Raw genomic sequence first — 56,833 nt, 5'->3', positions numbered from 1 at the left:
CCGATCGGGCCGTGGACTACGCCCGACTGCCGAGGGTGACGTTCACCGGCCCGGCGATCGGCGCGGTCGGGATGACCGAGAAGGACGTCGTCGCCGCCGGGATCCGCTGCGACTGCCGCGTCCTGCCCCTGCACCACGTGCCCCGCGCACTGGTCAACCGCGACACCCGCGGCTTCGTCAAGATCGTCGTGGACGCCGACACCGGGAAGATCCTCGGCATCACCGCCGTCGCCAAGGACGCCGGCGAGCTCGCCGCCGCCGGGGTCCACGTGCTCGGCAAGACGGTCGCCGAGGTCGCCGACGCCTGGGCCCCCTACCTGACCATGGCCGAGGGCATCCGGATCGCCGCCAAGGCCTTCACCACCGACCCGTCGCTCCTGTCGTGCTGCGCGTGAACGAACTGGAGGAACCCACGATGTCTGACCTCAGCATGCAACTGCCCGAGCGGCTCAGCCGACTGGGAGAGACCGGCCTGCTCATCCCGCTGCTGCGGCTGCTCGCCGACGGTGACCCCGTCACCGTCCAACAGCTGTCCGTGGCTGCGGGCCGCACGATCGACGAGGTACGGCTCGGACTGGCCGCGATGCTGGACACCGAGTACGACGACCAGGGCCGAATCGTCGGCCAGGGCCTCACGCTGCGCCCTACACCGCACCGGTTCACCGTCGACGGTGAGGAGCTCTACACCTGGTGCGCCCTGGACACCCTCATCTTCCCGGCCCTCCTCGATCGCCCAGCGCGCGTGGAGTCCGTCTCCCCGGCCAGCGGAGAGACGATCCGCGTCACCATCGATCCGGTTGCCGGTGTCACCGGCGTCACACCCCCGAGCGCCGTGGTGTCGCTGGTGAACCTGGAGCAGATCACCTCGATCCGCTCGGCCTTCTGCAACCAGGTGCACTATTTCGCCTCCGTCGACGACGCCACCGGGTGGCTCTCTGAGCATCCCGGTGCCGAGGTGGTGTCGGTGGCCGAGGCCTACCGGATCGGCAACGAGCTCACAACGAGCCTGCTCGACCTGCTTCAGGACGACACCCCGGTGGCCGACGACTGTCCCCGCTGCTGTTGACCCGCGACACAGAAGGATTCGAGAACGCTATGACCTCCAAACACGACGACCGAACGCGAGGCGGTGGCCTACTCCTGGGAGCCGGTGCCGTGCTCCTCATGACGATCTGCTGCGCGCTGCCCGTGCTCATCGCCGGCGGAATGCTTACTGGCATCGGCGGGCTCCTTCTCGGCAACCCGTGGGTGATCGGCGTGGGCATTGCGCTCCTCGCGATCGTGCTGCTCGTCGTCGTCCGCCGCCGAACCCGCCGCGGCCGTGTCGAACCTGACTGCTGCCCGCCCACCGAATCCGCTCACCGCACCGACCCGAAGGGCGAACAGAACCAATGATCAGCTCCCGCGCCCGTCGTTCGCTCGCCACCCTCCTGCTCGCAGGCTCGCTCATCCTGACCGCCTGCGGCACCGTTGATAAGGATCCCGTCTCTGCCGAGACTGCCACCGCCGCGACGGTGACCAGCATCGACGCTCAGCGGATCAGCCTGCCCGCCGCCGGGAAGCCCACCGCGGTGTTCTTCTTCTCCGTCGGCTGCGGCGAATGCGTCGGCGGAGTCCGATCCCTCGGTCAGGCGGCAGCCGCGGCCGAGGAGGCCGGCATCGATGCCCAGTTCCTCGCCGTCGACATGGATCCGCGCGAACCTACCGAGACCATTCAGAGGTTCATGGAGTACGTCGACGCCGTGCATGTCCCCGCCGCCATCGACGAGGGCGCGGCGCTGTCCCAGCGCTTCGGGGTCGCCGCGCTGTCTACACTGATCATCGTCGACAGTGACGGACAGGTGACCTTCCGCGCCACCGACCCCGACGCCGATACGATCGTCTCCGCGCTCCACAAGGCCGGGGCCTGAGCGATGGGCGGACTCCTCGCCCTTGCCTTCGCCGCCGGGATGATCGCCCCCGTCAATCCCTGCGGCTTCGCGCTGCTCCCGGCCTGGATCACCCATGCGCTGGGCGACGCCGCCTCTTCCTCAGCCCCGGTGCGCCTGCTGCGCGCCCTACGGGCTGGCCTCGCGCTGACGATCGGGTTTGCGGGCACGCTCGCCTTGGCTGGCGTCGCGGTAAGCGCCGGCGCACGGGGCCTGATCCAGGCCGCCCCAGCCCTCGGCCTCGCCGTCGGGATCCTGTTGGTGCTGCTCGGCGGGGCGATGCTAGCCGGACGCTCTATGTCCCTCCGGCTTCCCGGCATACCCGGCCGCGCAATCGAACGGCTGCCCAGCGCCGTGCGCATGGTCGTCTTCGGCGTCGGCTACGCCGCGGCCTCGCTGTCGTGCACCTTCGGCGTACTCCTCGCGGTCATCGCCCAGGCCCAGGCGACAGCCAGTTTCGTCGGGCTGCTCCTCGTCTTCGCCATCTATGCCGCCGGCTCCGCCACCGTCCTGCTGCTTGTCGCCGTGGTCGCCGCCGTAGCCGGTTCTGTGCTGTCCAGGCGGATCGCCGCACTGACACGATTCGTTCCCAAGGTCACCGCCGCCGTCCTGATCCTCACCGGCGTCTACCTGGCTTGGTACTGGTTTCCAGTTGTCGTCGGCGATGCCCCTTCCGCAGGGCGCACCGACGTCGCCGCTGTCTCGGCGACGATATCGAACTGGCTCCAAAGCAACACCGGCGTCATCGCCGGCCTGTCTACCACCGTGGTGCTCATCGTGCTACTAAGCGGATTCCTTCATCAACGCCGTCGGAACTCCGGACGGAGGACCGAGGAGGACTGCTGCGACCCTCAGTCGACGCACTCTCCCGGGGACCGGCCGAGCGTGCCGACCGAGCGGCATTGAGCGGCTCCTGCACGTCAAGGTCATACGACGTGGTTGACCGGAACGACGAACTCGGACACCAGACGCCCTCCCACCCGACGCCGATCATCGGACACGGCGTGGGTGTTGTTCGTGGCCTATGTCGAAGGAGAGCGCGGCCACGATCAGGACGAGTTGACCGCCGAGCAGAATCGGTGCCGCCCGATTCTCACGACGTGACATCCCTGGAAACGTCATCGTCAGATTTCAGTGCAGGACGACTGGGAGGGGCATGCCGACGCGCTCGACGACCGCGCGGCGTAGGCGGTGCTGTTCGCGCCGATCGCGTTGGACCAGGCGATCGCGGAGGAGATGTCCAGGCCAGTCAGCCGGCTGAGAACGACGGGTGGGAGTTCCTGCGCGAGCGCTATCAGCGCGCCGGTGCGGGCAAGTCGCGGCGGGATGCCGGCAGCGCGGAGCCGGGTATTCAGCGTGTCGGGGGCCATGTGATGCCCGGCCCGGGTTCCGGGATAGACCCACTCCTGTTCGATGCTCTCCACGAACATGCGAGGCGCGGTGCGGTTGCTGGCGGCTCCCGCGGCCGCCGGCGCGAGCTCGGCGGGGAGCACGAGAGGTTCCTGGCCGAGGCGGACGACCACGGCCTGGTCCGTGACGGTGACGTCTTCCGCGCGCAACTGGACGATCTTCGCCGCCCGGACGCCGAACATGAGCATCAGCCCCGCGGCGAGCTTCGTGTGCGGGTTGATGGACGGGTCGGAGGTGACATCGGCGAGCAGCCGCCAGCGTTCCTCGTCGCTCATGGCTTGCGGGCTCAAGGCTCCTGATGGCGGGCGTGGAGCGGTGAGCGGTCGGGATGCGCCGGCCCGTGCGGTCCAGGTCAGGAAGTGGTGCAGGAACGGGCGTCGGCCGCCGGTGAGCCATTCATCGACATCCGCCTGGGTGAGGGACACGAGAGAACCTCCGCGGGTATGGATCCATTCCAGCAGTTCGATGATCCCCGCGATCTCGAGCCGCCGCCAGGACAGCTGGCCTGATCGGGACGGCATCGTGTTGCGGCGCAGTGCGCGCAGGTGTCGCCATCGCGCGTATTGGGTGACGGTGCGCTGTTCACCCGGGTCGGGGATCTCGGCAAGTGCGCTGTCGAGCCAGAGCTCGAACCGGGCGAGCAGCTCGTCCCGCGGTGGGAGCAGCCCGTGGTCGATGAGCACGGACCGAACCGCTCGGGTCTGATACTCCGAGCCGGCCTGGTCGAGGTAGGCGTGAGTGCGCAGGGATGGGGCGGTGAGCACTCGGGTGATCAGCGTGCAGGCGACGGTGCCGCGTTCGAAGGCGTAGACGATCTTCGACGGAGCACCCTGGAACCACCGCTCTCGCAGATGCGCGATGCGTGCATCGGAGGCGGCGAGCTCGTCGGGCACCATCTCCCGGATCATCTGATCGGCTCGGCAACGGGGGCAGAGCTTCGCGATCAGCCGTGTGATGGTCCCGCAGCTGGTGCAGGGGCGGAACGACTCCGGTTGGCGGGGATAGCAGAGCGGGCAGAACGGCCGGCCCTCGATCCGGCCGTTCACTATCCGAGCGTCTCCGCAGCTTGTGCAGGTCTCGATGATCGGCGGAACGCAGGCCCAGCAGAGATAGCCGGAGCCGTCTTCGGTGCGCTTGTGGCGCAGCCGGACCTCCCCGCAGCTCACGCAGGGCTGGCGAGGGTTGGAGCACTGCTCGCAGGCGGCGCGCGCGGTTCCCGGCCAGCGGCATTGCCGCTCGTTCCCGCAGATCGTGCAGGTGTCGACGCTGGCCTTGTCGGAGCAGGGTTTGCAGATCGCTTTCTCGCTGCCGTGGAACAAACAGGGCGCAAGCTCCCCGCAGTCCGTGCAGGTGTCCAGCCGGGAGGAGCTCCGACACGTTGAACACAGCGGGCCCTCCGGGCTGCGGTAGGCGATCAGTCGATGGTTGCCGCAGCTCACGCAGACGGCGTTCTCGTCGGGGAGCTTGTTCGTGCAGCGTTGGCAGAGTCGCCGCCCGTCGGAGAGCACCCGCTCCAGGTTGGTGACGTCGTCGCAGCCATCGCAGGGGGCATGGTGCGCGATCCGGTAGCAGCGTCGGCAGCTCACTCGTCCCTCGACGCGTTCGGTGAGCGTGCGCGTGGTGCCGCAGCCTCCGCAGCGTCGTTCGGGCAGACGCGCGCCGTCCGCGTGGAGAAGGTCGTAGAACGTGCCGAACAGCACAGAGCCCGCGGCCGGGTCGGAGAACCACTCCGCGCCGTGGGCCTGCAGCTCGAGCATCAGCCGCACTCGGCGGTCCCTCCCGTCCGCCGCCATCTGCTCCACCGCTCGAAGGATGGTCGCGGTCGCGACACGGCGATGGCGGCGGACTTGCTCGACGATGCGCTCGGCCGCTTCGGGTTTCATGTCGACCCAGCATCGTTTGCAGTACGCGCTCTCACCGGGCCCTGTCTGCACGCGGCGGGTGTGCCCGCAACGATCACAGAGTCCGCTCCTGGAAGCGAGACGGCGACCGCATGGAGCGCAGATCCGCCCGGTCGGCGTGCGCTGCAGCAGCTTCCGCAGCCCGCCGCAGTGTGCGCAACGCGGCGGTCGGACAGTCCGCGCTCCAGCCTCGTGGAGGCGAAGCAACAGACTTGCCAGAGCCGGCGTGGTCTGCGGATCCGCCGCGGTGAGCAGCCCGGGTGCCTGCGTGACCAGGTCGAGCGTCCGGCGGGCAACCGGCAGCTGCCGGAACGAGCCGTTCACGATCTCGGCGATCCGCTCACGCGGAAGAGCCTGCTCGACGGCGGCGATCTGCGTGGTCAGCGCGGCGAAGACCGGGTCAAGCATCCGGCGGGAGAATCTGCGCCCTACGCGGCTTCAGGCCCGACTCCCGGAGTCGGTTCGTCGCCGAATCGCCCCGCTCCGGCCCAGGATCGGTCGTCCCGGTCGCTGCGACCGCGCTGCCGAGGACCACCCGCGGCGCGAGCTCCTCGAACGTGCAATCGAAGATGTCCAGCAGCGCGACCAGCGCCTGCATGTTCATCCGCTCCGGCTTCTCCGCGGCGAGCCGATATACCTGGCTCGTCGACAAGTAGACGCCCCGCTCTTCCAGCAGCGGGACCAGCTTCGTCGTGGAGAACATTCCCGCCGCCGCCATCACCTCCCGAAGCCGCCACTCAAACCCGATCAGTCTCATCGCCCGCTCTCTTCCTCATCGCGCGGCCTGTGCCGCGTCTTCTCGATCGCCTGACTCATCATCGTGTTCATGTAGTCCGCGCTCACGCCCGTATAGATCGCCGTCGTCGACTGGTGCAGGTGCCCGACCTGACGTTGCACGAACGCGGGATCGACCCCGGACTCGATCAGGTGGGTCACGTAGGAATGACGCAGCGCGTGCGGCGTCAACACCTCATCCAGCCCCAGCGCCGTCCGGTAGACGGCGAACCTCGACGCCAGCTCCCGCGTGCGCAGCCTCGTCCCGCGTTCCGAGACCCAGAGCGCCGGCGACCCGTCCCGGACCATCAACGGACGCACCTGCTCGACATACTCCTGAAGAGCCTCAACCGCCCAGCCGAACAACGACACGACCGCCCGCCGTTTCGGCGGCCCGCCCCGCGACGACTTCCCGTGCCGGATCTGCATCACACCGAACTCCCCGAACTGTGGAGCCTTCGAATTCCTGTAGAAGTCGGTCACATCAAGCCCAACCGCCTCGCTCGCCCGCATCCCCCATGCGTAGACGACCTTGAACAGCGTCGCGTCCCGGAACGCAGGCAGAGCACCCTTGCGGCGCTCGTCCAGCAACCGCGTCACCTCGGCGTCAGCATGATCCAGCAAGCGCTGCAGCTCCGACCGCGTCAACGGGCGTCGCCCCGGCTTGCCCTCGTAATCCTGCAGGTGCGCGAGCGTGTTCCATTCATGGCAGACCTGAACCGGGTGCGTCCCGAAACGCTCCATGCACTCGTCAACCCAGCCGTAGTGCGGCGAGCAGATGTAATCGCAGAACGCGCGCACCGCCCCCTGGTACGACCGGATCGTCGACGCTTCGACCTTCCGTTGCGACACCAGCAGCGCCATCCACTCGTCAAAGTCGCCCGCGGACCACTCCCACGGCTTCTTGCCCGCGTACGACTCGAACCTCCGGACCACGCCCAAAGCGCGCGACACCGAATCCTCCTTGAGATGTCGGCCACCGATCTGCTGCATCCGCCAGCCCTCGATCATCGCCTCAAACACGGCCTCATGAGCGTTGAGGAACGACACCCCGCCCGCAAGATACAGTGACGACGCACCGTGTGGAACTCGTCCCATCAACCACCCAATCCATCCACATAACGCGCTAATCGTGCATTAGATGCGAATCTATCAGCCCGTCAGACCTCGTCGCGCGGAAAATCGCGGGGCTATCGAAACGACCGATAGCCTTTCTGACGCAGACGCCCGTTCGGATCTCGCATCTGATGCAATACCGCGGGGAAGTCACGATCACCGGGTCTCGGGCCGCGACCGCCTATGGGGATCATGTCGCCGGTGAGCTCGCCGCGGATGCGTCGATAGCCGAGCAGATCGTCGTCTCCGGCGGTGCCTACGGCATCGACGGCGCCGCACATCATGGGGCGCTGGCAGCCGATGGTGACACGATCGCGGTGATGGCCAGCGGCCCGGACCGCCTCTACCCTGCGGGGCATCGCGACATGCTCGAACGGGTGTCCGATCTGGGGCTGCTGATGAGCGAGATGCCACCGGGATCGACCCCGACCCGGCACCGGTTTATCGCCCGCGGCCGACTCCTCGCGGCGCTGTCCTCGGCGACGGTGATCGTGGAAGCCGGGGCACGATCCGGCGCGCTGAACGTCGCCCGCGAAGCACACGCGCTCGGCCGTGGCGTCGGGGCGGTGCCAGGCCCGATCACGTCCGCGGCGAGCACCGGCACGCATCTGCTCCTGCGCGAGGGCACCGCTACCCTCGTCACCGGCTCCCACGACCTCGCCGCCCTCAGGACCGGCCGGCAGCAGGCTCCGGCACGAACTCAGGGTCTTGGCACCGGGCAGGACCTCGATGCCCTCGATCAGGAGCGGCCCGGCCGTTCCCTCTAATGCCGAGGTTCGCTGATTAGAGCGTGCGTCCCTGCCGGGCCTCCACCGTGAGGTCCGGCTGCTCGGTGTCCGGGGCCTGCTGGCTGAGCTGCTTCGCCCGGTTGAGGGCGGCGGCGGCGCGGGCGGCGTCGATCTTCTGCGCATCCGACCCTCCCCCTGCACCAAGGGGCTGGTCGTCGGTGATCTGGTAGCGGTCGCGGTAGGCCGCGACGACCTGCCCGGCCCGGCGCCACCGCTGCGCCGTCCGCGCGTCTACTGGCTTCGTTCCGAGCGTGGCCGTCCACGGTGCGCCCTCGTTCGTGTCCCGGTCGAAGACCGCGACCGCACGCCGCTCGATCAGGTCCTGCCGCTCCACGAGGGTGCGGTGCATCTCGGGGTCGGTGACGCCGGAGGCATACGGGATCAGCCCGGCGATGAGCCGCGGTGCCTGCCGGGTGCGCCCGGAGCCGGCGGGCCGGGCGGTAGCGCGGGTGAGCCGGTGGTGCAGGACGGAGGCGATGTCGTCGGCATCGGAGAATCCCCGCGCCCGCACCAACCTGGGGAACAGCTCGTCGAGGTCGTGATGGTTCGCCTCGGCCCGGCGCAGCTCGGCAGACAGGGCACCGTAGGCGTCGGAGCCGAGCACCACGTCGACCTGCCCCTCGGTGAGGCCGGAGACTTCGAGGAGGGTTGCCCAGCGGTCGTGCTGGCCGGCTTGCGCGATGGTCTCGTACTCCGCGGCGAGCTGTCCGATCGACCCCCACCGTTCCTGCTCGGCGGTGATGGTCTCGTGCGCGGACAGCTCCGCGCCGACGTGCTGCAGCACCCCGTACAGGACGCTGCGGGCGGTCGCGTCGGGGTTGTCGGAGGGGTGCGGGGCGACATGCGCGTCGTCTGTGGTGTCGGTGGCGACGTAGGCGAAGTTCCCGTGCCGGCCGCGTGTCATCGCGACGTAGAAGTTCTCCCGCGTCGTCGTCGCCGTGGTGACCACGTGCGAGGTGTCGACCGTCACGCCCTGGGCACGGTGCCCGGTGATCGCGTACCCCAACTCGACCTGCTCGGCCACATACGCAGCGGGGAGCACCATCGACCCGCCGAAGCGTCGCCCCTCCGGGCGGACGGTGATCGACCCGTCCTCGCCCACGGCGGTGATCGTCCACCGGTCGCCGTTGCGCACCCAGGCTCTCCCGTTCTTAGAGCGCAGACGCCGGTTGTTCTCGCGGGTGATAACCCGATCCCCTGGCGAGGCGGCCGTGCCATCGTGCAGGTCGACCTCCCGGCCCGGCGTGATCGCGCCCTCCATGATGAGGTCGGCGCGGGCACGCTCTTTCAGCTGCGTGACCGTCTCCCGCGATTCGGCCAGCAGGATCGACGCCCGACCGCTCTGGGTGTCGTGCCGCCAGGCGGCGTAGGCGGCGTCGACCATCTCCTCCAGGTCCCCGCCGCGCACGCGCTGGTGCTCGATGAGGGTGTCGATCGCGCTCGTGCGGCCGTGGCGCAGGCTCAGGGAGTTCGTCTTCTCCCACCGGGCGGAGAACCGATGCACGTCGGTGAGCTCCGGGGCGTCATCGCGGTCGTGCACGAGCATCCCGAACGCGCCGCCGGCGTCGACCGCCTGCAACTGCGACCAATCGCCCACGAGCAGCACCTTCGCGCCGGCTTGTTCGGCGAGGCCGGTGATGCGGTCGAGCGAGCCGGTGCCCGCCAGCGATGCCTCATCGAGGATCACAAGCTGCCCCCGTTCGAACGTGCGTCCCTGGAAGAGATGCATCTGCCACCAACCGGCCGTGTTGTCGGTCTCGATGCCCAACTCCTCACCGAGCACCTGCGCCGCGTTCTCCGACGGAGCAAGCCCCACCACAGAGCCGCGGCCGTGCTGCTTCTCCCACGACCGCTTCAACGCGCTCATCGCCGTCGTCTTGCCCGCACCTGCCGGCCCGACCAACACGTCCACGACCCGACCCGAGACGCAGATGCGCTGCAACGCCTCGGCCTGATCCGCCCCGAGGCGGCGGCCCTCCATGTCGGGTCTGCTCGTGCTCCGCTCCACTGTCGCGAGGTCGACGGTCGGTCCAGTCGTCGTGTGAGAGCGGTCGAGGAGACGGTCTTCTGCCGCCAGCAGCTCCTCCGTCGAATACAGCACCGCCCCCGAGTGACGGAACCGGCTCGACCCGTCCGGGCGGCGGAACAACAGCGGGCTCGACGCCAGCTCCGGCGGGGTCAGCCGCAGCGACGCATTCTCGGCGGCGTCGGTCACCATCGCGGTGATCGCCTCCCGATCCTCCGCGGACGCGAACCGGACACCCATGAGCTGCCGGGAAGTCTCGGCGTGCAGGTTCCATCTCCGCCACGTCGAACGCTTCTCACCCGCCATCGCGACGACCGAGCGGCCGAGATCGGCGATCGTGTCCAATGGCACGTCGTCGGCACGCAACAAGGCCGCCGGCTCCCCGATCGCGGTGATCGTGCGCGCCCAGCCGGTCGCATCCTCACCGAGCAGGGCACTGGCACGGTTCCGCCATTCGGAGGTGAGGTCGGCGAGGGAATGCGCCTGCTTCTCCGGGCGGGTGGCGAGCGTCGCTTGCGCCCGCAACTTCACCACGGTCGTCGCCGACGGCTCCCGGCCGTGCTTCTCGACGTAGGCGTCGATCAGTCGGGTCTTCTCCTCCTCGATCTGCCGGGTCCGTGAGGAGAACTCCGTCACCAGCTCCTCCGGCACAGGGGCGAGCTCCCATGCCGGGTTGCGGTCGCGGCCGCGTTCCCGGGCTTCCCATTCGATGCCGAACGTGCCGGTGATCCGGTCGGCAAGGGTCGCGTTGTACAGCTCGGACAGAGCGACGACCGAGGCATGCACGGGCCGCCCGGCGAGAGTGCGCCACTTCTGGTCCTGCACCGTCAGCACCTTGTTGCTCACAACCACGTGCGTATGCAACTGCGGGTCTGCCCTGCGCGAGTCGTAGTGGTCGAACGCGGTTGCGAGGACACCGGCGACATCGACATGGGCGACCGCCCCCTCGGGGCCTGCGGCACCCACGCGGGTGGTCGCGACCTCTCGTTCGAGGAACGCGATCACCTCTGCAACCGCCTGATGATGCGCGTCCGCAATCAGGGATTGCGTGCCCGCGTCCGCAACTCCCCACAGCGCCGACAGAGACTTCGGCACCGAGAACGTCAAGTCATAGCCGGCGACCGCCCGGCGGGTGCCGCGCTCGGCCTCCTCCGCCTCGATCGCCGCGACCTGCTGTGCACGCGAGACCGGCCCCAGCTCGGGGTCAAGGCCGGCGACGCGCTTGTCGACGCGCTCCTGCACACTCGCGTACTGCCGGTACGCCTCACCCAAGGCCTCGCCCGTGATCGGATCGCGGCCCATGCCGACCAGGAGCTGAAGCTGCGCCTCGGACACCTGCCCGCCCTCGGCGAGCTCGCCAGTACCGAGGTATGGCAGGCCCGAGCCCATCCAAGAGCCGGGAGGAGTTCCCTCTTCCGTGTAGTACCTCGTCAACGGCGTGGACAGCGAGCGGTCGCCATCGCCCGCGGCGACCGTGCGCAGGAGGTACTGGTAGCCGTCGCCGGCCGACATCACACGCAGGGAAACCGTCATGTAGGCCAGGTGAACCGTCGGCATCTCGCATCGGTGACGCGGACGATCCCCGACGTGTCAACTTAGGTTGACGCGGCAGGCCTCTCTTGAAAGACGTGTGGCGGCTCATGAGACGGTCGGAGACGGGCACAGATCCGGGCGCGGTCTGCGGATGGCGGTCGTCTGATCAGCGGCGATCCTGGGAGGGTCGTCCAGGTTGGATGCTGGTGGTGCCGGTGGTCGTGCACCTGGCAGGTGATCCGCCCGGCGTAGGACTCCGAGAGGGGTTCGGGACCGGGTTCACCGACCTGCCGGAGCCCTCATGCACGACATCCCTTCTCCTGGCGACCGCCCGCTCAGGGTCGGCTCGCTATTCAGCGGCTACGGCGGCCTCGACCTCGCCGTCGAACACCACTTCAACGCAGAGACCATCTGGTACCCCGAACTCAACGAACACGTCGCCCGCGTCTTCTCCCACCACTGGCCCGACGCCCCGAACCTCGGCGACATAAGCACCATCGACTGGAGCACGGTGCCGCCAGTCGACATCCTCTGCGGAGGGTTCCCATGCCAAGACGTGAGCACCGTCGGCAAGCAAGCCGGCCTCGCACCCGGGACCCGCTCAGGCCTGTGGTCCTACATGGTCGCAGCGATCGAGGCACTGCAACCCCGGTACGTGGTGATCGAGAACGTGCGCGGGCTGCTCTCGGCACCTGCTGTCCGCCCCGAGAAGCCAGGAGCAACCCATGATGAACGCGACCCCCACCCCGCAACCCTCGGTGATGCAATCCACGCGACCGCAACCGTTCGCGATCTGGAACCCGACCTTTGGGGTTTGGGAGACGAGTCAGCTCGACCTCTTCGGGCACTCGGCGCCGTTCTCGGAGATCTGGCCGACCTCCGGCTCCATGCACGATGGATCGGCCTACCGGCATCCCTCGTCGGCGCTCCCCACCATCGCTTCCGCATCTTCATCATCGCCCACCGCCAAGACCCTGTTCCGAACACCGCTGGCGACGGACGCCTCTCGGGGCGGCGAGACCCTGGACCAGGTGCGAGCCCGGCGGGGCACGATCGCACTGTCGCATCAGATCATCGACTTCACCCTGCACGGGCCGACTGGCTCACCGACCAGGCGGAACGACGCGGAGACGCTGTTCAGCCTGGTCGAGAGCATGTTCGCCGATGGGGACGCTACGCCGACGCCATCGCCCGCTGGGAACACATCACCGGACGAGAAGCGCCCGCCCCAGCCCTCCTGAACGACCAGACCGGGCCACGACCGGCGCCCGCGTTCATCGAATGGCAAATGGGCCTCGAACCCGGTTGGGTCACCGACCCCGCGCACGGGCTCACCCAGAACCAGATGAGCACCGCTCTCGGCAACGGAGTCCTCCCGCTCCAAGCGATGCTCGCTCTCACCGAGATGGAGACTACGGCCCGGAGCGACCGGGGTGACCAAGGCTGTTGATCCGCGAGGGGTGCTGGAGGAGTGAGTGCGCTGCCAGGCTCAACTCGAATGGACTACCCCTGGGGTATATCGCTGGGGTTGCAGCAAGTAGTCCAGGCGTTCAGGCGGATTCAATGCGTTTGTGCTCCTAGCGCCGCGTGTTCGTCAGATGCCGGTTGCTGCTTCGTTCGAGGGGGATACCGACCTCACGGTGATCGGTCAGCCCATACTGTATAGTTCAGTGCATGCTGACCATTGCCTCGCGCCTCGACGTCATGAACCGGCTCGGCCGGGCCATGGCAGATCCGACGCGCTCCCGTATCCTGATGACCCTGCTGGACGCTCCGAGCTATCCGGCCGTGCTCTCGCGCCAACTGGAGCTGACCCGCTCGAACGTGTCGAACCATCTGACGTGCCTCCGCGATTGCGGAATCGTGGTGGCCGAGCCCGAGGGGCGGCAGACGCGCTACGAGATCGCTGACCCGCACCTCGCTGCCGCTCTCGTCGCGCTGGTGGACATGACGCTGGCCGTCGACGAGCACGCGCCGTGCGTGGACTCGGCGTGCACGGTCCCTGGCTGCTGCGGAACTGGGGCTGACGCGTGAGCGCGGCGTGCGGTTGCGAGCACGAGCCGGTGACCAGGGTAGATGAGGAGTCCGAGGAGGCGGAACGTCCGTGGTGGCGGGATCGCGGGATCATGGTCCCGGTCTTCTCTGGTGCCGCCTTCCTCACCGGTCTGGTTCTTGAATGGTCCAACCTTGATGTCCCAGCGCTGGTGCTGTTCTGGATCGGTCTGCTGCTGGGTGCGTCGACGTTCACCCCGGGCGCGATCCGGAAGCTGTTCAAGGGCAAGCTCGGTATTGGGCTGCTGATGACGATCAGCGCGGTCGGCGCGGTGATCCTCGGCTATGTTGAGGAGGCGGCCGCGCTGGCGTTCCTGTACTCGATCGCCGAGGCGTTGGAGGACAAGGCGATGGACCGGGCCCGCGGCGGCCTGCGCGCGCTGCTGAAGTTGGTCCCGGAGACGGCGACGATCCGTCGCGACGGGGTGTCGGTCGAGATCGGGGCGAAGGATCTCGCCGTTGGCCAGATCATGCTCGTCCGCCCCGGTGAGCGGATCGCGACGGACGGGATCGTGCGCTCGGGCCGATCCAGCCTGGACACCTCCGCGATCACCGGTGAGTCGATTCCGGTCGAGGTCGAACCGGGGGATGCGGTGTCAGCCGGTGCGATCAACACTGCCGGGGCGCTGGAGGTCGAGACGACCGCGGCGGGCACGGACAACTCACTGACCACGATCGTCGAGTTGGTCGAGCAGGCGCAGACGGAGAAGGGCGAGCGGGCACGTCTCGCGGACCGGATCGCCCGCCCGCTGGTTCCGGGCGTGCTGGTCCTCGCCGCGCTGGTCGCTCTCATCGGCTCGCTGTTCGGGGACCCTGAGCTGTGGATCACCCGCGCTTTGGTCGTGCTCGTCGCGGCCTCACCCTGCGCGCTGGCGATCTCGGTGCCGCTGACGGTCGTCGCTGCGATCGGCGCGGCCAGCAAGTTCGGCGTGATCATCAAGTCCGGTGCGGTGTTCGAGCGCTTCGGTACGGTCCGGCATGTCGCCGTTGACAAGACCGGCACCCTGACACGCAACGAGCCGGCGGTCACCGCGGTTCTCACAGCGGACGGCGTGACGGAGGTTCAGGCGCTGGCATGGGCGGCGGCGCTGGAGCAGCACAGCACGCATCCCCTCGCTGCGGCGATCACTGCCGCCGCGCCGGGTGTTCCCGCAGCTGCGGGCGTGACGGAGCAGGCCGGACATGGTGTTGACGGCACCGTCGACGGGGTGGGAATCACCGTCGGCAGCCCCCGTTGGCTCGACCCCGGCAGGCTCGGCGACCGGGTTGCGGGTCTGGAGGAGCAGGGCATGACCGTCGTGATCGTTCACCGTGACGGGTCACCGGTCGCCGCGATCGGCGTCCGCGACGAGCTGCGCCCGGAGGTCCCCGAGGTCGTGCGTACCCTGGCGGCGCAGGGTATCGGCATGACGATGCTGACCGGAGACAACGCCCGCACCGCGCGCGCCCTTGCCGCGCAGGCTGGCATCGGCGATGTGCGAGCCGAGCTGCGCCCTGCGGACAAATCGACGGCGATCGGCGAGCTGTCCCAGGCGGGATCGGTTGCGATGATCGGTGACGGCATCAACGACGCCCCGGCTCTTGCGGCCGCGGACATCGGGATCGCGATGGGAGCGACCGGCTCCGATGCAGCGATCGAGTCCGCGGATGTCGCGTTCACCGGTCACGATCTGCGCCTCATCCCGCGGGCGTTCGACCATGCCCGCCGAGGGCGACGGATCATCAACCAGAACATCGTTCTGTCGTTGCTGATCATCATCGCGCTGCTCCCGCTCGCTCTGTTCGGGGTACTGGGACTCGCCGCCGTCGTCCTGGTTCACGAGGTCGCGGAGGTCATCGTGATTCTCAATGGACTCCGCGCCGCCCGTACTCGCACGCCACGGTTGGAGAGCTGATGCTTGCGACCATCGGGTCAGCGATCGGACTGTTCGCTGCGACCAACATCGACGACATCGTCGTGCTCACCGTGCTGTTCCTCGCCTCCAGCCGGGGGAAGCCGCGGCCCTGGCAGATCGTCGGGGGCCAGTACCTCGGATTCATCACTCTCGTTGTGATCAGCGTGATCGCCGCGCTCGGCCTGACGGTCGTCCCGGACGAGTGGGTGGGCTTCCTCGGCCTGATCCCTCTCGGCATTGGCATCTGGACGCTCATTCGCGGTTTGCGCCGCAACGGCGACGATGACGACCAGATCACCGCAGTGGGACTGTGGGGCGTGGCGGGAATCACGATCGCCAACGGGGCCGACAATATCTCCCTCTACACGCCGATCTTCCGCACTAGCACCCCCGGCGACGTCACGATCATGATCGTCGTTTTCCTGATCCTCGTTGCCGTGTGGTGCGCGGCCGGACGCCTGATCGGAACGCACAAGGCCGTCACCGAGATGCTCGAACGCGTCGAGCACTGGCTCGTCCCGGTTGTGTTCATCGGCCTGGGCCTGTTCATCCTGATCGAGTCCGGCGTGATTGTCCGCCTGTTCGAGGTCCTCGCATGACCCCGGATGCGGCTACCGACGTTGAGCCGGCGTCGGGAGAGCGGCTGAAGAGAGTGCGCTGGCGGCTCACGGGCTGGGCGTTCCTGATCGCCGTGGTCGTCGTCCTGATTGATCAGGGAACGAAAGTATGGGCCGAGGCCACCCTGGCGGAGCACGAGCGCATCCCGTTGGTAGGCAACCTGCTGGGCCTGCAACTCGCCTACAACCCCGGCGCGGCGTTCTCCTTAGGCGAGGGTTCCACCTGGGTGTTCGCGTTGGTCGCCGTAGCTGCCACCGTAACCGCGATCGTGTTCGCGTTCCGCGTCCGAGGCCCTGGGTGGGCGATCGTGATCGGTGCGCTCGGCGGGGCTGCCGCCTCACACGCCGGCGACAGGCTCTTCCGCGCACCAGGATTCGCCCGGGGGCACGTCGTGGACTTCCTCGCCTACGGCACCTGGTTCATCGGAAACCTCGCAGACATCGTCATCGTCACCGCCGCGATCGCCGGAGCACTTCTGATGATCCGTGGCAACGAGAGCTGAGAGGACCATCGTGGAGATCACACTGCGGTATCCGGCACTGATCCCGACGACCGCTGTTCGACCCCGACCGTTACGCCAATGCCGCCGAACGGTATACGGTTCCATACTTCCATCGACCAGGCGCACGCGGGAGCACGGAACCTCCGCCCCGGTCTCCTCAAACCGAGAGTCGCCGATAGCCGTCGGTGCTGCCCCCGCTCCAGGCCGCACAAGATCGCTGGGGCCGATATGGCGTTTTACGACCCCTTGATCGCCCGGACACGCACGATCCATCACCCAATTGGCCCGCTCGCATACGACTGCGTGAAGCTCATCGTTGTCCGCTCCGGGTCAGCCATCCTGTTCAGTGAGTTTGGCGAGCAGCCCGTCAAGTCCGGCGACGTCATTCTCCTCGGAGCCAACGTGCTGTGCGGCAGCGAGCCCGAGGGGCATATCACCATCACGACGCTCTACGCTGACACCGACTTCCTGCTGGACCAGTTGTTCTGGCAATACGCCGATGTGCTCCGCGATCGTTTCGACGCCCAGGGATTCGCCGACACGATCTACACCGAACCCGCCCAGGTGCTACACCTCGGGGAAGACCGCTCAGGGTTGTTGTTGCCCTGGTTGGATGAGCTCGTCGCGCTCAGCGTCGATGGTGCCTACCGGGATCGGTTCCATCGGATGCAGGCGTTGTGGCATGCAGTCATCGACCAGGTTGCCCCGTTCATACGTATCTCGCCGTGTCGGACCTCGCCGAACCAGCGTGCACGGGTCAGACCGACCCTGCCCCGTTATCGGCGGTTTGCGCCGCTGCGGGCCGAAGCCAGGCAGGTTCGCGATGTCCTGCGCAGTGACATCGCACGGTGCTGGGAGCTGCCGGAGTTGTCTAGGATGGTGCATCTGTCGACGAAGCAACTCGGTCGAGTGTTCGTGGATGCCTACGGGAAAACGCCGTTGACGTATCTGACTATGCTGCGGGTCGAGGAGATGGCCCGTCTGCTGCGCGAGACAGATCTGACGATCGCGCAAGCTGGGCGACGGGTCGGGTGGCGCTCTCGCAACCGTGCGTCGGCGGCGTTTCGCGAGTGCGTCGGGATCACGCCGAGCCGGTACCGAGCGATGCGCTCAGCGGGCAGCAGCATGCACACGAATGAGACATCGGTGCTCACCTAAACGACTCCATCCCGGGGCGACGCGCCCGCGGGCGCGGGTTTGCTGGTAGGCCGTTGTTCTACGTCAGGTGCCTCCGCGTTCCTGTCGGCCAACTTACCGCTCCACTGTTCGCTGACCGTCTCGACACTCTCCGGATGCACCTGGCTCACCTCGCAGGTGCAGGACCAGCCACCAACACCCCGGGTGGCTGGTCTACCGGGAGGAGGCCAGACCATGGCGACGAGGGAAGAGGCCCGCCAGAAGCGGGAAGAGAAGCTCGACGAGCTGCACGAGAAGCTGACCGGTGCGGTCGAGCGGCTCGTCACGGGTGAGGACTGGGCTGACGCGTTGCGTTTCGCCGCCCGGTTCCGGTCTCGCTCGTTCAACAACGTCCTGCTGATCTGGGAGCAGCATCAGGCGGCGTTCGAGCAGGGCCGGGTGCCCGAGCCGTTCCCGACCTATGTCGCCGGGTACAAGCAGTGGCAGCAGCTCGGCCGGCAGGTCGAGAAAGGCCAGCCCGGATATCAGATCCTCGCCCCCGTCACGGGGAGGTTCGCGTCCGCGAACCCCTCGGACCCGGCGTCCTGGTACGGGCTGAATCGGGGTGAGAAGCCGAAGCCGGGCGAGGTGGTGCGCTCGCGGATGGTCGGCGTGCGCCCCGCCTACGTCTGGGACGTCTCCCAGACCGCCGGGGAGCCGATCCCGGAACCGCCGTCTCCGGTGCTGCTGGCGGGCGATGCACCCGACGGGCTCTGGGACGGGCTCGCGCAGCAGGTACGGGCGGCAGGGTACGAGCTGATGCGAGTGCCGCATGAGGGCATGATCCACGGCGCGAACGGTCTGACTGATTTCGAGGCGAAGACGGTCGCGGTGCGGGAGAACATGGACCCCGCCGCCCAGGTCAAAACCCTCGCTCATGAGCTTGCGCATGTGCTGATGCACGACCCCGACCAGGAGGATGCCCGCCAGCATCGCGGGATCGGCGAGGTCGAAGCCGAGTCCGTCGCGCTGATGATCGGCGCCGCCCACGGAATGGACACCACCGGGTACACGATCCCGTACGTGGCCGGGTGGGCGGCGAACGTCGACGGCAAGGAACCCGTCGAGGTCGTCAAAGCCACCGGCGAGCGGGTGCGAAAGACCGCCGCGGGGATCCTCGACCAGCTCGACACCGCTCAGGTGCCCGACGGCACTCCGCCGGGCCTTGACCGTGATGCGCCACGGCCTGCGCGATCGAAGGATCGCACCGCCGCGACCGTGGCCGAACCAGAGCACAGCCGAGCCCCGGAGCCGGCGCGTGCACGGGGGCTGTGATGGCTGCCCGGACCGCGTTCACCACCGCCCTCGCCGGGTTCGGTGAGGACGCGTCGTTGCCGGTGGCTGCGCGCCTGTTCGCCCAGGCGGGGGTGCCGGTGTTCCCGTGCGCGCCGGGCGGCAAGCAGCCGATCACCGCGCATGGCTTCCACGACGCCACCACGAGCCTCGGGCAGGTGGAGTCGTGGTGGCGACGGTTCCCGGCAGCGAACATCGGAATGCCCACCGGTGTCGCCTCCGGCGTGGTGGTCGTGGACGTCGATGTGCACGGCGTCAACGGCTACGATGCCTTCCGCCAAGCGCGCCGGGCCGGGCTGGTGAATGGGTGGGAGGCGCTAGTGCGCTCACCGACCGGTGGCCTGCACGTCTACTACCCGGCCGGTGGCAGTGAGCAGCCGTCGTGGCAGGCCGGGCGTGCGGGGATCGACTTCCGTGGGGATCGCGGGTACATATCGTGCCGCCCTCACGCCGCATCATCGACGGCGAGACGAGCCTGTATCGCCTGGCGTCGCTGAGTCCGACACCAGGCCGGGCATTGGATGCGTCAGCGCTGCGGACGTTTCTTAACCCGCCGCGTCCGCCGCGCCAGCTTCCCGAGCGGGGCCACTCGCCGGGGCGGACTGATCCGATGAAGCTGGCGCAGTGGCTGGGCGAGGAGCGCACGGATCGCAATCACAAGTTGTTCTGGGCGTCCTGCGTGCTCGCCGAGGAGGGCGTGCCCTACCGGGATGCGCTCGATGCGATGCTCACCGTCTCCCAGCCCGACTTCGGGCAGCACGAGATCGCCCGCACCGTCACCTCCGGCTACAAACGCATCCACGGCGACACACCCCGCCCCAGAGGAGCCGACGCGGCACGAGCCGGTCCCGCCCGTGATCTCGATGTGGCGCCTGAGGGTCGTGTCCCGTCGAGGGGGCTGCGATGAACCCGGTGCAGCGTCGCGGGTGGGCGGTGGTCACGGCCGCGTCGGGCACCGTGCTCATCGGTGCGGGGGCGTTCTGGTTGAGCTTCACCGCGCTGGCCGATCTCGCCATGTGGTCGGGCATCGCGGCCAGGCAGGCGTGGATCTGGCCGCTGCTGGTGGACGGGCTGATCGTGGTCGCCACGGTCGCCGTCGTCGCCCTCGACGGACACCGGACGGCCTGGTATCCCTGGGCGCTGCTGATCGCCGGAGCCATGGTGTCGGTGACCGCGAACGCCGCCCACGCCCTCGTCACCGCCGAGGCGACCGTGCCCGGCGTCCTCGCCGCGACGGTCGCCGCAGTCCCACCCCTGGTGCTCCTGGCATCCACCCACCTCACGGTCGTCCTGATCCGCTCCACCCGTATGGCCGAGACATCGACCGCCGAACAGTCGGCACCGGTGCTGCTCCGGGCGACCAGTTCCGAGGACGAGGCTCCCCACCTGTCGACTCCGGAAGCGCTGACGCTGCTGGAGCCACCGGAGACGGAGGAGCTCGCCGCCTCTGTCGCGCCTGATTCTGTTCCGTCTGAGCCGGTCGCTCCCGAGCTATCCGAGGCCGATGCGCCGCCGGCGGTGGAGGTCGGTGTGGGGCGGCGTGAGCGTGCGGCGCGGTTGCGGGGTGAGGGGTGGTCGAACAAGCAGATCCCCCGCGCCATGGGCGTGCATCCCTCGACCGTGGGCCGGTGGCTGCCGCGCCCACCTGACCCCGAACTCGACCCCGATTCGCAGGGGTCGTCTGAGTCGTCCGACCCGACAGGGGTCGGCATCCCATCCGATCGCTCCGAGGAGGAATCATCATGAACGCCGAACAGCATCCGCACGACCCGCACCAGCAGCGGCCGCCGGATCCGTCCCCGACGCCGGAGCGGCCCGAGACGTCGGCGGGGATGGCTCCGGAGGCGATCCAGGCCGCCGACGTCGACCGCGACCAGCAAGCCGAGCTCGACACGGAGAAGCCGACCCGTGGGGTCGACTGGGTGCGCCCCTCGGAACTGATGTCGCGCGCCGGCGGCGCCCTGTCGCGGCGCGGGATCGATCTCCAAGCCGACCTCTCCCACCGCGCCCGGGCCGGTATCGCCGCAGGTGCCAAGCACCTCGTCGCGTCCGCGAAGCGGTTGCCGCCGCTGTCCGCGTTCGGCCGGGAAGAGCCCGCGGTCGAGACGCGAAGCCTGAGCCGGGAATGAGGAGGGGTGATCGATCATGCACACGATCCGAGGTGCTTTCCCTGACCGCCCACCCTGTCGTGGGAGGCGCGGTGCATCTGTCTGCCAGGAGGTGCCGTGATGATTCCGCACACGATGACCGCCGATCCGGGCGGCGAGGACTACACGACCGGTGAAGGGCTCCGCGCTCTGCTGGGCCGGCTGCACAAGGACGGGCCGGGCGCGTGGCGCACCGACCCGACCGCCGCACGGCTCATGACCTACGCGGCCGACAAGTACGCGGCTCTGGCGAGGAAGCATGGGCTGGATCCGTGGGAGGCGGCGTCTGCGGCGTTCGATGTGATGCGCACCCGCTCGGCGCGGGAGGCGGAGGACCCGTGGGCGGTGGTCACGCACGCGGTGCGGATCACCTGCATCGCCGAGGAACGCGGCCAAGGCCTGCTGTGCTCGACGCATCAGGCCCGCCGCCCGCACTACTCGGTCTTCCACGACGCCGAACGCCTCTCCGACCGCGAGAACCCCCTCGATGACTACCATCCCGCGTTCCACACCACCGACCCCGACCCCGACCCCGGAAACGATGACGAGGAGTCGCGGCCGGAGGCGGCGGAGCCGACCGGGGTGCGGCCTTCGGCGTTGAGTGCGGTGGAGGATGCGATCGCGTTCATCACCGTGCTGGGGTGGCCGCCGCAGACTGCCCGCGCAGCGGTCGAGCACGTCTGCCAGGCGCTGGCTCGGGCGGGGTCGCGGCAGTCGGCGTTCGAGGTGCTGCGCCGCGACCAGCACTCCCGCGCCCTGCTCGACCTCCCCGGCACCTCATGGACCGCGTTGCTGCGGGTCCTGCTCGGCAACCCCGCCCCGGGAGTGTCCGTGACGAGCGCGGGTCGGGGCATCCTGCTGCGCCTGCTGATCGGTGAGACGTTGCCGGTGCTGCTGCACGACGACGACCTCGTGCTCACCGTTTCGTTGGCGGCCCCGAAACACGGTGGTGGGCGATGACTGGCGGGCATATCGAGTTTGAGCGGGCGGTGTCCTCGATCATCATCGGCACCCGGCACCGCACCGACCTGGGCGACATCGACGCCCTGGCCGCGTCCATCGACCGCGACGGACTGCTCCAGCCCCCGACGATCACCCCGGACGGGGTACTCGTCTGCGGCAGGCGCAGGCTCGCCGCGATCCAGAAGCTGAACTGGCGAGTGGTGAACGTCTGGGTGCGGCAAGGGATCTCGACCCGGCTCGGGCATCTCCTCGCGGAGCAGGACGACAACCTGCTCCACAAAGACCTCACCCCGCTGGAAGCCGCCGCCCTCTACCGCGAACTCAAAGCCCTCCTCGCCGAGGACGCCGCACGCCGGCAGGAAGCCTCGCGGTTCTCTACCGACCGCCAGCCCGAGGAGGAAGGGGACGGTGGCGGAAATTTTCCGGCACCGTCCTCGTCACCTGCGGGTGAGGCGAGGCAGCAGGCGGCGGCGATGATCCCCGGCGCCGCGTCGTACCGGACGTTGGACAAGATCGAGTACGTCCAGCAGGCCGCCGCCCGCGACGACCTCCCCGACGACACCCGCAGCCAGGTCTCGGACGCGCTCGCACGGATCGAGACGGGCGCACCGGTGCACCCGATCTTCGAAGAAGTCCGGAGCCTGATCGGTGACCCGGGGGCGTCGCGGGATGCGCAGTTGGACGAGCTGGCGAAAGCCGCGATCGCCCGCGCCAAGTCCAAGCCGCAGCGCCGCAAGACCGCACCGGCTCCGGTGGCGGGGCCGACGGTGTGGACCACCCGGTCGTTCCTGGTGATCTGGGGCGAACTCACCGACTGGTGGACGCACTACGACCCCACCCAGCTCGCACGAGAGCTCACCGATGAGCAGATCGAGATGTTCTTGACGATCGCCGCCGGCACGACCGCGTTCGCCGCCGCTCTCTCCACGGCGCGGAGCACCGAGCCCAGCGATGATGCCGATCCCGCCGAAGTTGCGGATGGGGAGGGCGAGGTGCGACACCTACGCGCCCTCTGACCTCTCTGGTTGTTCGCCGCCCCGGACCCTTCGTGGGTGTCGGGGCGGAGGTGTGTCTGGTGCACCTGGTGGCATGAACCCGACAGATGCTTCTCGTTCCCGTCGCCGCCTGGTCGTGATCGTCACGGCCGCCGCCCTCGTGCTGATCCTCGTCGGTGTCGGCGTCTACGGCCTGGTCACCGGCCCCCGCACTCCCGACCCACCGCCCGCCACGCCGTCGCCATCCGCGCCGGTCACTCCCGGCGGCGACCCGCGCGAGCTGGCCCCGATCCTGGAGACGGATGATCCGGAGGAGTTCGCCCGCTCCGTCGCGACGGCCCTGTTCGCGTGGGATACCGCCAGCGGGTTGATGCCGTTGGACTACACGAGCGTGCTGCTGGAGGTCGCAGACCCGACCGGGATCGAGCAGGCCGGCCTCGCCTCCGATATCGCCGGCTACCTCCCGACCCGCGACACCTGGACCGAACTCCGCAAATACGGCACGACCCAGCATCTGGAGATCACAGGAGTGTTCGTGCCCGAGGCGTGGGCGGACGCCGTGGAGCAGGCGCAGCCGGGGCAGCTGCAGCCGGGCACGACCGCGTACACGATCGAGGGCATCCGCCACCGCGCCGGGGTCTGGAACGACGAACCCACGACGAGCGCGCATGAGGTGGCGTTCACGATCTTCCTGACCTGCCCGCCCGACGGCGACCCCTGCCACCTGCTGCGGCTGTCGATCCTCGACCAGCCCCTCCGCTAACGGGCAGGCCATGATGCGGAAGGTCATCGCGGCAGTCGCCGCCCTCGTCCTGCTGGCCCCTTTGGTCGGGCTGGTGTCGGTCGGGCTGCTCATGAACCCGGCCACCGTCTCCTGCGCCGCCCCCGCCGGCGGGTTCCAGGTCGGGAATGTGCCGGAGGAGTTGACGGCGACGACGTGGAATGGGGAGACGATCACGCTCGGCCGTGCCGAGCTCACCCACGCGGCGACGATCATCGAGACCGGATCGGGCATCGAGGGGGTGGGGCGCGACGGCATCCTGGTCGCGCTGATGGCCGCGCTCACGGAGTCGCGCATGCGGATGCTCGCCAACACGAGCGTCTATCCCGAGAGCGGTGACTATCCCAACGACGGCAACGGGTCGGACAACGACAGCCTGGGGTTGTTCCAGATGCGCCCGCAGGCGGGGTGGGGCACGGTCGCCGAACTCATGGACCCCGACTACCAAGCCGCCGCGTTCTACGGCGGTCCCGGCGGCCCGAATCAGGGCTCGCCGCGCGGGCTGCTGGATATTCCGGGGTGGGAGCAGATGGGCAAGGGCGAAGCCGCCCAGGCCGTGGAAGTGAGCGCGTATCCGGAGCGGTACGACAACTACGAACCCGTCGCCGAACAGATCCTCACCACCCTCACCAGCACTGGCGCGGGCGGCCCTGTGACAGCCGACCCGATACCGGTGCTCGCCGCGGGGCCGGTGACAGAGTCGTCGCGGGTGGTGTTCCCGCTGCCCGAGGGAACCTGGGTGGCCACCAGCCCGTTCGGACCGCGCACGCACCCGATCACCGGCGAGGAAGAGTCCTTCCACACGGGCGCGGATTTTTCAGCGCCCGATGGGACGCCGATCCTGGCCGCCGCCGACGGCACGGTGACGGTGTCGGAGTTTTCCGGTGGGTACGGCGGCCTCATCGTCATCGAACACCAGCTCGGCGGGCAGACGGTCGCGACGGCGTATGCGCATTCGTGGGAGGACGGTATCCATGTCCAGGCCGGCGACCAGGTGCGGGCCGGGCAGCACATCGCCGACGTCGGCTCCAGCGGCATGTCGACGGGGCCGCATCTGCATTTCGAGGTCCGTCAGGGTGGCACCGACGGCGAGTACATCGACCCCGCGAAGTGGCTCAACGACCATGACGCCGCCGACCTCCCCGAAGCCGACGTGCCGCCGGCCGGGTCCGAAGACTGTGACACCGGAACTGGGGCGCCGGGTGATCCGGTGCCGGTGGAGGGCGACCCGGATGAGCTGGTGGACGATCCGACGTCGGATGGGCAGATCACGGTGCGGATGCTCAGCGTCTACGAACAGACCTCTACGGGGTTTCCGGAGTCGACGTGGGCGTGCTACTCGCCCCGGCCCGGCTCGAAGTCGGAGCATCCGATCGGTCGCGCGTGTGATGTGGCGTTCGGGAACGCGATCGGCCAGCATCCGACCCCCGGGCAGCGCGAGTACGGGTGGCAGGTCACGAACTGGCTGAAAGACCACGCCGAGGTGCTGGGGGTGGAGTACCTGATCTGGCAGGGCAAGATCTGGTCCCTCGCCCGCGCCGACGAGGGATGGCGCGACTACACCGGCGGCGGGATGCACGACCCTACCGATGTCACCGGCGGCCACTACGACCACCTCCACATCACCGTGAAAGCGTAAGGTCCGAAGTTACATCTAATGTAAGATTCGTACCTTAGATGTAAGCCGGAATCACGCTGTTCCGCGGAACCAAAGCCGTCTCCAACCTAGCAGCGTCACCGCCGCCTGACCAGGGGTTTCGCTACTCATCTTACATCTGATGCATGATTCTTACATTTAATGTAAGGTCGTGGCATGGTGTTCTCAGACGATCAGGTACCCGGCACGGGGGTCTTGTCGTCTGGCAACGTGTCGCTTTTGCGGCCGGCGGAGCAGTTCTTCGATGAGATGGTGGCGGGCTGGTCGGCACAGCAGACCTCGCGGATGCTCGCGGTGCAAACCATCAAGACCAGGGCCTCGCAGGTACGCCGGTTCGCGGACTTCTGCAACGCCCCGCCGTGGGAGTGGTCACCGGCTGACGTGGAGGAATGGACAACCTCGCTCGTCTCCGGACCGCGGCCGCTGTCTGTGTCGACGGTGCGGGCCTATCAGAACTCCGTGGCGCTGTTCTGCGACTACCTGGTCGATCACCGCTACGGCTGGGTCGATCGCTGCGTCGATCTGTTCGACACGCATCCGGTGCAGGTCTGCCACGAGTGGAACACGGTCATCCATACCAGCGACCACGAGGCACGGCCGGACGTGCGACCGCTCTCGCGGGATGAGCTGCAGATGTTCTTCGACTACGCCGATGACCTGGTGGATCAGGCCCGCTCCTCCAAGCGCAAGGGATGGCTGACGCTGTTCCGCGACGCCACGCTGTTCAAGATGATCTATGCGTTCGGGTTGCGTCGGCGCGAGGCAGCGATGCTCGATCTGCCGGACTTCACCCGCAACCCGCAGGGCTGGGAGTTCGGCCGGTTCGGGGTCTGCAACGTCCGCTGGGGCAAAGCGATGCGCGGCTCGCAGCCGCGCCGCCGGGCGGTGCTGGCCGTGTTCGGGTGGACCCGGCCGGTGATCGAGGAGTACGTGAGCGAGGTTCGGCCTCGGTTCGACCTTGCCGACAAGACGATCCTGTGGCCGACCGAGCGACAAGGGCGCATCCGGCTCAAGCACATCGACGACCGGTTCGCCGAGTGGCGCGATGATCTCGGCCTGGACCCGTTGCTGCACCCGCACTGCTTGCGGCACTCGTATGTGACGCATCTGATCGAGGACGGCTACGACCCGTTGTTCGTCCAGCAGCAGGTCGGGCACCGCTGGGGCTCGACCACCGCCCTCTACACCGGGGTCTCCGGTGACTACCGCAACCGCACCCTGCGCCGCGCTCTCGACGGCGCGTTCACCCCACCGACAGCGATCGAGGGAGGATCACGATGACGAAGACCGTCGCCTATCACTGGCACCTACGCAAGGTGATGAACGAACACGGCATGCAGGTCACGACCGATCTGGTGCCGCTGCTGGCCGACCGGGGCGTGGTGATGACCTCCACCCAGGTCTACCGGATCGTGGTCGGCCAACCCGGGCGGCTGAACATGCAGTTCCTCGCCGCGCTCTGCGACATATTCGGCTGCACACCGGCCGACCTGATCGAGCCCTACGTCGAGTCGGCGTCGCGGCGGGGCCGCAAGACCGGCACCGCGGGTGCGGTCAAACCGCCGACGGGCGGGAGCAAGAACCGCCCGACCCGAGCGGTCATCACCCCTGCGGACGAATGACCGGCGCCGGTGGCGAACACGATCGTCCAGGGCATCTGCTTTCGCTGCGGCCGGCTGAAGTCTCTGCGCTGGAACCACACGCTGGATCGGGGTGAGTGCCGCGCCTGCCGCGCTCACCGGTCACCGATCGAGACCTGCACCGGATGCGGACGCCAGCGCAGGGTCAACGCCCGCACCGACGACGGCGGCGCGGTCTGCGTGACCTGCTATGCCCGCGACCATCACCCTGAGGATGCCTGCGACGAGTGCGGCATGATCGGCCCGCTGGCGACCAGAGCTGGCGGGAAGCGACCCGGCGCGGCGAACCTCTGCGGTCGCTGCTATCGGAACCCGTGCCGGGTCTGCGGCGTCTGCGGCAGGCTCAAACGAGTCGCCTTGAAAGCCACCGCGACCAGCCCGGACGTCTGCCCGACCTGCTACCAAGCGCCCGTGATCGACTGCTCTATCTGCGGGCAGCAGGCTCTCGGGCGACGCACGACGAATCACGGCCGACCACGCTGTTTCGCTTGCCAAGCAGCCCAGCAGATCGACGCCGCTCTCACCGGCCCGGACGGGGTGATCCGGCCAGAACTGAAACCCGTCCGCGACGCCCTCACCGAGCTCGAACGACCCCGATCGCTGCTGACCAACTGGCACGATCTGGCATCCTTGCGTCTGCTGACCTCGATCGCCCGCGGCCAGGTCGACCTCAGTCACGACGCGCTCGATGCGCGGCCACAGATGTTCTCGGTGACCTATCTGCGCGCGATGCTCGTCGCCGCGGGCACCCTGCCGCCTCGTGATGAGAACGCCGCCCGACTGCACCGATACGCCGCAGACGTCGTCGCCGAGGTGAGCGATCCCGAGATGCGCGGCGTGCTCACCCGCTACGCCCGCTGGCACGTCGTCGGCCGCGCCAAGACCGACCGGCACGACCGGATCGCGCCGAACGCGGCCGCCCGCTGCCGGGGCGACATCGACACTGCCCGCGCGTTCCTCGACCATCTCAGCTCCAGCGGCTACGACCTCGATGACTGTCCGCAAGACCACCTTGACGCCTGGATTACCACCGACCGGAGCCGCCGCCTCGGGTTCGTCCGCTGGCTCAAACGAGGCGGCTACCTCCGGCACGTCTGGCTCCCTGAGCCGGTTCCGGCGAAAGACCCGGCCCACGACGTCGACCCCGAAGAACAGCTCGCCCTGGTTCGCCGGCTGCTACACGAGCCCGGTAGCGCCAGCATCGAAGACCGTGCCGCAGCCTGTCTGATCCTGCTCTACGCCCAGCCGGTCGCGAAGATCACCGCCCTGATCACCAGTGACATCGAGGTCCGCGATGGTGAAACCTACCTGCGTCTGGGCTCCGAGCCGGTGTTGCTCATCCCGCCGCTGGATGCGCTGGTGACCGCCTTGCCGGTCGCCAAGCCATTCGGGGCGGCGAGCAGGCTGGCTGATTCCCGGTGGCTGTTCACCGGCAAGAACGCCGGCACCCACTTGCATCCCGCCTCGCTCCTACGCCGGATGCACCAGCTCGGGGTGACTTCCAGAGCAAGCCGGAACACCGCCCTGCTGCATCTGGCCTCGACCACACCACCGGCGGTGTTCGCCTCACTGATCGGCGTCAGCATCGGCACCGCGACCCGCTGGGCCGGTCTCGCCGGAGCCTCCTGGAACCGTTACGCGACCCTGCCGCGCTGAACCCGTCTCAGCACGACGAGGCAGGGCCACCGTCGGTCAGGGCCTGCGGGTCGAGGGCGCTGCTGAGCATGGACAGGATCTCGGGCACGATTGCGTAATAGGCCCACTTGCCGCGCTGCTCGCGGGTGACCAGGCCGGCGTCGACGAGCTGCTTCATGTGATGCGAGACCGTGGGCTGGGAGAGCCCGACCGGTTCGGTCAGGTCGCACACGCACGCCTCCCCGCCGGACTGCGCCGCGATCATCGACAACAACCGGACCCGGGTCGGGTCACCGAGCGCCTTGAACATCCGCGCCAACCGCTGGGCATCCTCGACCGCGAGCACCCCGCCCGTGACCGGAGCACAGCACCCACCCGCATCGGCGGCGATCAGTGGCAGCGAAGTCGTCATGGCCCTGATCCTACGCCACGCATTGACAACTGTCGATGCATCGACGAACATCAATACGTAGATGACGAGTCCACCCGACCGAATGGAGCGCGCCATGAGTGAGAACACCGAGCTGCGCGAGCAGGTCCGCGCCCGCTACGCGCAGGCCGCGACCGCCGTGACCCGCGGCACCCGCAACGCCGACTTGCTGGCTGAGGAGACCCCCGCGGGCTCGTGCTGCACCAGCACGCCCGCCGTGGAGGAGGCCGATTCGGGTTCGTGTTGTGCTCCGACCGAGCGCAGCTTCGGCGCGGGCCTCTATGACGAGGCGACCGCCGCCGGCCTGCCCCTCGAAGCGATCGAGGCGAGCCTCGGCTGCGGCAACCCGACCGCGGTCGCTGAGCTGCATGAGGGTGAGCGGGTGCTCGACCTCGGCTCCGGCGGCGGCATCGACGTCCTCTTGTCGGCCCGCAGGGTCGGCCCGACCGGGTTCGCCTACGGCGTGGACATGACCGACGAGATGCTCGCGTTGGCCGAGAAGAACAAGACCGAAGCCGGGGCGGAGAACGTCGAGTTCCTCAAGGGCACCATCGAGGACGTGCCGCTGCCCGATGGGTCGGTGGATGTGGTGATCTCCAACTGCGTCATCAACCTGTCCACCGACAAGCCGGCGGTGCTCGCCGAGATGTTCCGCGTCCTCACCCCCGGTGGGCGGATCGGGGTCTCCGATGTCGTCGCCGAAGACCGCCTCACCCCCGAGCAGCGGGCCGAGCGCGGCTCCTACGTCGGCTGCATCGCCGGAGCCCTCTCCAAGACCGAGTACCTCGACGGGCTCGCCAAGGGTGGTTTCGCGGATGCGAGCGTGGAGTTCACCCACGAGGCCGCCGACGGGATGCACGCCGCGATCGTCCGCGCCACCAAGCCTGCCAACTGATCCCGAGCTGACGAGGAGACTGAGCAGCACGATGCCCGCACCCCAGAACATCACCAGCATCGCGACCCCGACGCAGGCCCCGGCCGCGAAGCGCCTGTCCACGTTGGACAAGTGGCTGCCGGCCTGGATCGGCCTGGCCATGATCGCGGGTCTCCTCCTGGGCCGGTTCGTGCCCGCCCTCTCGGACCTGCTTGCTCGGATGGAGGTCGGCGGGATCTCGGTGCCGATCGGCCTGGGACTGCTGGTGATGATGTACCCGGTGCTGGCGAAAGTCCGCTACGACAAGATCGCCGCCGTCACCGGAGACAAGCGCCTCCTCGTCTCGTCTCTGCTGCTGAATTGGCTGCTCGGCCCGGCGGTCATGTTCGCCCTCGCCTGGCTCTTCCTACCGGACCTGCCCGAATACCGCACGGGCCTCATCATCGTCGGCCTGGCCCGCTGCATCGCGATGGTCGTGATCTGGAACGACCTCGCATGCGGCGACCGGGAAGCCACCGCCGTGCTGGTCGCGATCAACTCCGTATTCCAAGTCGTGATGTTCTCGGTGCTCGGCTGGTTCTACCTCACCATCCTCCCCGGCTGGCTCGGCCTCGACACCCAAGGCCTGGACGTCTCGGTCGGGCAGATCGCCCTCAACGTCCTCGTCTTCCTCGGCGTGCCCCTGGTCGCGGGGTTCGCGACCCGCTGGATCGGCGAGAAACGCCGCGGCCGGGCCTGGTACGAAGAGCGCTTCATCCCGAAGATCGGGCCGTGGGCGCTGTATGGGCTGCTGTTCACGATCGTGCTGCTGTTCGCCCTCCAAGGCGACGCCATCACCTCCAACCCGCTCGACGTCGCCCGGATCGCTCTGCCGCTGCTGGTCTACTTCGCGCTCATGTGGTTCGCGGGCCTCCTGCTCGGCAAGGCACTGGGCCTCGGCTACGCCCGCTCGACCACGCTGGCGTTCACCGCGGCAGGCAACAACTTCGAGCTCGCCATCGCCGTCGCCATCGGCACCTTCGGCGCCACCAGCGGCCAAGCCCTCGCCGGGGTCGTCGGCCCGCTGATCGAGGTGCCCGTCCTCGTCGGCCTCGTCTACGTCTCCCTCTGGACCGCCAGAAGCTGGTTCCACACCAACCCCTACCAGACAGAAACCGAGGCATCATGACCACCCCGCAGCTCCCGATGGTCTTGTTCGTCTGCGTCCACAACGCCGGACGATCGCAGATGGCCGCCGCCTACCTCAATCGCATGGCGGCGGGTCGCATCGAGGTCCGTTCCGCCGGCTCCGAACCCGCCGACCAGCTCAACCCCGCCGTAGTCGAAGCTATGCGCGAGGTCGGGATCAACATCACCGCCGAACGCCCGAAGCTGCTCACCCCCGACGCGGTGAAGACCTCGGATGTGGTGATCACGATGGGGTGCGGGGATACCTGCCCGATCTTCCCCGGCAAGCGCTACGAGGACTGGCAGCTCGACGATCCTGCCGGGCAAGGACTCGACGCCGTGCGCACGATCCGCGACGACATCGAGAACCGCGTCCGCGCCCTCGTCGCTGAACTGACCTGACCCTGGGCCGCCCGGCGCACCTGCCGGGCATGGACCTCTCCCTCTTCACACATAGCCCCGGCCAGTCCTGGCCGGGGCTATTCCGTCATCTCCATCATCGGACCCTGCCGGTAGGTGAGGCGTGATGGACGTGTTCCCGGATTTCGACGGTCTCTCCGGCATCAGCGAGCTGCGTGAGGTCGCCGGCGCGCTGCTCATGTTCGTGCTCGTGGTGGCGGTGCTGATGCTGATCGTGTCCGCGATCTGCTGGGCCATCGGTGCGGCGAACGGCAACTACCAGGTCGCGACAAAGGGCCGCATCGGCGTGTTCGTCGCCCTCGGCGGCGCGGTCCTCGCAGGAGCCGGGGTCGCCTGGCTGAACTGGCTCGTCACCATCGGCGGACAACTCTAACGGCCTGCGCGCGGCGGCTCGGCGGGGCTCGTCACGGGTGCTTCGGCATCCCGGGGCGGGCCTTCTTTTTGTGCCCGATGGGGGCGGGGTGCACCTGGCGGTCGGAACTGTCTTCCGTCTTCTGAAAGGGCACTCATCGTGATTGACATCGACCCCAACTCCTCCGGGCTTCCGGGCATCGAGCAGCTGCGCACGATCGTCGGCGCCGTGATGACCGTCGGCCTCATCCTGTCCGTCCTCGCGCTGATCATCTCCGCGATCATCTGGGCCTACGGCTCCAACAGCAGCAACCCTCACCTCGCGGGGAAGGGGAAGACCGGCCTGCTGATCTCCTGCGGCGCAGCGATCATCTGCGGCGGATCGGTCGCGCTCATCAACTTCTTCTGGGGCGTCGGCCAGCAGGTCTGATCTCTTCTGCGTGTGAAAGGAGGGGTCTGCCGTGAGCGTGTGCGACATCCCCGTCATCTCCAACGTGTGCGATGCGGTCGGCGAGGGCACCGCGTCCCTGATCGCCGCCCCGTTCGACTGGCTCGCCTCCTCGATGGCCGGGGCGGCGGCCTGGCTGATGGAGACCATGTGGACCGTCTTCGACACCACCACCCTGGTCGACCTAACCCAGCCCGGGTTCGTGTCCGTCTACAACCTGCTGTTCGGGATCGCCTTGTTCATCGTGGCGATCTTCTTCTTCCTCCAGCTCATCACCGGGATGATCCACCGCGACCCGACCGCCCTGTCCCGCGCCGCGCTCGGGGCGGGAAAGTCGATCCTCGGATCGTTCGTGGTCATCACGCTGACGACGGTGTTGCTGGAGATCGTCGACCAGCTCTGCATCGGCCTCATCCAAGCCGCAGGCGAGACCACCGAGTCGATGGGCAACCAACTCCTGCTCCTCAGCCAGGCGCTGGCCGGGCTGAACATCGCTGCCCCAGGGGTGGGTGCGATCGTGTCGATCTTCCTCGCCGGTCTCATGATCGCCGCGATCGGGATCGTCTGGTTCTCCCTGTTGATCCGGAAGGCCTTGATCCTCGTCACCGTCGTCCTCGCCCCGCTCGCCCTCTCCGGTGCCTCTTGGGATGTCACGAAGGGGTGGATCGGGAAATGGGCGACGTTCCTGATCGCGCTCATCGTCTCCAAGCTCGTGCTGGTCGTGGTGTTCCTGGTGGCGATTACGCAGGTCGCGACACCGATTGACTCGGGACTGACCGCGGTGACCGAACCGATCGCCGGCATCGTGCTGCTCGGGATCGCGGCGTTTGCGCCGTACATGGTTTACCGGCTGATCAGCTTCATCGGCTTCGACCTCTACAACTCGATGGGTGCCGAGCAGGACGCGAAGAGTGCGATGAACCGGCCTCTCCCGATCCCGTCCAAGCCGAACACCGACGGCACCCAGAAGATCCTCGACGGCGCAGGCGACGACGGTGACTCCGGCGGCGGTGGCGGTGGCGGTGGGACGCCGCCGACCACGCCACCGCCCGCGGGGACTGAGGCCGCCGGCGCGGAGGCGGGAACGGAGGCCGCAGCCGGGGCGGGTCCCGCTGCCCCGGTCGTGGTCGGCGCGGTCGTCGTCAAGGAAGCCGCCGAAGCAGGGTCGGAGGCCGGCGCCGAGGTCGGGCAGCAGGCCGATGCCGCCGCCAGCGGCGCACAGAACGCCGGCACCACCGCACCCGGTGACAGCAACCCCCGCGACGGAGGTTCGCGTGGGGCACCGCCTCCGCCGTCGCCTCCGGTGCCGAACACCCCGCCCGACCCGAACCCGGCCCCGCCCACCGGAGGGAAGGAGTAGCTCATGTCTCGCACCGACACCACCACGGGGGCTGAGTTGGTCCCGGTGAAGTTCTCCCGGCTCACCCGCCGTGGCCTCATCCTGGGCCTGTCGCTGTCGCAGGTGATCGCTCTCGGCATCGGCGGGGCGTCCCTGGTCGGGGCGCTCTACGCCGGCGGCGGCATCCTCGTCCTCTACTCCGCCCCGATCTGGCTGCTTGCCATCACCCTCGTCTGGGTGAGGATCGGCGGGCGAGCACTGATCGAATGGCTCCCGATCTGCTCCTGGTGGCTGTGGCGCACCACCGGCGGACAACTCCTGTACCGGCGACGAATCGTCGCCCCCAGGCCGGCGGGCACCCTCGCCCTGCCCGGTGACATGGCCCGGCTCCGCGAGTACGCGGACCCGGAGACCGGGGCGGGCATGATCCACGACCCGACCGGCAACACCTTGACGGTCGTGGTTCGGGTCACGCATCCGGCGTTCGTGCTCCTGGATCCGTCCGAACAGAACCGCCGCGTCACCGCCTGGGGCCGGGTGCTTGCCACGATCTGCCGCTCCGGACGGATCAGCGCTCTCCAGGTGTTGGAGCGCACGCTGCCCGATTCCGGGCAGGGGCTGGCGGAGTGGTGGGCCGAGCACGGCACTCACGACGGCTCCTGGGCCTCGACCACCTACGCCGAACTCATCGAGCGGGCCGGCCCCGCCGGGGAACGCCACGCCACCACGCTGTCACTCTCGCTGGATATGCGGGCGGCGGCCCGGCAGATCCGCACCGCCGGCGGCGGTCTGAAAGGCGCGGCGAACGTGCTCCGGCAGGAGATGGCAACCCTGCTCGCCGCGCTCCGGGCCGCGGACCTCACCCCGTCGGGATGGCTGACGACGGGTGAGATCGCGGTGATGCTGCGCACGGCCTACGACCCCGCGATCGGCCCCACCCTGGAACGCCACGGCCAGCTCGGGCAGGACCTCGCAACCGCAGGCCCCGTCGCGGTGACCGAGACGTGGGGTCGGCTGCGCACCGACTCCGGCCACCACGCCGTCCTCTGGATCAGCGAGTGGCCGCGGTCCATGGTGTACCCAGGATTCCTTGCCCCGGTGGCGCTGTCGACGGGGATTCAGCGGTCGATCTCGCTGATCTGCACCCCGCTGCGCACCGACCAGGCGGTGCGCGACATCCGCAAGAGGAAAGTCGAGCACATCTCCGACCAGGCCCAGCGGCGGCGGATCGGGCAGATCCAGGACGCCTCCCAAACCGCCGAGTACGAAGACGTGCTCCGCCAGGAAGCCGACCTCACCGCCGGTCACGGCGTGCTCCGTTACACCGGCCTGATCGCGGTCACCGCCCCGACGGTGGAGGAGCTGGATACGGCGGTCGCCGCGATCGAGCAGGCCGCGATCCAGGCCTCCTGCGAAACCCGGCTGTTGGCCGGTCAGCAGGCCGTCGCGTTCACTGCCGCGGCACTCCCGTTGGCACGCCGCATCTGACCGGCGGTTCGTGCGCCGGTGGGTGCACCTGGGAGCACAGCGCCCCGACCCCTCTTCACCTCCGCGGGGTCGGGGCGTTGCCGCGATCCCATCCCGCGTATCGAAAGAGACCTGATCATGCCCACGTTCAACGACCCTGCCGCCGATGCCCGCGAAGCATATGAGGCGGTCCGCGGGCTCGCCCACGCCACCCAGCGCATCGAGAACCCCGAGGTGCTGTATCCGGTGATCGGCGAACTCATGGCGACCACACGGAATCTCTCGCAGGTGCTCGACCAGCTCGCCCGCGCCCAGCAGCAGCACACCGGGCGAGCGATGACCGATTCCGGTGACCGGGAGGCGGGCAGCCAGCTCACCTTCGAGGCCGCCGCCGCGCTCCACGAAGCGGCGGCGCACATCGGGCAGGCCGACACGGTGCTCGACCGGGCGTCGAACCGGGCCGGGCAGATCGCCTGGCTGCCGGAGGACCCGCGGTACCGGTGGGTGAGCGTCGTGTTCCTCCAAGGGAGCGAGGCGGAGCCGGTGATGGAGATCATCGACCGGCAGGGTCCGGATGCCGCGATCGCATACCTCGCCGGCTGGGATTACGGCGCGGAGACGGTGAGCGCTGCGATGGAGAACGGGTACGTCTACGAGACCGCCCCGCAGACTCCCGCGGATCGTCTTGTCACCGACGGCGATTACGCCCTCACCTACAGTCCCGACCTGGGTTACGTCGGCCTGTCCCGCCGCATCGACGCCCCCGACCCCGAGCCCGAGAGGCCGACCGCCGAAGCATCTCCTGCCCGGCCGGGTGCGGGGCGGCATCGCGGGTCGGAGCGTCCGGAGGGGGCGTCGTGGTTCCTGCCGGATGTGATCGCGGAGGTCGCCGAGAACCGAGGACTGTCGCTGTGACCCGGCAGCCGGAGGCCGAGCGCCTGCACACCGCCGTCCTTGTCGCCCCGTCGAAAGAACGCCGGCGTCTGCGCGCGCAGCGCCGGCGGGCCGCCGCCCGGCTCGTCGCCGAACAGCGCCAGCGCGAGATGGCCGAGGCGAAAGCGAAGAAGACGGCGGAGCGTGCGGAGCGGAAGGCGACCCGGTATCTGCCCTCTGTCGGCGAACCCGGCCCCGCCGCGCTCAGGTCACCGGGCCGGTTCCGGTTGCCGCGGCACCAGGACACCAGCGCCATGTTGGCGGGTGCGTATCCGTTCCTCGCCGAAGGCGGCCTCGGCTCCCAGGGCGTGTTCATCGGCCAGGACCTCTACTCGGGCGGCAGCTTCGTCTACGACCCGTGGGTGCTGTACGCGAACGGGATCATCACCGCCCCGAACCTGGTGGTGGCGGGCATCGTCGGCAGCGGGAAATCGTCGCTCGCGAAAGCGCTCTACACCCGCTCGTTGGGGTTCGAGCGGCGGGTCTACATCCCCGGCGACCCGAAAGGCGAGCACACGGCGGTCGCGGAGGCGGTTGGGGGTCGTGCGATCAAGCTCGGCCACGGCCTCCCGACCCGGTTGAACCCGCTCGATGAGGGGTACCGGCCGGCCGGGATGAGCGATCAGCAGTGGACCGCGACGGTCATTTCCCGACGCCGTGACCTGATCGGCGCGCTCACGGAGACGGTGCTGGCGCGGCCCATGTCCCCTTTGGAGCACACCGCGATCGATACGGCGCTGGCGGTGACGATGCGGGACAACTCGGTGCCGATCCTGCCGATGGTCGTCGATCACCTCCTCGATCCCGCCGACGACCCCGACGGCAGTCTCCGGGAGGACGGTCGCATGGTCGGGCATGCGCTGCGTCGTCTGGTGCACGGCGATCTTGCCGGGCTCTTCGACGGGCCGTCGACGGAGGTGTTCGATCCGTCGTTGCCGATGATCTCCCTCGATCTGTCGCAGGTCACCGAGAATTCCACGCTGATCTCGGCGCTGATGACGTGTTCGTCGGCGTGGATGGAAGCGGCGCTCCTGGACCCGGCCGGTGGCCAGCGCTGGTGCATCTACGACGAGGCCTGGCGGCTCATGTCCCAGCCCGCGCTGTTGCGGCGGATGGATGCGCACTGGCGGCTCGCGCGGGCGTACGGGATCGCGAACGCGATGATCTTCCACAAGATCAGCGATCTCGACAATGTGGGCGATCAGGGATCGGCCATGCGCGGCCTCGCCAACAGCCTGCTCGCGAATGCGGAGACGCGGGTGATCTACCGGCAGGAGTCCGATCAGCTCGGCCCCACCTCCGCCGCTCTCGGCCTGACGGGCACTGAGCAGGGGCTGCTCCCGACGCTCGGGGTCGGGCAGGGGCTGTGGAAGATCAAGGGTTCTTCCTACGTGGTCCAGCATCAACTCCATCCCGCCGAAAATCGGCTCTTCGACACCAGCTCGCGCGCGGCCGCGCGCACATAGGCCGGGGTGCGGTGGGTGCACCTGGCGGCATGAGACACGCCCCTGCTTCTGCCGCTGTTCCTTCGTCTGTCCCGGTTTCGGTGCCGCATCTCGTGCTCGACGTGCACGACGACGGCACCCTCACCGCCACCCTCGACACCCGCCCCGTCGACCCGCCCGACGGTGTGAGCGCGTGGCGGCGGGCCATGTTCGCGCAGATCATCGACCACGCCACGGGCGACCGGACCATCGCCGTGCGGGTGACCGTCCACGAGAGCGACGGCACCACGTTCACCGACATCCTTCCCGCCGCGAAACGCCCCGCCCCGGAACCTGTGGCCGAGGAGAAGTCGGAGCCGCGGCGGGCGGTGAAGCGTCAGCGGGGTGCTGATCCGATATCAGTGGACGGCGGCGACGGGTTCATCGCCGGGGAAGACGTCGCCGTCGCCCTCATCGCCGCACACACCGACGCGACCCCGGACGGGCGCGCACGGGCCCTCCTCGACCCCGCGGTCGTCGCGGCGGCGCGGGCGGGTGAGGTGGTGCTGGTCGGGCGGGTCTCCGGCACGATCGCTGTGCGGAGCTTGTCGTGATCGGGCCGCAGGGCCTTCCCGGCGGCAGCGGGGCGATGGGTGACGAGCTCACCAACCTGATCCTCATCGCCGTCGGCGGCCTCCTCGGGGTCGCGTTCGTCCTCCGCGCCTCCGGTAGCGTGGCGGCGTTTCTCACGGGCGCCCCGCAACCCACTGCCGGAGCGGCTGGCGGGGTCGCGGTGTTCTTCAAACCGGGTGATCCTGGCGGGCAGCTCGGCGCGGACGGCCTGAACCCGTTCGTGTATTGGGTCGTCGCCGCTCTCATGCTCGGCGCTCTCGTCACGGCCGGGTTCTGGGCGTGGGGTCTGCTGCGGCGCACGATGCGGCAGGCCGCACTGGATCCGCACCGGCAGGAGGGCACCGCGACCCGGCACGAGATCGCCCAGACCGCCTCCACCAAAGCGTTGATGCGCCGCGCCAGCACCCTGCGCCCCACGCTCGACAGCCCCGTACCGGGTGATGTCGGTTACCGGCTCGGCACCGCGCACCGACACGAGGTCTGGGCCTCCGTGGAAGACTCGATCCTCCTCGTCGGCGCCCCGAGGAGCGGCAAGGGCCTGTTCCTCGTGATCCCGGCGATCCTCGATGCCCCTGGCGCGGTGGTCACGACCAGCACGCGTCCCGATAACGTCACCGCCTGCCTGCGCGCGAGGAAGCGCATCGGACCGGTGGCGGTGTTCGATCCGCAGCACCTCGCCGAAGGTCTCCCTGCCGGGCTCCGCTGGTCGCCGATCCGGGGGTGCGAGTCGCCGCAGACCGCGATGATCCGCGCCGCCGGCCTCGCGTCGGCCACCGGCCTCAGCGCGGGTGGCGTCGAAGGCGGTGACTTCTGGGAAGGGAAAACCCGCGCCGCGCTCCAAGCGCTGCTCCACGCCGCCGCCCTCGACCGGCGCACCCCGACTGAGCTGTTCCGGTGGACGCTCGACCCCACGAGCGCGGCGGATGCGGTCGCGATCCTCACCAACCATCCGGATGCGGCGACCGGGTGGGCGGACTCGCTCGCCTCGATGATCGACGCCGACCCCCGCACCCGCGACTCCATCTGGCAAGGCGTCTCCCTCTCACTCGCAGCCCTCGCAGACCCCCGGGTGCTCGACGCCGTGTCCCCGGGAGAGGGCGAGGAGTTCGATCCGGAAGCGTTCATCCGACAGCGGGGCACCCTGTTCCTCCTCGCCACCGGTGCCGGGGCCGGGAACAGTGCCGCCCTGGTGGCGGCGCTGGTGGAGGATCTGGTCGAGACCGTCCGCCGCCTCGCGGCCCGCTCCGCCGGCGCCCGCCTCGACCCGCCGATGCTGCTCGCGTTGGACGAGATCGGGAACCTCGCGCCTCTGCCGTCCCTGCCGACGTTGATGGCCGAGGGTGGCGGGACCGGGATCACGACACTCGCGGTGTTGCAGTCGCTCGCGCAGGCGCGGGACAAGTGGAACGAGCACCAGGCCGGGGCGATCTGGGACGCCTCGATCGTGAAGATCCTCCTCGGAGGCGCCTCCAACAGCCGCGACCTGCAAGACCTCTCCACGCTGATCGGGGAACGCGACGAACTGACCGACTCCACGACAGTCGGCGACTACGGCTCCCGCTCCAACCAGCGCTCCGTCCGCAGGGTCGCGATCCTCCCACCAGACCGAATCCGCACGCTCCCGTTCGGCACCGCCGTCACCCTACTCCGCTCCGCGCCGCCGATCATCACCGACCTGCGCGCCTGGCCCAACCGCCCCGACGGCACCACGTTGAAGGCCGACCGGGCCGAGGTCGAACGCCTCCTCCACGATCCCCACGGGGACTGATCCACCGCGGGAGGACGGGTGCACCTGCCTGACCCAGCGGCCCCGACGAGAGGTGGCCGCCTGAGCAGACCGTCAGGAGCACACGATGAACGAGCAGCCACGCGACCCGGACCCGGAACTGGATAGAGCCTTCTACGGGTTCGTCGCTTCCGATCCGCAGCCGTCAGGCAGCGAGGGCAAGAAGCGTCTGTACTTCAAGGCCGGGCAAGAGCACCACGACTTCGCAGCCGACGGGTCCCGGATCAAGCTCCCCACGACCTTCCACGATGTGGTGGCGTTCCGAGGCGCTGCCGAGAGCGGCGAAGTGAAACTCGCCAAGGGCGACTGGTTCCTCGCGATCGGACGCACCCAGACAAGCACGAACCCCAACACCGGCGTCGAATCGACGGAGTTCATCGCAAGCCGGTTCGGACACGACCTCGCCCGCATGAACACCCAGGTCGGCACCCCGCGCCGCCGCTCCCAGATGGAATCCCCGGACCGTCAACGACCGGCGCGGCAGGTCGCGTTCGAGCCGCCCGTGCAGGACCAGCCCGACTATGAGCAGCCCGCACGGGCCATGTGAGAGGGGGCGAAGCATGATGAACAACGACGCCACGCTCCCACCCGACGACCTGGGCTCCGAGCCCGAGGAATGGGAGGAGGAGGACTTCGGGCGACTCGACCCTGACGATGACATTCCGGGGCCGCCGCGGCCGGTGAACTGGAACCTGCTGCTCTCCCACGACCTGGAACAGGAATGGCTCGCCCTCAACCGCTGGGTCGAATGGCTCCGCCACACCTACGCGCTGCCCGCGTCGGTCATCCCGCCGTACTGGCACCGCCACCCCGAGCTGCAATGGGAGCTGTCCGCGCTACACCTGCACTGGCTCGGCGCCTACGACCCCGAGCAGAACGCGTCCGCCGCGATCGGCTGGCACCGCGACTTCGCCGCCGCCCGCCAGCGCCTCCGCGACTGGGTCGCCGCCTCCGGCACCCGCCTGGACCGCGACCGTCCCAGTCGGCAGACCGCCTGGCCCGGCGAACCACCCGCCCCACCGGTCGAAGACACCCCGATCACCGAACGACGCGCGGACTTCGTGGCGTTCGTGATCACGCAGGTCGCCCGCCGCAAGGCCGCCGAAGACGCCGTCTTCGCCCGCCTCGATGACGCCGCGCGCTCAGACGATGGGTAGGTGACGAGCGGTGGTGCGGAACTATCAACGCAAGACCCAGCGGCCCTCCGCCGACCGGAACCTGCGAGTCACCTTCACCCGGCGCGAGCAGATCGACGTGGAGAAGGTCGCCGAAGTCCTCATCCGCGTCGCCCTGCGAGAAGCCGGCACGGGCACCAAGGCCGGGCAGGCCGGCACCCGACTCCAGGCGCTGCTGAGCAGCGAGCGGTAGAATCCCCGGTACGTAGTACGTCCATCAGGGCGCTACCGGCTTACCCCTTGTTGCCCGAACCCGTCGCGGTTCGGCAGGCCTCCCCATCTGTGTCGTGACAGCCCAACGGCGCCCGCACCCATCCCGACTGGGAATGGGTGAGCGCCCGAAAGGCAGTCACGACCATGACGCTCCTCGACCTTCCCGCCGGCCTCGACCTCAGCGCCCTGCGTTCCCTCGCCGGCCCCGCGACCCAGGCCCTCGACGTCGCCCTTCCCGATGGGAAAGTGCCGGCGATCTCCTACCTGCGGGTCTCCACCAAGGACCAAGCCACCCGCAACGGCCTCGAAGAAGGCCTGTCCATCCCCGCGCAGCGCGAGGCCGCGCAGCGCAAGGCCGACCAGCTCGGCGCGGTCATCGTCGCAGAGTTCATCGAGCCCGGCGAGTCCGGCAAGACCGCCCGCCGCAAAGCACTCCAGGAGATGCTGGACTACCTTGCCGAGCACCCCATCCGGTACTGCATCATCAACAAGGTCGACCGCATCGCCCGCAACCGGCTCGACGACGCGATCATCCACGCCACACTCCGCCAAGCAGGCGTCACCCTCGTCTCGGTGATGGAGAACATTGACGAGACCCCCTCCGGGATGCTCATGCACGGCATCATGGCCTCGATCGCGGAGTTCTACTCCCTGAACCTCGCCCAAGAGGTCACCAAGGGTCTCGTGCAGAAAGCGTCCATCGGCGGCACCCCGCACAAGGCGCCCATCGGCTACCTCAACGTCCGCCTCACCGATGCGAACGGGCACGAGGTGCGCGACGTGCAACTCGATCCCCACCGGGCCGACCTGATCCGGTTCGCGTTCACCGCCTACGCCACCGGCGACTGGTCCCTCTCCAAGCTCGCCCGCGAGCTAGAGACCCGCGGCCTTGCTACCCGGCCCACGCCGACGTTCCCCGCGAAGCCGGTCACGACCACGGGGCTGCACAAGATCCTCACGAACCCCTACTACCAGGGCATCGTCACGTTTCGCGAGGTCACCTACCCCGGCACCCATCAGCCACTCGTGACCCCGGAGACGTTCGAGCAGGTGCAGACGATCCTCCAGCAGAACCACGTCACCGGCGACAAGCCGCAGAAGTACGACCACTACCTCAAAGGCTCGATCTACTGCGGCTGCGGGAAGAAGCTCATGTTCGAACGGCCTCGCAACCACCAGGGCGTCGCCTACGACTACTTCACCTGCACCGGCCGCCGGTTCAAGCGCAACGACTGCCAGCGCACCGCCGCCCTCGTCCACCGCATCGAGCAGAGCATCGAGACCCGCTACCAGCACGTCTCCGTCACCGAGGACGAGGCCGGACAGATCCAGGCCGTCCTCGGGCAGGTGTTCGACGCCCTCGCCGAGTCAACCAGCGATGAACGGACCCTCCTCGAAGGACAGAAGATCAAGCTTGAAGCCGAACAGGTCAAGCTCCTCCAAGCCCACTACGCCGACGCGATCCCCCTCGACCTGCTCAAAACCGAACAGGACCGCATCCGCGCGAGCCTCCACGCCATCACCGGCAGGCTCGACACCCTCACATCGACCTACGACAACGCGAAGGTCGGGCTCGACGCGATCCTCGGCCTCCTCACCGACATCGGTGATGTGTACGCGAAGGCCGAACCCGCCGAACGGCGGATGCTCAACCGGGCACTGTTCGACCGCATCACCATCGATGACGACGACCAAGCCGCCCTCGAACCAGCCCAGACGATCGCGACGATCCTCGACGCCATCCCCAGGCCACACAACGAAAGAACCTTGCCCCGCGATCAAGCGGGGCAAGGTTCGAACGTTCAACTTTACGTGGAGCTGAGGGGACTCGAACCCCTGACCCTTTGCATGCCATGCAAATGCGCTACCAGCTGCGCCACAGCCCCATGTCGTCGACCCGGAAACTCTACCATGACTGACCCTTGCAGGATCACTCAGTGTCGTTTGCGGAACACGTCGCGTTCACTTTCGTGTTCGCGTCCCGTCCGGACAACGATGTAGATACTAGGACGGATCCGCCGCCCCGTGCAAATCGCCCTGGTCCGCCCCCGTCGACTCTGAATCAGACGCCGACGCCTCAGCGGCCGAACTCAACCCCAGGTCCACAACGGGCGATTCGCTCCACAGCCGCTCAAGGGCATAGAAGGCCCGGTCCTCGTCGTGCTGCACGTGCACCACCACGTCGCCGTAGTCCAGCAGCACCCAGCGCCCCTCCCCCTTGCCCTCGCGGCGGAGCGGTCGCAGGTCGTGTTCGGCGATCAGCGCGTCCTCGATCGCATCGACGATGGCGCTCACCAGACGTTCGTTGGAGCCCGAGGCCACCAGGAACGAGTCCACGATGCCCAGGGCCTCACTGACGTCCAGGGCAACGATGTTCTCGGCCTGCTTCTCATCCGCAGCTCGTGCGGCGGTGCGGAGGTACGCGAGGGAGGTATCGGGAAGTGTCATGCGGCGGTCGGGGCCTTTCTCACAGCAGTATCAACAGGATCACAACGGCCAGCGCCAGCAGCACGACGGCGGCCAACACCAGCAGGACGGTCTTCCCGCCCCCTGATTCGCGGTACTTGGACGGTTCCAGCAGTTCCAGGCCTTCGGCGTCCAGGGCGCTGACGGGCTTGCCGGGTTCCTCAGCATCGGACTCGGTACCGGATTCGGCGGCAGACGCTTCGGTAGCCACAGGGGCTACCGCTTGGGAGTGCTCGTGCTCATCAGCTGTTGAATGAGTGGCCGTCGACCCCAGGGGAGCCTGCGCAGAGCCACTCTGATCAGATGCAGCCGGCGCGGGCGTCGGCACGGGCCGCGCCGCAGCTCCATCGTCGTCGGAGGTTCTGGCGCCGGCTGCCGAAGCACGCTCGGCGGCGGCCCGGTCCTCCTCGGAGGCCAAGGCGGCACGGGAAGCCAACTCCGCCATGCGCCGCTGCTTCATGGCGAGGTCCGGGTCCACGTGCTCCGGGTCATCGGACTGGTTCTGTGCCAGTTCCTTCTGGTGCTGCTCCATCTGCTCGCGCAGCAGCGCCAGGCGTCGAGGGCCCAAAGGCTTGTCGGCCGCAGTGCTCGGAGCGCCACCCAGATCGATCTCCGGGGCGGGCAGGTCCAGCGCCTCGGCGTCCCCGGAGGGAATGTTGACGATCTCCTCCGGAGCGTCCGCGTTCCCCGCCGATGCGCCGTCCGGGTCCAGGTACCGGTCCTGACTCATGCTGTGGCCTCTTTCGTTTCCTGGACCGGGTCGGTCACAGGTCTGGTCGCTTCGGTGGCGGCGCGCTGGTTTCGCCGTGCACCCAGGTACAGGCCGTACTTGCCGATGTACTGGACCACGCCGTCCGGCACCAGGTACCAGACGGGCTTGCCCTGGACCACGCGGTCCCGGCAGTCCGTGGAGGAGATCGCCATGGCGGGAACCTCCATCAGGGTCACGCCGCGGGCGCCGTCGGGAATGGCCAGCTCGTGCCCCGGACGGGTCACGCCGACGAAAGTGGCCAGATCCCACATCTGTTCGGCCCCGTGCCAGCTCAGGATCTCGCTCATGACATCGGCACCGGTGATGAAGAACAGGTCCGAGTCCGGGCGTTGTTCGTGCAGGTCCCGCAGGGTGTCGATCGTGTAGGTCGGCCCACCGCGCTCGATGTCCACGCGGGACACGCTGAACCGCGGGTTGGACGCCGTGGCGATGACCGTCATGAGGTAGCGGTGCTCCGCCGGTGAAACCTTCTTGCCGGCCTTCTGCCACGGCTCCCCCGTGGGGACGAAGACCACTTCATCCAGGTCGAAGACCGCGGCGACCTCTGAGGCGGCCACCAGGTGCCCGTGGTGAATGGGATCGAAAGTACCGCCCATGACACCCACACGGGTGCGGCCGGCGACCCGCGGAGGCACGTTGATCTCGTGAGCCGGGTTCACGTGAACGCTGGGGTTCAGCGGTTGCGCTTGGCTTCGTAGGAGGCGACGGCGTGGGCCTCGTCCGACGGCAGAGCGGACGGGTCCTGGTGATGATCCGCTGCGTCGGGAAGCGAGCTGCGCGGGCTGAAGGTCATGGTCGCCACGAACATGAGCGTGAACAGCACGAAGGCGATGATGCCGAACCAATGCGCTTCAACCGGGAGCTCGTTGACGACGTGCGCGCCTTCTTCTGCCGCCTGGATCAGCGGATTCGCTTGCAACATGAGAGTCCCTTCGTGAGCAGAACCAGTGCCGTGGTGTTGAAGTTCGGAACCGAATCAGCCGCGGTGCGTGGCTGGTCGGCTAGAGGTCAATGGTAACCGCAGGGGGCGCCCTGCGACGGCGTCCCCTGCTGTTGACCGGGTGTCGTTCACTTCCTGACGTGCCCGTCGCCCTGGACGATCCACTTGGTGGTGGTAAGTTCCTCGAGCCCCATGGGGCCGCGGGCGTGCATCTTCTGGGTGGAGATCCCGATCTCCGCGCCCAGGCCGAGCTGCCCGCCGTCGGTGAATCGCGTGGAGGCATTGACCATGACGGCCGCGGCGTCGATCGAGGCGATGAACGCTTCGGCGTTCGCCAGGTCGTTGGTCACGATGGCTTCGGTGTGGCGGGTGGTCCAGCGTTCGATGTGCTCGATCGCTTCGTCCAGGCTGTCCACGACCTTCACGGCCATCTGCGCGTCCAGGTACTCGGTGCCCCAGTCCTCGTCCGTGGCGGCCGAGTGCTCGGTACCCTCGGGGAGCATGGCCGCCGCACGGTCGTCCACGTGCAGGGCGACCCCGGCCTTGGCCAGCGCCGCCAGGACCGCAGGCCCGGCCGCGGCGTCCTTGTGCAGGATCAGCGTCTCGGCGGTGTTGCAAGTGGAGTTCCGGTGCGTCTTGGCATTCACGACGACGTCGACCGCCATCTTTTCCGGCGCGGAGGCGTCCACGAACACGTGCACGTTGCCCTCGCCCGTCTCGATGACCGGAACCTGCGCGTTCTGCACCACGGACTGGATCAGCCCATGCCCCCCGCGGGGAATCAGGACGTCCACCTTGCCGCGAGCCGCCATCAGTGCGTTGGCACCCTCGCGCCCGTAGTCGTCGACGGACTGCACGATGTCCACGGGCAACTTCTGGTCGCTCAGCGCGTCACGGATGATGCCGACCAGTGCCTTGTTCGACTCGAGTGCCGCCGAGCCGCCGCGCAACAGCACGGCGTTACCGGACTTCAGGGCGATGCCCGCGATGTCCACGGTCACGTTGGGCCGCGCTTCGTAGATGGCCCCCACGACGCCCATGGGCACGCGGATCTGACGCATCCGCAGCCCGTTGGCGAGGGTCTGCCCGCGGACCACGGTTCCCACCGGATCCGGGAGTGCCGCCAGCTCACGCAGCGCGTCCGCAAGTCCCGTGATACGAGTCTTGTCGAGCTTCAACCGGTCCAACAGCGCGCTAGAGGTTCCGTCCTGCTCGCCGCGGGTCAGGTCCTTCTGGTTGGCCTCGATAATCGCGTCAGCCTGCGCCTCGATGCGCTCCGCGATGTGCAACAGCGCGGCATCCTTCCGGCCACGGTTGGCCTTTGCCAGAGTCCGCGCGGCGGTGCGGGCGTCGTCGGCCATGAGCCCGACACCGACTTGCGGGTCCTCGCCGAAGGTCTGGTGCGTCAGCGTGGTGGTGGTTTCAGTCATGGTTCCTGCTCCTGATCCTTCAGGTGGTGCCACTGTCCAAAGTGTTCTCGAGTGTGCCCGAGCCGGGCCGTTGCGTCACCGCGCCGGTTCGACCTTGGGGAGCTCACGGGTCTCGAACGACCGCTGTGCGGCGCGTCCGTGGCGAACCTTGGTCTTGGCCGACTTGGGGCGCATGGTGACCAGGTTGTCCACGTGGATCAACTCCCGTTCGAAGCGCTGGCCCAGGGATTCGGAGAGTTCGGCTGTGCTCTTGCCCAGCATTTCAGGGATCTCTTCGGCCGCGTAGTTGCAGAGCCCATGGGCGACTTCCCGGCCGTTCTGGTCCAGCAGCGACACCGGATCCCCCGCTTCGAAGTCTCCCTTGACCGCGGTCACCCCGGCGGCCAGCAAGGACTTACGGCCACCCACGGCGCGCACTGCGCCGTCGTCGAGGACCAACGAACCCTTGATGTCCGCCAGGTGAGCCAACCACAGGAGACGGGCGTTGCGACGCCCGCCCGTGGTGGCGAACCAGGTGCCGACGTCGCGCCCGGCCAAGGCCGAGTCGATGTTCTGTGCCGAGGTCACAACGGCCGGGATGCCCGAAGAGGCCGCGATCCTGGCGGCCTGGACCTTGGTCACCATGCCACCGGAGCCCACTCCGGCGCGTCCAACGGTACCGATCTGCACACCCTCGAGATCCTTGACGGGATCCTCGACGACGGAGATCCGCTCACCACCGTCCTGCGGCGGTTTGGTGTAGAGGGCGTCAACGTCGGACAGCAGCAACAAGACATCGGCCTTGACCAGGTGGGCTGTCAACGCCGCGATGCGGTCGTTGTCGCCGAACTTGATCTCCTGGGTGGCCACGGCGTCGTTCTCGTTGACGATCGGCATGACGCCCAGGTCCAGGAGCCGTTCGATCTGGCGGTGCGTGTTCTTGTAGTGGTGACGCTTCATGAGGTCCTCGGCGGTCACCAGGACCTGCCCGACCGTCACGCCGTAGCGCGCCAGGGAGTCGATGTAGCGGCCCATGAGCAGGCCCTGCCCCACGGAGGCCGCGGCCTGCTGGGAGGCAAGGTCCTTGGGGCGTCGCGAGAACCCGAGGGGCGCCAACCCCGCAGAGATCGCACCCGAGGAAACGAACACGACCTCCTTGCCGGAGGCCTTCAAAGCCCCGAGTGCCGCCACGATCCGCTGAACGGCGGCTTCATCGATCGAGTTCTCGATGCTGGTCAGCGACGAAGAACCGACCTTGACCACGATGCGCTTGGCCATCGGGATCTGACTCCGGTCCTCGATGGGGGAACGGCGGTTCTTCCCTCGGTTCTCCGAGCTGAGCTGGGAGGTGGATTTGGCGGCGATCCCTTCCAGGGTCTCGACGTCGATCTTCTGCAGCCGTGTGGGCATGCTCTCCGATGTCCTTTCCTCTGGTGAGCTTTGAGTGGTGGTGAGCTTCAGGTGTTCAGGGCGCGGCGGGTGTTGTCAGTCGCGCTGCTCGGCCTCGTCCGGTTCGGGCGCCTGTGCCTTGCGGGCCCGGCGTTCGTCCACGGACTCCGTCCAGACGCCGGCCACACGTTCCGCTTCGAGTTCGTCGCGGGCCGCAGCCTTGGCGTCCATGCGCTCGTAGTACTCCCGCCGCCGCTGTTCGCGGGTGGGCCGGTGGTCCTCCGAGAGCCTGGGGTCCGTTCCGCGGGGTGCGGCCAGCAGTTCGGCACCACCCATCATGGTGGGTTCCCAGTCGAAGACAACCCCGTTCTCCTCCGGGCCGATCAGCACGGCGTCTCCGGGGCGGGCATTCATCTTGAAGAGTTCTTCTTCGATGCCGAGCTTGGCGAAGCGATCGGCCAGGTAGCCGATGGCCTCCTCGTTGTTGAAGTCCGTCTGCAGGACCCACTTCTCTGGCTTGTCGCCACGAACGTGCCAAATCGGTTCCAGGGAGCGTTCCTCGCGGGTGATCGTGAACTCCTTGGCACCGCCCCGCACGGCCTGGGGCCGCAGCACCACGCGCTGGGGCTCGGGGGCGGGCTCCTGCTCGCGCCCCTCCGCCACGATCTGGCCCATGGCGAAGGTCAGCGGCTTCAACCCCTCGTGGGAAGCCGTGGAGACCTCGAAGACGCGGTAGCCCTTCTCCTCCAGCATGGGCCGGACGAAGTCGGCCAGCTCTCGTGCTTCCGGCACGTCGATCTTGTTGAGCACGACCAGGCGGGGGCGCTCCAGCAGCGGCACGGAGCGGCCACCGTCCAGGCGTCCGTCGACGGCGTAGGCGGCCAGTTCCGCTTCGATGATCTCCAAATCGGAGATGGGATCCCGGCCGGGTTCCAGGGTGGCGCAGTCCAGGACGTGCACCAGTGCGGCGCAGCGTTCGACGTGGCGCAGGAACTCCAGACCTAGTCCCTTGCCTTCGGAGGCACCCGCGATGAGTCCCGGGACGTCCGCGACCGTGTAGCGGTAGTCCCCGGCCTCCACGACACCCAGGTTGGGCACCAGGGTGGTGAACGGGTAGTCAGCGATCTTGGGCCGGGCCTTCGAGATCGCCGCGATCAGCGACGACTTACCGGCGGACGGGTAGCCCACCAGGGCGATGTCCGCCAGGGACTTGAGTTCCAGGACGATGTCCTGTGCCTCACCGGGCAGGCCGAGCAGGGCGAAGCCGGGGGCCTTGCGCTTGGGTGACGCGAGTGAGGCGTTGCCGAGGCCACCCTGGCCGCCGGAAGCCGCCACGTATTCGGCGCCGATGCCCACCAGGTCGGCCAGGACGTTCCCGTCGCGGTCCTTGACCACGGTGCCATCAGGGACAGACAGGATGAGGTCTTCGCCCACGAAGCCCTGACGGTGATCGCCCATACCGGGGCCACCGTTGGGGGCGGAACGGTGCGGCGAGCGGTGGTAGTTCAACAGCGTGGTGGTCTGCCCGTCCACGCGCAGGATCACCGATCCGCCGTCTCCGCCGTTGGCGCCGTCGGGACCGCCCAAAGGCTTGAACTTCTCGCGCTTGACGGACACACACCCGTGGCCGCCGTTACCGCCCGTGGCGTGCAGAACCACGCGGTCGACGAACTCTGCCATGGATGCTCCTTGAATACTTCGATGCCCTGGAAAAATGTCTTGAAACAAGAGTAGAGGGCGGGCGCACATGGCACCCACCCTCTACTGATGCGGTGAGCGTGGCGCGCTGGATCCAGCGCGCCGCGGGACCGGTCGGTTCCTCACGGTGTGAGGAAGGGTGACCGGTCAGGGGTCACTCGGCGGCGACGGCCTCGACGACGTTGACGACCTTGCGGCCGCGCTTGGTGCCGAAGGCAACCTCGCCGGTGGCCAGGGCGTACAGGGTGTCGTCCTTGCCACGGCCGACGTTGGCGCCGGGGTGGAACTTGGTGCCGCGCTGGCGGACGATGATGGAACCGGCGTTGACGAACTCGCCACCGAAGCGCTTGACGCCCAGGTACTGCGGGTTGGAGTCACGGCCGTTGCGGGTGGAGCTGGCGCCCTTCTTGTGTGCCATGTCTGATGCCTGCTTTCGCTAGGTGGCCCTTGGGCCTCGCGTGCCTGTGTTCAGGGCTGCGAGTGGGCCGAGCTGGTTGGGATGAGACCGAACGCCGCTCAGGCGTCGATGCCGGTGACCTTCAGGGTGGTCAGCTCGGCACGGAAGCCCTGGCGCTTCTTGTAGCCGGTCTTGTTCTTGTACTTCTGGATGCGGATCTTGGGACCGCGCAGATCCTCGACCACCTCGGCGGTGACCTTCACGCCGGACAGGGCCTTGGCATCGGAGGTGACCTTGTCACCGTCGACCAACAGAACTGCCGGAAGCTCGATGGTGCTGCCTGCATCACCGGCGACACGGTCGACGGTTACCAGGTCTCCAACTGCAACCTTCTCCTGGCGGCCGCCAGCGCGGACAATCGCGTACACCACTTGGAACTCACTTCTCTCGACTGAACAAATACTGTCTTGGGCGAGTGCGTTCCTCTGCGGACCAAGGAGTCGTGCACAAGCCTGTCTTGACCGGCCAGTGGGATGGAGACGCTGGTCAGGACCGCTTGTACAAAAGGTCAGGAACTACACCCGATGTGCGTGCCGGGCTCCGCGCTCGAACTATGGACGGTAGTCGAGGGGCTCACCGGTGGACGCACCAGGGATTGAGAATACGGCATGGTTGCAACGGCGGGCAAGCATTGGGCGCCCAGCGCGTCGCGCATGCGAGCAGACTCACGTTCCGCGTTCGCCGCGGGAGCCCTCCGCGGTGCCGGTATGTGTGGTCCCCGTCCGTTCGCACGGGTGCTCGAAGAACCGCAGTTCCAGCTCACAGGCACGGCGGAACGCTCGGGCCATCTCCTCCCGCACCTCGGGGTCGACCTGTCCCGCGAGCACGTCCACGACGTCGCGGGCCCGGCGTGCCGAAGCCGTGAACTCCGGGTCGGAGTAGGAATCGACCCAGGCCCCGTAGGGATGGTCGCGACCGCCGTCGCCGCTCTCTGCCGCCATCCGCTCGCGGTGTTCCTGGAGCCGGTTGCCGATCCACGCGTACAGCCAGTAGCACGGCAGCACCGCCGCCGCACCAACGGCCCAGTCCCGCGTCTGCGTGGTGGCCAGCAGGAACTCCGTGTACTCGGCGGTGACCGCGCTGGGAGTGACGGGGACACCGGCGTCGACGAGCGTGCGGTGGAGTTGCTCGGTTTCCCTGGCGCAGCCGGCCGCGCCGGAGGCGAAGAAGGCCCGCCACTGCTCGGTGGGTGCCCGCACCGCGAGTTGGGCCAAGGCTCGGGAATAGTCCTGGAGATAGATCAGGTCCTGCGACAGATAGTCCAGGAACACGTCCCGGGGCAGCGTGCCCTGACCGAGCGCGGGGACGAAACGGCCGTCGTCGATCTGGCTCCTGATGTCCCCTGTCCGGGCCCAGAGCTGCTCCGTGAAGGACGAGTCCGCGCCCTTTTCCGGACCGGCACCACCTTCCTGTCCCATGCCATTCGCCCAATCGGTCAGGAGCTGCACCAGATGCGCTTCGAGATGGTGGCCGTGGTGGACCGGGCCGTTGCCCTGGCCGACCTCGAGTTCGTCGGCGTGGGTCAGGGCGCCACGGAGCCACTCGCGAGCGACTCCCACGGCAACCGACCAGTCACCGGTCCGTGCCGCCAGGACGGCGACGGCCGATGACAGCGAGCATCCGGTCCCGTGCGTGTTGTTGGTCCGAACCTTGGCTCCGGCCGCTTCGTAGACCGGTTCGGGCTGTCCGGGGGCCAGTAGGGCATCCGGGGTCCTATCCCCGGCCAGGTGTCCACCCTTGACCAGGACGAACACGTTGTGGCGCTCGGCCAGGGTCCGGCCCTGCTCCAGCGCCGTCGACCAGTCCTCCGCCACCAGCTCCCCTACAAGCACTGCGAGTTCGGGGAGATTGGGCGTCACCAGATCCGCGCGATGCAGCAGATCGCGCAGGGCCTCCTCGGCCTCTTGAGCCAGCAGCCGGTCACCGGAGGTCGCGATCATGACGGGGTCCAGGACGACGACCGGTGGCCGGTTCGCTTGGAGCCAGTCATTGACCGCTGCAATGACCTCGACCGAACCGAGCATGCCGATCTTGACGGCGTCGACCGTCACGTCGTCAGAGACCGCCTGGAGCTGCGCGGTGATGACCTCAGTGGGCACCGAGTGCACGAGCCGCACGCCGCGGGTGTTCTGGGCGATGACGGCGGTGACCACGCTCATCCCGTATCCACCCAACACGGCGAAGGTCTTGAGATCCGCCTGCTGTCCGGCCCCGCCCGTCGGGTCCGTCCCGGCAATTGACAGGACGCGCGGGACCTTGCGGACGCGCGACTGGATGCTGGAGATGGTCTGGTCCGTGCTCAAGGGTTCGTCCCTTCCCCCGACGCGGACCCGCTCCCTACGCCGAGGGCCTCCCTGTATTGGGTCGCGGCCAACCGCGGGTCTCCCGAGCTCGCGCAGATCCCCGAGACCACGGCGACGCCGTCGGCCCCCGCGGCCAGCAGAGGTGGGCAGTCCTCGACCCGGACTCCGCCGATGGCCACCGCCGGTACGGGGCACCAGGCCCGGGCTGCGCGGAACCCGTCGATGCCCAGGGGCTCGGGATGATCCGGCTTGGTACTGGTTGTGTGGACAGCTCCGATGCCGATGTAGTCCACCGTGCCTTCCGGCAGGAGTCGCACCGCGTCGAACTCGGTCGATTGGGCGGCGGAGAGCCCCACGATCGCGGCGGGACCGCAGATGGCGCGCACGTCGGACACGGGGATGTCCGACTGCCCCACGTGAACTCCCGCAACCGCCAGTCCGCGCTCACGGGCGGCCAGGTACACGTCCACACGGTCGTTGATCAGCACGGGTACCCGTGACCCGACTCGCGTCGCCACGGCCTGGACCAGTTCCAGGAACTCGGCCCCTCCCAGGTCCTTGCCCCGGACCTGGACCATGGTCACTCCACCGTCGACCGCGGCTTCGACGACGTCGGGCACGGACCGCGGGGCACTCAAGGCGCCGTCGGTCACGTGGTACAGCAGGAGATCGGCGGGGTCGAACACCGATCGGGCACGGGCCTCTCCGCTCGACTCAGAGGTGTTCTGGTGGCCGGTCATGCCTGCGCCACCTCCAGGGAAGTGACTGCGCTGCGGTCGCGGAGCAGCTGGGGGCTGAGTCCGTGGAGCCGGTCCAGCAGGCCCACCGCGAAGCTCCCCGGGCCGGCCGCTTCGGCCGCGGCGAGTTCGGCGGCAACTTCCCAGGCCACGCTGCCTGCCACGGCGGCCTCCTGGGCATCCTGGGCCACGGCGGCAAACGCCGCGATGACGGCGCCCAGTGCACAGCCCCCGCCGGTGACGAGCGTGAGATAGGGGTGTCCGTGCGGAACGGTCCAGACGCCGTCCGGACCCACGATCAGGTCGGTCTCCCCCGAGATCGCCACCGCGCCCACGCCGTGACGGATGACCAACGTCCTTGCGGCGTCGAGGGCGTCTTCCGGTTGGACCGTGGAATCTGTGCCCCGCCCCCCGGCCCCGCCGCAGAGGGCGATGACCTCGGAGGCGTTGCCGCGGACCACCGTGGGCCCCAGTTCCAGGAGCTCGGCGGCCAGCGCGGTCCGGATGGGCAGCGCGCCCACGGCCACGGGATCGAGGATCCAAGGCGTACCGGTGGCCTTGCACGCGGTTGCCGCTTCGATCATGGCCGCGCGCTGTTCAGGGGTGGGCGTGCCCAGGTTGATCAACACGCCGTCGGCGATCTGGGCGAACGGTCCGGCTTCCCCCACGATGTCGGTCATCGCCGGGGCGGCCCCGAGTGCCAGGAGGGCGTTGGCCGTGAAGTTGGTGACCACCGAGTTGGTCAGACACTGGACCAGGGGACGGCCCGCGCGCAGATCAGCGAGCAGGACGGACAAGCGGTCGGACGGAAATGATGAAGATGACGCATAGCCCTGTGGCAAGGCGACAATCCCTTCGCTAGTACGAGCTAGATCAGGTTCAACGGGTTTGCTCTCAGCCGCGCAGTGCGCGGCACCCCGTGTCACGTGTCACCAAGACTGGACCCCGGAAACCCCGGATGTCCAGTCGGTGACTGTTGATTGCCTTGCCGGGTTGTCGTCAACCCGTGGCGCCTCAGCCTTCCGTGGAGTCAGAGCTCCGCGGGGCCGACGTCGGTGCAGACGCCCGGCGCACCCGTCGCTTGCGCTGCGGGGAGGTCTGGCCCGGTGCCCGCTCTCCCAGGGAGTCGGCCAACGAGTCCAAGGACGGCACCGAACTCCCGGCACCTGACCCGCTCGAAGACGACGTGCCCTGGGGCAGTTCGATGACCTCACCGGCGATCGTCACGCGGGAGGAGGCGCCGTCGTCGCCCGTCGAACCGGAGACCACGGAGGCGGATCCGGAGGTCACGGGGCCAGCCGGTTGAGGCGCCGTCGGCTGGGACTCGGTGTCGGGTGCTGCGACCGGAGCGGCAGCACGTCGAGCCCCGCGACGACGACGCGCCGCGGACACCGAGCGGTCCGGGACCGTTGCCGAGTCCGACGCAGCAGGGCGGGCCGGACGCTCGGATTGTCCGGAGGCCTTGGCGGCACCTTGGGGTTCCGTCGGCTGGTTCCGAGATGGTTCCGGCTGCTTTTCCTGCGTGGTCTGGTCGTTCTGTTGCCCGGATTCCGCGGGCTTGCCCGGCTGTGCAGCACCATTCGAGGCGCCGTTCTCCGAAGCGCTGGAGTCGTCTCCCCGGTTCTCGGAGCCCGAATCGTTCTGGCCGCGGTTGCGGGACCGCTTTCCGCGGCGCTTCCGACGGCGCCTGCCGCCGTCGCCCGAGGAGTCCGACCCGGCGTCGGGACGGTCGGAATCCGGTGCGGAGGTGTCACCGTTACCGGCGCTTCGCGCGTCGTCGGCCCCCGTGTTCGAAGACTGAGCCGCGGGGTGCGAGTCGGCGGCCTCCCCGGAAGTGTCGGCGCCGGTGGCGGACTCGCCCTTGGGATCGTCGTGGTGAGAGGCCGAGGCGATGGCCGCGAAGGCGTTGCGGGTGGCCTGGGCGCGCTTGGCGTCCTCGGCATCCTTCGGGTTCTCGCCCGACTGACCCGAATCACCGGTGTCCTTGGCGTTGCCGCGATCTGCGTTCCCCTGGCCCGAGCCCGAGCGACGGCTGCGCTTGCGTTCGTTGCGCTGGCTGCGGTGGGAGTCAGTGGAGACCCCGCCCTTGCCCTTGAGGGGGTGGTCGTGGATGACCACGCCGCGGGACTCACAGGCCTCACAGGGTTCGCTGAAAATCTCCAAGAGCCCGGTGCCCATGCGCTTGCGGGTCATCTGGACCAGACCCAGGGAGGTCACCTCGGCCACCTGGTGCTTGGTGCGGTCCCGGCCCAGGCACTCGACCAGTCGGCGCAGCACCAGATCGCGGTTGGCTTCCAGCACCATGTCGATGAAGTCGATCACGATGATTCCGCCGATGTCGCGCAGACGCAGCTGACGCACGATCTCCTCGGCGGCTTCCAAGTTGTTCTTGGTGACCGTTTCCTCGAGGTTGCCGCCGGAGCCCGTGAACTTGCCGGTGTTGACGTCCACAACCGTCATCGCCTCGGTCCGGTCGATCACCAGCGAACCGCCGGAGGGCAGCATGACCTTGCGGTCCAGTGCCTTGTGGATCTGTTCGTCCACCTGGTAGTGCTCGAACAGGTCCTCGTCCTCGGTCCACTGGGAGACGCGGTCCAACAGGTCCGGGGCCACGTACATCACGTAGGCCTCGATGTTGTCCCAGGCGGCCTGCCCCTGGACGGTCATCGAGGTGAAGTCCTCGTTGAAGACGTCACGCACCGTCTTGATGGTCAGGTCCGGCTCCGCGTAGAGCAGCTCCGGGGCCAGCGTCTTGCCCTGGTTGGACTTCTCCTGGATCTGCTCCCACTGCGAGCGCAGACGGTTGATGTCGTTGGTCAGCTCCTGCTCGGAGGCACCCTCGGCCGCGGTGCGCACGATCACGCCCGCACCTTCCGGGAGGTGGTCTTTCAGGATCTTCTTGAGCCGTTGGCGTTCGACGTCGGGCAGCTTGCGGGAGATACCCGTCATGGACCCGCCGGGCACATACACCAGGTAGCGGCCGGGCAGGGAGACCTGGCTCGTCAGGCGCGCGCCCTTGTGCCCCACCGGGTCCTTGGTCACCTGCACCAGGACGGCGTCGCCGGGCTTGAGGGCGTTCTCGATGCGCTTGGCCGAGCCGCCCAGATCGGCCTGGTCCCAGTTGACCTCGCCCGCGTACAGGACGGCGTTGCGACCGCGGCCGATGTCCACG

57 protein-coding genes, 1 tRNA gene, 2 pseudogenes and 1 riboswitch (2 of these 61 only partly in view) are annotated in these 56,833 nt (G+C 68.5%); of the genes and pseudogenes, 40 read left to right on the top strand and 20 right to left on the bottom strand.

The features are described 5' to 3' along the window. The 5 genes in view from merA to EDL96_RS02065 are tightly spaced (at most 29 nt apart) and all read left to right on the top strand, a layout consistent with a single transcriptional unit that may run on beyond the window. On the top strand, positions 1-395 hold the 3' end of the coding sequence (gene merA, locus EDL96_RS02085) for a mercury(II) reductase (RefSeq protein WP_006947556.1). It extends 1,030 nt beyond the left edge of the window; the window shows 395 of its 1,425 coding nt (coding positions 1,031-1,425); its start codon lies beyond the left edge, outside the window; it ends in the stop codon at positions 393-395. 20 nt (positions 396-415) lie between these two features. After that, a complete protein-coding gene (gene merB, locus EDL96_RS02080; RefSeq protein ID WP_123823937.1) occupies positions 416-1,066 on the top strand; it encodes an organomercurial lyase MerB in 651 nt (216 codons plus the stop codon). A 29-nt stretch (positions 1,067-1,095) separates the two neighbouring features. Beyond that, the gene (locus tag EDL96_RS02075) at positions 1,096-1,395 is read left to right on the top strand and encodes a hypothetical protein (RefSeq protein ID WP_006947549.1); all 300 of its coding nucleotides are present in this window, start codon (positions 1,096-1,098) and stop codon (positions 1,393-1,395) included. Continuing rightward, entirely contained in the window at positions 1,392-1,910 is a 519-nt protein-coding gene (locus EDL96_RS02070) for a TlpA family protein disulfide reductase (protein WP_006947551.1), read from the top strand. The genes EDL96_RS02075 and EDL96_RS02070 overlap by 4 nt, the downstream gene beginning before the upstream one ends. 3 nt (positions 1,911-1,913) lie before the next feature. Beyond that, positions 1,914-2,834 carry a cytochrome c biogenesis CcdA family protein gene (locus tag EDL96_RS02065; protein WP_006947554.1) on the top strand — a complete coding sequence of 307 codons (921 nt, stop codon included), beginning with the start codon at positions 1,914-1,916 and terminating at the stop codon, positions 2,832-2,834. A 218-nt stretch (positions 2,835-3,052) separates the two neighbouring features. On the opposite strand, the gene EDL96_RS02060 is transcribed toward EDL96_RS02065, so the two are convergent. The 3 genes from EDL96_RS02060 to EDL96_RS02050 are packed head-to-tail and all read right to left on the bottom strand — an operon-like array spanning position 3,053 to position 7,063. Next, complete coding sequence (locus EDL96_RS02060; protein WP_123823933.1) at positions 3,053-5,647, bottom strand: hypothetical protein; 2,595 nt, start codon at positions 5,645-5,647, stop codon at positions 3,053-3,055. Then, positions 5,640-5,996, bottom strand: a complete 357-nt coding sequence (locus tag EDL96_RS02055) for a helix-turn-helix domain-containing protein (RefSeq protein WP_010155374.1) — start codon at positions 5,994-5,996, stop codon at positions 5,640-5,642. The genes EDL96_RS02060 and EDL96_RS02055 overlap by 8 nt, the downstream gene beginning before the upstream one ends. Then, on the bottom strand, positions 5,993-7,063 hold the full coding sequence (locus tag EDL96_RS02050) for a tyrosine-type recombinase/integrase (protein WP_229119376.1): 1,071 nt from the start codon (positions 7,061-7,063) through the stop codon (positions 5,993-5,995). Before EDL96_RS02050 ends, EDL96_RS02055 begins: the two co-directional genes overlap by 4 nt. A gap of 197 nt (positions 7,064-7,260) precedes the next feature. On the opposite strand from EDL96_RS02050, the gene EDL96_RS02045 reads away from it, so the two are divergent. After that, entirely contained in the window at positions 7,261-7,896 is a 636-nt protein-coding gene (locus EDL96_RS02045; RefSeq protein ID WP_094429382.1) for a DNA-processing protein DprA, read from the top strand. 16 nt (positions 7,897-7,912) lie between these two features. Here EDL96_RS02045 and mobF read toward each other — a convergent pair whose 3' ends face one another. Further along, positions 7,913-11,476: a MobF family relaxase gene (gene mobF / locus EDL96_RS02040; protein ID WP_123824275.1), complete on the bottom strand. Its 3,564-nt coding sequence runs from the start codon at positions 11,474-11,476 to the stop codon at positions 7,913-7,915. 301 nt (positions 11,477-11,777) lie between these two features. Here mobF and EDL96_RS13560 point away from each other — a divergent pair. From EDL96_RS13560 to EDL96_RS01955, 19 genes and pseudogenes are all read left to right on the top strand, one after another. Then, positions 11,778-12,155 (top strand): annotated as a pseudogene (locus EDL96_RS13560) (DNA cytosine methyltransferase); the annotation flags it as partial. Positions 12,156-12,201: 46 nt separating this feature from the next. Continuing rightward, positions 12,202-12,717: a hypothetical protein gene (locus tag EDL96_RS13555; RefSeq protein WP_233568640.1), complete on the top strand. Its 516-nt coding sequence runs from the start codon at positions 12,202-12,204 to the stop codon at positions 12,715-12,717. 433 nt (positions 12,718-13,150) lie between these two features. After that, the gene (cmtR, locus tag EDL96_RS02030; RefSeq protein ID WP_094429384.1) at positions 13,151-13,510 is read left to right on the top strand and encodes a Cd(II)/Pb(II)-sensing metalloregulatory transcriptional regulator CmtR; all 360 of its coding nucleotides are present in this window, start codon (positions 13,151-13,153) and stop codon (positions 13,508-13,510) included. Continuing rightward, positions 13,507-15,423 carry a heavy metal translocating P-type ATPase gene (locus tag EDL96_RS02025; RefSeq protein WP_094429385.1) on the top strand — a complete coding sequence of 639 codons (1,917 nt, stop codon included), beginning with the start codon at positions 13,507-13,509 and terminating at the stop codon, positions 15,421-15,423. Before cmtR ends, EDL96_RS02025 begins: the two co-directional genes overlap by 4 nt. Continuing rightward, a complete protein-coding gene (locus EDL96_RS02020; protein WP_094429386.1) occupies positions 15,423-16,022 on the top strand; it encodes a cadmium resistance transporter in 600 nt (199 codons plus the stop codon). The genes EDL96_RS02025 and EDL96_RS02020 overlap by 1 nt, the downstream gene beginning before the upstream one ends. Further along, positions 16,019-16,543: a signal peptidase II gene (locus tag EDL96_RS02015; protein WP_094429387.1), complete on the top strand. Its 525-nt coding sequence runs from the start codon at positions 16,019-16,021 to the stop codon at positions 16,541-16,543. Before EDL96_RS02020 ends, EDL96_RS02015 begins: the two co-directional genes overlap by 4 nt. A 303-nt stretch (positions 16,544-16,846) precedes the next feature. Beyond that, positions 16,847-17,701 (top strand): helix-turn-helix domain-containing protein, encoded by an 855-nt coding sequence (locus EDL96_RS02010; protein ID WP_233568612.1) that lies wholly within the window; start codon positions 16,847-16,849, stop codon positions 17,699-17,701. Between the two features lie 213 nt (positions 17,702-17,914). Continuing rightward, entirely contained in the window at positions 17,915-18,994 is a 1,080-nt protein-coding gene (locus tag EDL96_RS02005; RefSeq protein WP_094429389.1) for an ArdC-like ssDNA-binding domain-containing protein, read from the top strand. Then, positions 18,994-19,509, top strand: a complete 516-nt coding sequence (locus EDL96_RS13550; protein ID WP_233568611.1) for a bifunctional DNA primase/polymerase — start codon at positions 18,994-18,996, stop codon at positions 19,507-19,509. The genes EDL96_RS02005 and EDL96_RS13550 overlap by 1 nt, the downstream gene beginning before the upstream one ends. 113 nt (positions 19,510-19,622) lie before the next feature. Then, positions 19,623-19,919: a primase C-terminal domain-containing protein gene (locus EDL96_RS13545; RefSeq protein ID WP_233568610.1), complete on the top strand. Its 297-nt coding sequence runs from the start codon at positions 19,623-19,625 to the stop codon at positions 19,917-19,919. Next, positions 19,916-20,758, top strand: coding sequence for a DUF2637 domain-containing protein (locus EDL96_RS01995; RefSeq protein WP_199732511.1), 843 nt, complete (start codon positions 19,916-19,918; stop codon positions 20,756-20,758). Before EDL96_RS13545 ends, EDL96_RS01995 begins: the two co-directional genes overlap by 4 nt. Further along, a complete protein-coding gene (locus EDL96_RS01990) occupies positions 20,755-21,141 on the top strand; it encodes a hypothetical protein (protein ID WP_094429391.1) in 387 nt (128 codons plus the stop codon). The genes EDL96_RS01995 and EDL96_RS01990 overlap by 4 nt, the downstream gene beginning before the upstream one ends. Positions 21,142-21,240: 99 nt before the next feature. Beyond that, positions 21,241-22,119 (top strand): hypothetical protein, encoded by an 879-nt coding sequence (locus tag EDL96_RS01985; RefSeq protein WP_123824271.1) that lies wholly within the window; start codon positions 21,241-21,243, stop codon positions 22,117-22,119. Next, positions 22,116-23,138: a ParB N-terminal domain-containing protein gene (locus EDL96_RS01980; protein ID WP_123823927.1), complete on the top strand. Its 1,023-nt coding sequence runs from the start codon at positions 22,116-22,118 to the stop codon at positions 23,136-23,138. The genes EDL96_RS01985 and EDL96_RS01980 overlap by 4 nt, the downstream gene beginning before the upstream one ends. 73 nt (positions 23,139-23,211) lie before the next feature. Continuing rightward, on the top strand, positions 23,212-23,880 hold the full coding sequence (locus EDL96_RS01975) for a hypothetical protein (protein WP_094429394.1): 669 nt from the start codon (positions 23,212-23,214) through the stop codon (positions 23,878-23,880). A 10-nt stretch (positions 23,881-23,890) separates the two neighbouring features. Continuing rightward, on the top strand, positions 23,891-25,537 hold the full coding sequence (locus tag EDL96_RS01970; RefSeq protein ID WP_123823924.1) for a M23 family metallopeptidase: 1,647 nt from the start codon (positions 23,891-23,893) through the stop codon (positions 25,535-25,537). Positions 25,538-25,765: 228 nt separating this feature from the next. Further along, on the top strand, positions 25,766-26,836 hold the full coding sequence (locus EDL96_RS01965) for a tyrosine-type recombinase/integrase (protein WP_229119377.1): 1,071 nt from the start codon (positions 25,766-25,768) through the stop codon (positions 26,834-26,836). Then, positions 26,833-27,177, top strand: a complete 345-nt coding sequence (locus EDL96_RS01960; protein ID WP_123823921.1) for a helix-turn-helix domain-containing protein — start codon at positions 26,833-26,835, stop codon at positions 27,175-27,177. The genes EDL96_RS01965 and EDL96_RS01960 overlap by 4 nt, the downstream gene beginning before the upstream one ends. A 9-nt stretch (positions 27,178-27,186) precedes the next feature. Then, positions 27,187-28,851, top strand: coding sequence for a hypothetical protein (locus EDL96_RS01955; RefSeq protein ID WP_094364328.1), 1,665 nt, complete (start codon positions 27,187-27,189; stop codon positions 28,849-28,851). 7 nt (positions 28,852-28,858) lie between these two features. On the opposite strand, the gene EDL96_RS01950 is transcribed toward EDL96_RS01955, so the two are convergent. Then, positions 28,859-29,242, bottom strand: a complete 384-nt coding sequence (locus tag EDL96_RS01950) for an ArsR/SmtB family transcription factor (RefSeq protein ID WP_094429398.1) — start codon at positions 29,240-29,242, stop codon at positions 28,859-28,861. A gap of 94 nt (positions 29,243-29,336) precedes the next feature. Between EDL96_RS01950 and arsM the strand changes: the two genes are divergently transcribed. The 15 genes and pseudogenes from arsM to EDL96_RS13980 all read left to right on the top strand — a co-directional run. After that, a complete protein-coding gene (gene arsM, locus EDL96_RS01945; protein ID WP_094364498.1) occupies positions 29,337-30,155 on the top strand; it encodes an arsenite methyltransferase in 819 nt (272 codons plus the stop codon). A gap of 31 nt (positions 30,156-30,186) precedes the next feature. Further along, positions 30,187-31,302 (top strand): ACR3 family arsenite efflux transporter, encoded by a 1,116-nt coding sequence (gene arsB, locus EDL96_RS01940; protein WP_094364330.1) that lies wholly within the window; start codon positions 30,187-30,189, stop codon positions 31,300-31,302. Beyond that, the gene (locus EDL96_RS01935) at positions 31,299-31,703 is read left to right on the top strand and encodes an arsenate reductase ArsC (protein ID WP_123823918.1); all 405 of its coding nucleotides are present in this window, start codon (positions 31,299-31,301) and stop codon (positions 31,701-31,703) included. The genes arsB and EDL96_RS01935 overlap by 4 nt, the downstream gene beginning before the upstream one ends. Before the next feature lie 124 nt (positions 31,704-31,827). Next, on the top strand, positions 31,828-32,094 hold the full coding sequence (locus EDL96_RS01930; protein WP_094429399.1) for a DUF6112 family protein: 267 nt from the start codon (positions 31,828-31,830) through the stop codon (positions 32,092-32,094). A gap of 138 nt (positions 32,095-32,232) precedes the next feature. Then, the gene (locus EDL96_RS01925; protein WP_094429400.1) at positions 32,233-32,502 is read left to right on the top strand and encodes a DUF6112 family protein; all 270 of its coding nucleotides are present in this window, start codon (positions 32,233-32,235) and stop codon (positions 32,500-32,502) included. A gap of 31 nt (positions 32,503-32,533) precedes the next feature. Further along, a complete protein-coding gene (locus EDL96_RS01920; RefSeq protein ID WP_094429401.1) occupies positions 32,534-33,880 on the top strand; it encodes a conjugal transfer protein TrbL in 1,347 nt (448 codons plus the stop codon). A 3-nt stretch (positions 33,881-33,883) separates the two neighbouring features. After that, entirely contained in the window at positions 33,884-35,347 is a 1,464-nt protein-coding gene (locus EDL96_RS01915) for an SCO6880 family protein (protein WP_094429402.1), read from the top strand. A 117-nt stretch (positions 35,348-35,464) separates the two neighbouring features. Continuing rightward, on the top strand, positions 35,465-36,241 hold the full coding sequence (locus tag EDL96_RS01910) for a hypothetical protein (protein WP_123823915.1): 777 nt from the start codon (positions 35,465-35,467) through the stop codon (positions 36,239-36,241). After that, a complete protein-coding gene (locus EDL96_RS01905; RefSeq protein WP_123823912.1) occupies positions 36,238-37,725 on the top strand; it encodes an ATP-binding protein in 1,488 nt (495 codons plus the stop codon). The genes EDL96_RS01910 and EDL96_RS01905 overlap by 4 nt, the downstream gene beginning before the upstream one ends. Before the next feature lie 92 nt (positions 37,726-37,817). Further along, positions 37,818-38,297 (top strand): hypothetical protein, encoded by a 480-nt coding sequence (locus tag EDL96_RS01900; RefSeq protein ID WP_233568609.1) that lies wholly within the window; start codon positions 37,818-37,820, stop codon positions 38,295-38,297. A gap of 35 nt (positions 38,298-38,332) precedes the next feature. After that, positions 38,333-40,084, top strand: a complete 1,752-nt coding sequence (locus tag EDL96_RS01895) for a type IV secretory system conjugative DNA transfer family protein (RefSeq protein WP_094429702.1) — start codon at positions 38,333-38,335, stop codon at positions 40,082-40,084. Positions 40,085-40,169: 85 nt separating this feature from the next. Further along, entirely contained in the window at positions 40,170-40,649 is a 480-nt protein-coding gene (locus tag EDL96_RS01890; RefSeq protein WP_094429406.1) for a single-stranded DNA-binding protein, read from the top strand. 16 nt (positions 40,650-40,665) lie between these two features. Further along, positions 40,666-41,259 carry a hypothetical protein gene (locus tag EDL96_RS01885; protein ID WP_397555486.1) on the top strand — a complete coding sequence of 198 codons (594 nt, stop codon included), beginning with the start codon at positions 40,666-40,668 and terminating at the stop codon, positions 41,257-41,259. Between the two features lie 10 nt (positions 41,260-41,269). Beyond that, on the top strand, positions 41,270-41,470 hold the full coding sequence (locus EDL96_RS01880) for a hypothetical protein (protein WP_094429408.1): 201 nt from the start codon (positions 41,270-41,272) through the stop codon (positions 41,468-41,470). Positions 41,471-41,634: 164 nt separating this feature from the next. After that, positions 41,635-42,504 (top strand): annotated as a pseudogene (locus EDL96_RS13980) (recombinase family protein); the annotation flags it as partial. A gap of 354 nt (positions 42,505-42,858) precedes the next feature. Here EDL96_RS13980 and EDL96_RS01870 read toward each other — a convergent pair. From EDL96_RS01870 to EDL96_RS01800, 15 genes are all read right to left on the bottom strand, one after another. Further along, on the bottom strand, positions 42,859-43,281 hold the full coding sequence (locus EDL96_RS01870) for a hypothetical protein (RefSeq protein ID WP_123823909.1): 423 nt from the start codon (positions 43,279-43,281) through the stop codon (positions 42,859-42,861). A gap of 22 nt (positions 43,282-43,303) precedes the next feature. Further along, positions 43,304-43,376: transfer RNA gene (locus EDL96_RS01865), tRNA-Ala, on the bottom strand. A 118-nt stretch (positions 43,377-43,494) separates the two neighbouring features. Further along, the gene (gene rsfS / locus EDL96_RS01860) at positions 43,495-43,938 is read right to left on the bottom strand and encodes a ribosome silencing factor (RefSeq protein ID WP_123823906.1); all 444 of its coding nucleotides are present in this window, start codon (positions 43,936-43,938) and stop codon (positions 43,495-43,497) included. 19 nt (positions 43,939-43,957) lie between these two features. Further along, complete coding sequence (locus EDL96_RS01855; RefSeq protein WP_123823903.1) at positions 43,958-44,686, bottom strand: hypothetical protein; 729 nt, start codon at positions 44,684-44,686, stop codon at positions 43,958-43,960. Beyond that, positions 44,683-45,387 carry a nicotinate-nucleotide adenylyltransferase gene (gene nadD / locus EDL96_RS01850; protein ID WP_233568607.1) on the bottom strand — a complete coding sequence of 235 codons (705 nt, stop codon included), beginning with the start codon at positions 45,385-45,387 and terminating at the stop codon, positions 44,683-44,685. Before nadD ends, EDL96_RS01855 begins: the two co-directional genes overlap by 4 nt. Positions 45,388-45,401: 14 nt before the next feature. Next, positions 45,402-45,650, bottom strand: coding sequence for a hypothetical protein (locus tag EDL96_RS01845; protein ID WP_123823900.1), 249 nt, complete (start codon positions 45,648-45,650; stop codon positions 45,402-45,404). Between the two features lie 146 nt (positions 45,651-45,796). Next, the gene (locus EDL96_RS01840; RefSeq protein WP_123823897.1) at positions 45,797-47,098 is read right to left on the bottom strand and encodes a glutamate-5-semialdehyde dehydrogenase; all 1,302 of its coding nucleotides are present in this window, start codon (positions 47,096-47,098) and stop codon (positions 45,797-45,799) included. A 75-nt stretch (positions 47,099-47,173) separates the two neighbouring features. Continuing rightward, the gene (gene proB, locus EDL96_RS01835) at positions 47,174-48,487 is read right to left on the bottom strand and encodes a glutamate 5-kinase (protein ID WP_123823893.1); all 1,314 of its coding nucleotides are present in this window, start codon (positions 48,485-48,487) and stop codon (positions 47,174-47,176) included. Positions 48,488-48,562: 75 nt separating this feature from the next. Continuing rightward, positions 48,563-50,146 (bottom strand): GTPase ObgE, encoded by a 1,584-nt coding sequence (gene obgE, locus EDL96_RS01830; RefSeq protein WP_123823890.1) that lies wholly within the window; start codon positions 50,144-50,146, stop codon positions 48,563-48,565. Between the two features lie 172 nt (positions 50,147-50,318). Next, complete coding sequence (rpmA, locus tag EDL96_RS01825; protein WP_123823887.1) at positions 50,319-50,582, bottom strand: 50S ribosomal protein L27; 264 nt, start codon at positions 50,580-50,582, stop codon at positions 50,319-50,321. A 98-nt stretch (positions 50,583-50,680) separates the two neighbouring features. After that, the gene (gene rplU / locus EDL96_RS01820; protein ID WP_123823883.1) at positions 50,681-50,992 is read right to left on the bottom strand and encodes a 50S ribosomal protein L21; all 312 of its coding nucleotides are present in this window, start codon (positions 50,990-50,992) and stop codon (positions 50,681-50,683) included. Between the two features lie 294 nt (positions 50,993-51,286). Continuing rightward, entirely contained in the window at positions 51,287-52,924 is a 1,638-nt protein-coding gene (locus EDL96_RS01815; RefSeq protein ID WP_233568606.1) for a bifunctional hydroxymethylpyrimidine kinase/phosphomethylpyrimidine kinase, read from the bottom strand. Then, positions 52,921-53,664, bottom strand: coding sequence for a thiamine phosphate synthase (gene thiE / locus EDL96_RS01810; protein ID WP_123823880.1), 744 nt, complete (start codon positions 53,662-53,664; stop codon positions 52,921-52,923). The genes EDL96_RS01815 and thiE overlap by 4 nt, the downstream gene beginning before the upstream one ends. Then, positions 53,661-54,458: a hydroxyethylthiazole kinase gene (thiM, locus tag EDL96_RS01805; RefSeq protein ID WP_233568605.1), complete on the bottom strand. Its 798-nt coding sequence runs from the start codon at positions 54,456-54,458 to the stop codon at positions 53,661-53,663. Before thiM ends, thiE begins: the two co-directional genes overlap by 4 nt. Before the next feature lie 35 nt (positions 54,459-54,493). Then, positions 54,494-54,591: riboswitch (TPP riboswitch) on the bottom strand. A gap of 84 nt (positions 54,592-54,675) precedes the next feature. Beyond that, positions 54,676-56,833, bottom strand: the 3' portion of a protein-coding gene (locus EDL96_RS01800; RefSeq protein WP_123823874.1) for an Rne/Rng family ribonuclease. It continues 1,184 nt past the right edge of the window; only the last 2,158 of its 3,342 coding nucleotides appear in the window; the start codon falls outside the window, past its right edge; its stop codon occupies positions 54,676-54,678.

Source organism: Kocuria soli (genome assembly GCF_003797835.1).
Taxonomy (GTDB): Bacteria; Actinomycetota; Actinomycetes; order Actinomycetales; family Micrococcaceae; genus Kocuria; species Kocuria soli.
The sequence above is the reverse complement of the archived record's forward strand: the minus strand, read 5'-3'. Positions and strand labels throughout refer to the sequence as shown.

Bases quoted from the DNA above. Each gene is read 5' to 3' on its own strand.
- merB (WP_123823937.1), top strand. From the start codon at position 416: ATGTCTGACCTCAGCATGCAACTGCCCGAGCGGCTCAGCCGACTGGGA.
- EDL96_RS02075 (WP_006947549.1), top strand. From the start codon at position 1,096: ATGACCTCCAAACACGACGACCGAACGCGAGGCGGTGGCCTACTCCTG.
- EDL96_RS02070 (WP_006947551.1), top strand. From the start codon at position 1,392: ATGATCAGCTCCCGCGCCCGTCGTTCGCTCGCCACCCTCCTGCTCGCA.
- EDL96_RS02065 (WP_006947554.1), top strand. From the start codon at position 1,914: ATGGGCGGACTCCTCGCCCTTGCCTTCGCCGCCGGGATGATCGCCCCC.
- EDL96_RS02060 (WP_123823933.1), bottom strand. From the start codon at position 5,647: ATGCTTGACCCGGTCTTCGCCGCGCTGACCACGCAGATCGCCGCCGTC.
- EDL96_RS02055 (WP_010155374.1), bottom strand. From the start codon at position 5,996: ATGAGACTGATCGGGTTTGAGTGGCGGCTTCGGGAGGTGATGGCGGCG.
- EDL96_RS02045 (WP_094429382.1), top strand. From the start codon at position 7,261: ATGCAATACCGCGGGGAAGTCACGATCACCGGGTCTCGGGCCGCGACC.
- mobF (WP_123824275.1), bottom strand. From the start codon at position 11,476: ATGACGGTTTCCCTGCGTGTGATGTCGGCCGGCGACGGCTACCAGTAC.
- EDL96_RS13555 (WP_233568640.1), top strand. From the start codon at position 12,202: ATGATGAACGCGACCCCCACCCCGCAACCCTCGGTGATGCAATCCACG.
- cmtR (WP_094429384.1), top strand. From the start codon at position 13,151: ATGCTGACCATTGCCTCGCGCCTCGACGTCATGAACCGGCTCGGCCGG.
- EDL96_RS02020 (WP_094429386.1), top strand. From the start codon at position 15,423: ATGCTTGCGACCATCGGGTCAGCGATCGGACTGTTCGCTGCGACCAAC.
- EDL96_RS02015 (WP_094429387.1), top strand. From the start codon at position 16,019: ATGACCCCGGATGCGGCTACCGACGTTGAGCCGGCGTCGGGAGAGCGG.
- EDL96_RS02005 (WP_094429389.1), top strand. From the start codon at position 17,915: ATGGCGACGAGGGAAGAGGCCCGCCAGAAGCGGGAAGAGAAGCTCGAC.
- EDL96_RS13550 (WP_233568611.1), top strand. From the start codon at position 18,994: ATGGCTGCCCGGACCGCGTTCACCACCGCCCTCGCCGGGTTCGGTGAG.
- EDL96_RS13545 (WP_233568610.1), top strand. From the start codon at position 19,623: ATGAAGCTGGCGCAGTGGCTGGGCGAGGAGCGCACGGATCGCAATCAC.
- EDL96_RS01995 (WP_199732511.1), top strand. From the start codon at position 19,916: ATGAACCCGGTGCAGCGTCGCGGGTGGGCGGTGGTCACGGCCGCGTCG.
- EDL96_RS01990 (WP_094429391.1), top strand. From the start codon at position 20,755: ATGAACGCCGAACAGCATCCGCACGACCCGCACCAGCAGCGGCCGCCG.
- EDL96_RS01985 (WP_123824271.1), top strand. From the start codon at position 21,241: ATGATTCCGCACACGATGACCGCCGATCCGGGCGGCGAGGACTACACG.
- EDL96_RS01980 (WP_123823927.1), top strand. From the start codon at position 22,116: ATGACTGGCGGGCATATCGAGTTTGAGCGGGCGGTGTCCTCGATCATC.
- EDL96_RS01975 (WP_094429394.1), top strand. From the start codon at position 23,212: ATGAACCCGACAGATGCTTCTCGTTCCCGTCGCCGCCTGGTCGTGATC.
- EDL96_RS01970 (WP_123823924.1), top strand. From the start codon at position 23,891: ATGATGCGGAAGGTCATCGCGGCAGTCGCCGCCCTCGTCCTGCTGGCC.
- EDL96_RS01960 (WP_123823921.1), top strand. From the start codon at position 26,833: ATGACGAAGACCGTCGCCTATCACTGGCACCTACGCAAGGTGATGAAC.
- EDL96_RS01950 (WP_094429398.1), bottom strand. From the start codon at position 29,242: ATGACGACTTCGCTGCCACTGATCGCCGCCGATGCGGGTGGGTGCTGT.
- arsM (WP_094364498.1), top strand. From the start codon at position 29,337: ATGAGTGAGAACACCGAGCTGCGCGAGCAGGTCCGCGCCCGCTACGCG.
- arsB (WP_094364330.1), top strand. From the start codon at position 30,187: ATGCCCGCACCCCAGAACATCACCAGCATCGCGACCCCGACGCAGGCC.
- EDL96_RS01935 (WP_123823918.1), top strand. From the start codon at position 31,299: ATGACCACCCCGCAGCTCCCGATGGTCTTGTTCGTCTGCGTCCACAAC.
- EDL96_RS01930 (WP_094429399.1), top strand. From the start codon at position 31,828: ATGGACGTGTTCCCGGATTTCGACGGTCTCTCCGGCATCAGCGAGCTG.
- EDL96_RS01915 (WP_094429402.1), top strand. From the start codon at position 33,884: ATGTCTCGCACCGACACCACCACGGGGGCTGAGTTGGTCCCGGTGAAG.
- EDL96_RS01910 (WP_123823915.1), top strand. From the start codon at position 35,465: ATGCCCACGTTCAACGACCCTGCCGCCGATGCCCGCGAAGCATATGAG.
- EDL96_RS01895 (WP_094429702.1), top strand. From the start codon at position 38,333: ATGGGTGACGAGCTCACCAACCTGATCCTCATCGCCGTCGGCGGCCTC.
- EDL96_RS01890 (WP_094429406.1), top strand. From the start codon at position 40,170: ATGAACGAGCAGCCACGCGACCCGGACCCGGAACTGGATAGAGCCTTC.
- EDL96_RS01885 (WP_397555486.1), top strand. From the start codon at position 40,666: ATGAACAACGACGCCACGCTCCCACCCGACGACCTGGGCTCCGAGCCC.
- rsfS (WP_123823906.1), bottom strand. From the start codon at position 43,938: ATGACACTTCCCGATACCTCCCTCGCGTACCTCCGCACCGCCGCACGA.
- EDL96_RS01855 (WP_123823903.1), bottom strand. From the start codon at position 44,686: ATGAGTCAGGACCGGTACCTGGACCCGGACGGCGCATCGGCGGGGAAC.
- EDL96_RS01845 (WP_123823900.1), bottom strand. From the start codon at position 45,650: ATGTTGCAAGCGAATCCGCTGATCCAGGCGGCAGAAGAAGGCGCGCAC.
- EDL96_RS01840 (WP_123823897.1), bottom strand. From the start codon at position 47,098: ATGACTGAAACCACCACCACGCTGACGCACCAGACCTTCGGCGAGGAC.
- proB (WP_123823893.1), bottom strand. From the start codon at position 48,487: ATGCCCACACGGCTGCAGAAGATCGACGTCGAGACCCTGGAAGGGATC.
- obgE (WP_123823890.1), bottom strand. From the start codon at position 50,146: ATGGCAGAGTTCGTCGACCGCGTGGTTCTGCACGCCACGGGCGGTAAC.
- rpmA (WP_123823887.1), bottom strand. From the start codon at position 50,582: ATGGCACACAAGAAGGGCGCCAGCTCCACCCGCAACGGCCGTGACTCC.
- thiE (WP_123823880.1), bottom strand. From the start codon at position 53,664: ATGACCGGCCACCAGAACACCTCTGAGTCGAGCGGAGAGGCCCGTGCC.